Genomic DNA, 57,671 nt, shown 5'->3' with positions numbered 1-57,671 from the left:
TTTCATTGGCATGATGCCATTATTTTCAAGGCATCTGGCTCAAATTTAGAGAGACTTGATTCCTTAATAAAAAGATGGGTTTGTGACAAAGCCATGCCTTCGGTCTTGCAAATGGAATTTCCGACAATAGATTTTGGTAAACTTTCAGCTTATTACGAAAGTGGTATCGGTGTGGAAGGTGAGTTTGTCTTGAGTTGGGACAGTATTGAGGATTTTTATAAAGAACTTCAGCTTGATAACAAGACTGAAATTCTTCGCTTGATTAGGCGAATGAGGGAAAAGGGTTTTGATAGGACATTAAGAGCAGGTCAGTCTTTATACACCTTGGTACTTTCAAGATCTCGCAGGCATGGGCTCCGGGAAAATCAAAATAGTGTTTCATTTTCGTTCTGCTACATCAAATCAGTCATGGAAATACGTACGCAAAAGGGCGAAATATTTGAATTCGATAAAGTCGAGTATAACGACTCTGTTGAAACAATTTTGAAGGGGATTGAACTTGAAACCATCAACTGAAAATATGACCATAAGGGATAATATACAAAAACTCATAAAGCAGAATAGAGAAGTGGATGGTTTTCTGGAAACTGCCAGTAGCAACCATGCTGACGATGCATTAATTGATTATTTAAACTTTCTAAAGCAGTCAGGTTATAGCGGTGCTATGAGTTTGTATTTTGCTAACTTGCTGCAGTTTGTTAGCGATCCGGATCTGTCTGAACAATTTGGAGCAGAGGACATAGAACAACTATACGATAGCTTCCTGAAATTGAGTGAGAAGTGTTCAGATATCTATATTGATGCTGCGAGTTTTGCAGATCACACCTTGAATGACAAGGCTAAGGCGAAAAGAATAGCAGAACTTGGCATAAAAAGAATGCAAATTCAGATTGCCGAACTCGAAGCGTTATTAAGGGATGTTGCTTCCTGACAGCACACCAGTCTACATCTTATCCATCAACAGCACATTGAACCGGTGACCATCCGGATCGGCAAAGACCAGTACAAAGTAACCTGCCTTGTCCCTTCCCGCTTCCCGGAGGATGGTGCCACCTGCGGCCTTAACGGTAGCTGCAAATTCCTTCACTTCTTCTTCGGTATCGGCAGACAGGGTGAAGATGATCTCAGCACTGTCGCGCGCCCCCGTTTCAATGTACTCATCGATCTGTGACCCCTGTTCAAAAAAGTGAATGACAAATCCATTGTCGCCAAATTTATAGCTGGCCAGTTGAGGATAATCGTTGGCGCCATTTGGCGTAAAGCCAAGGGCCGTATAGAATTGGTTGGTACGTGCTACGTCCTGTACGCTGAAGTTGGCCCAGATCATTTTCGGTTTCATATGGTGCTTGTTTTACCGAAATATACGACATTAATAGCCAGATCGGGTAACGGTTGTGTTGCCTATTTGCCGGTAATCACCTTTCTATGTTTGATGCCCCAGTCCGTCAGGTTGTTGATGATGGTCTGCAGCGATTTGCCATGCGCCGTTAATTCATATTGTACCGTAACTGGTTGTGTGTCGAGTACCGTTCGTTTGATCAGCTGGTTTATTTCCAGTTCTTTCAGCTCTTTACTCAGCATCTTGTTGGATATACCATCGATGTCGCCGAGAATGTCGGAGAACCTTCTTTTGTTGTAATAACAAATAGACGAGATGATCGATATTTTCCATTTGCCGTACAATACATCCATCGAGTCCTGTACGGCCCGCATTTCCTTTTTGTACGCTTGTTCAAAATTGTTGCATTGCATATGTTACTTTGTTACCTCTGGGTTACTGTTACTTTTGGTAACAAAGTTACTAAAATAAATAAGACTGCTCTAACTTTGCAGTTCACCTAATAAATATTGGTCAAATGAGTAAGCTAACGAATAAAGTGGCGATCGTAACCGGCGCCTCTAAAGGGATTGGAGCATCTATTGCTCAACACTTTGCAGCAGCAGGCGCTAAGGTTGTCGTGAACTATGCCTCGAGCGCGACCGGCGCTGAAAAAATTGTTAAATCCATTAACGATAACGGCGGAACGGCCATCGCTATACAGGGGGATGTATCCAAAGAGGCCGATGTCGAGCGGCTGTTCGCGGAAACAGCAAAGGCTTTCGGCGGGCTCGATATCCTCGTCAACAATGCGGGCATTTATCAACACGCACCCATCGAACAGGTATCGGCGGAGTCTTTCCACCAGCAATTCAGTGTGAATGTATTGGGTTCTTTGTTTGCCATTCAGGCTTCGCTGAAGTTGTTTGGCGATAAAGGCGGCAGCATTATCAACATCAGTTCAGAAGCAGGCAAGATGCCGATGGCCGCTGGTTCTGTTTATTCTGCCACCAAGGCTGCGTTGGATGCGGTAACGATCGCCCTCTCGAAAGAGTTCAGTGGTAGAAAGATCCGCATCAATTCGATATTACCCGGTATTGTAGAAACGGAAGGTACGCATGCAGCGGGTTTTATTGGCAGTGAAACGGAAGCCAAGCTGATTGCCACTACGCCATTGGGGCGTTCCGGACAGCCAGCAGATATTGCTAAAGTCGCCGTATTCCTCGCTTCTGAAGATGCAGGCTGGATCACTGGAGAAAAGATCTCCGTGTCGGGCGGTGTATATGGCGTTTAATCATTCATGAAAAAGTAAGTATGAGTAAGTTAATCAACAAAGTTGCCGTTATCACCGGAGGTAATAGCGGTATCGGTTTCGGCATCGCCGAAGCATTTAAGAATGAAGGTGCGGTGGGTACGATCACCGGCAGAAATGAGGCGACCCTCAACGCTTCCATAGAAGCATTGGACAACCGCTTCATAGGTATCAAAGGTGATGTCACCAATATGGCCGATCTGGAGCAGGTATTCAAAAAGACCAATGACAAATTTGGTAAAATTGATGCCCTGGTGGTCAATGCCGGTGGCATAGTAGATGGCGTTCCAATGGGTGCCATCAGCGAGGTGACAGAAGAAAGTTACGACCGTTATATGGAGCTGAATTTAAAGAGCGCGTATTTCACCGTGCAAAAAGCACTTCCTTATTTGAGAGATGGAGCATCGATCATCCTGATCGGTTCCAGTGCTGCACACCGGGCAGCGCCTGGTATGGCGATCTATAGTGCTGCCAAAGCAGCGGTGATCTCATTGGCCAAAGGTTTGTCGCTGGACTTGTTGCCGAGAAAGATCCGGGTGAATACCCTGTCGCCGGGCTCTATCGATACGCCCGTGTTTGGTAAGATCGTACCGCAGGAGCAACTGGACGCTGTGAAGCAGGTGTGGATCGATATTACTCCCGTTGGCCGGCAAGGCATCCCGGCAGATATCGGTAAGGCCGCTGTCTTTTTAGCATCCGATGATTCGACGTTTATCGTGGGTACAGAAATCCTTTCGGATGGTGGTATGACCAATATCAGTTTGATGAAGTAAGGTTCGATCCTTGTAAATTGTTAATGAAACGTAAACCCGCGGCGTTGGCTGCGGGTTTACTTATTTACCAGTTTGCTGTTTTGTTATTTTGTTTATTTTCGGGCCCACGATTGGCTGGCCTTCCCTGTTATAAACTATCAACATGAAAAAGCGCCAGTGTAATCCTGTTTTTTGTAAAGTCATTTTTTCTGTCTTTTGCCTTTTGTTAGTCGTTGCCCAGCCTGGTTATTCGCAGGCCCTCTCCAACGAAAACGTACAATCAATCGTGCAAAAGCTGGCCACCAGCCTGGCTGATCAATATCCCTTTCCCGAGATTTCTGCGAAGTACAGCGCCGCCTTATTGAGTAATTTAAAAAGCGGTCAATACAATAACTATAGCGAAGCTGCACTGGCCAGCCGGTTGACGGCCGATCTGGCGAAGGTGCATAAGGATGTTCACCTGACCGTATTTCAGAACGAAGGTGTGTATAAAAGTCTGACGGGTACTCATAACAATGAGGAAGCTGCTGCAGCTGGTCCGGACCGGGAAGCAGAGCAGTACCGTCGTATCAATTACGGTATCCGATCCGTTGAGCTGGACCCGTTGACATCCACTGCCTATATCAACTTTCCCGGACCCTTTTTGGCCAGGCAGGAGGCCTTTGACGCGGCCGCTGCTGCTATGAATGTAGCCGCCAATAGTAAATATGTGATCATCGATGTGCGGCAGAACGGCGGAGGCTCCGGTGTGATGGGCCGTTTCCTGGCGTCCTATTTTTATGACGCGGGCGACGAACAGTTTTACCTGAATGGTTTTCACAAAGACCGGACAAAAGATGTGCAGGAGTGGACCTATGCTTTTGTGCCTGGTAAAAGAAATCCAACAGCCAAAGTGTATATCCTCGTAGGAAAGGGAACTGCTTCTGCGGCGGAAGGTTTTGCGTATGCACTGCAGAAGCTGCAACGTGCTACCATTGTAGGCGATAGTACGGCGGGGGCAGGCATTGCTGGTTCGTATGCACCGCTGGGCAACAACCTGGTTGTTTTTCTACCCGTCAAAATGGTGGTGGCGCCACATTCCAATACAGGCTGGGAAGGAGCGGGGGTAATACCGGATGCCTATACCGGAAATAAAGATGCCCTGACCGAAGCGCGCCAACTGATCATGAAAGAAATGTTGCAAGCGCCTGCGTCACCGGAAGAACGGGAGATCGTAGAATGGTTGATCGATGAAAATAACGTTGCGAAGCGCCCTGCTGCTGATGTCAAAACCAGGTATGCCGGATTAGCCCGCAAGTACAACAACAACCTGTCCATTACGTATGTCAACGATACATTTACCTGGGTAAGATCGGAACCGGGTAAAGCGATACAAAGTTTTACCCTAAAGGAGATTAAGCCCGATGTGTTTACGATCGTAGGCTTGAACAAAGACCATGGTGAGAGCAGTTCCCGTGTTTACATCGTTAGAAATGCCAGCGGACAAATTGAAAGTCTGACCCGCAAAACGCTGCTAAAGAACGGCACACTCTATACGGCAGTAAAGGCTTTCTTACCGCAATAATTAGCCAGCAAGGGCTTATCGTTCAGGTAAAGACAGGCAACCCTTGGGACTTCCATTCCAGGGGTTGTTTTTATGATCAGTGTCTAACGTTTTATCCAACACTTGAGCAAGTCGGACTCCAGCGACTCTACTTCTTCGTAACCTGGGGGCATCCTGTTCTCCAGTAAGTGGTAAGTGACTATTCTTGCCCCCACTGGTTGCTTGTCGAGTTTATCATACAGGCATTTGGTATAGTAATCGAACAGTGTGATCGAGTATTTTATTTTGTTATCAATCTGGTTTTCGTGTGCCAGGTGCTCATAAAACGAATTGAAGAAATAGAAGTGATCGTATTGTTTAAAATCGAGCCGGGTAAAATTGCCAGACAGAAAACGAACATTTGGCAATTGCAGTATGCTTTTGGCTGCGTTGGCATGGGCCACCAGGTCCGTCCGTTGTTCAATGCCGTAAAAAGAGGCCTTGGGAGCATAGTGAGCCCCAGCCAGGCAAAACTTGCCGACCCCGCTTCCAATATCCAGTATTTTTACTCCCTCCGTGGGAGTCAGAAAATTGGTGGCATATTCAGCCACCTTCAGGGAGGTCCATTGTTTAGTGGCCAGCCGGCGAATTTCCCGTGGATACAATTGGTGAAAGTCCTGATCTGATCGAAATGAGAAAGGACTTTGTGATTGGCTGGATGATTGAGACATGCATTAAAGACTTGGTGCACAAAGGTACTCATTGGGCATCCAATTTCCAGCAAGCGAAAACTTGCTCTCCGCAATAGGGTGGTGTTCATCTCGTATTTGATCATCTTATAATATATTTGCGGCTTTATTTTACACTATGAGTAAGTATATCGATCGTCTGCAACGCGACATTGAACCGCTTCGGCAACAGTTGATACAGCATCCTGTGTATGCAGCTACCAATAATGTTGATCGCTTACGGATCTTCCTGGAGCACCATGTTTTCGCCGTGTGGGATTTCATGTCCCTGCTTAAATCATTACAGCGTAACCTGACTTCCGTTGAACTGCCCTGGATACCGGTCGGTAGTCCAGAAACCCGGTACCTGATCAACGAGATCGTGTTGGGTGAGGAGTCGGACGTGGACCAGGAAGGACGCAGGACCAGCCATTTTGAATTGTACCTGAAAGCTATGGCGGAGGCCGGTTGTAGACTCGCAGTGATCGATGGTTTCATCGATAAATTAAAAGGCCGGCAGCCTGTAACAGCAAGTCTTCAAAATTCCGGTGTGCCACAGGCGGCTGCCCGTTTTGTGGAAGGTACTTTTGCCGTTATCCATGCGAACCAGCCTGCTACTCAGGCGGCCGTATTTACATTTGGCCGGGAAGACCTGATACCCGGTATGTTTATATCCTTTGTCACGGAGCTTAATAAGCAAACAGGCAATCAATTCAAGACCCTCAAGTATTATCTGGAGCGCCATATCGAGGTTGATGGCGAACATCATTCGCAATTGGCTTTCCAGATGACAGAGGAATTGCATGGAGAGGATGAACAAATGTGGCAGACTTCCACAGAAGCAGTAAAGCTGGCGCTTCAGCAACGGATCGAGCTGTGGGACGCGATTGCCCAAAGTTACAAGTAATAGCGGAGCTAGTCTATTGCAGGTCATCAGGCAATAATCATTTGCCATTCATAGGCACGTACGGCTACATAGTCCCAGGTCGGTGCGATTTTATGGGATGGATGATTTTACGTGTACGTTGCTCCTTCCCGCCTCAACCCTGTTGTCACCTCTTTGCCTCCTCATTGGGTCCTCGGGATCCGTAGTGCAACAGAGGTGGAATCGAGGAGGAACAGAGAAGGAATTGAGGAATGTGTTCCGTTTAGCTCACAGTTATGGACGAATATCACTGGTTTTGTATCCGCCCGTCCCTGAAAAAAAGAAAATCCGAGGCCAACTGCCCGTTCGTCACACAAACGGCCGTAGGTCGTCACTTGTTTCCGGGAACGCCACCCCATTTTCTACAGCATGGGGTAGGTGACGGGCTATTTTTGTGTCGCCGGAAAAGCCTTCGGTCATACGGGGGGCTTCTCAATCCAAATAATGCCGTATTTTTCGCCCCTCTTATCCTAAAGGTTTCATATTTAAACGCTACATCGCACATGAAAAAACTACTATCATCCCTGGTCCTGTCCGGATCGATCCTGGGCCTGCAGGCACAGCAGGAGGCGCGCTTACTCCGCTTCCCGGCTGTACATGGCAACCAGGTTGCTTTTACTTATGCAGGTGACCTCTATGTGGTACCCGCCACCGGTGGCGTGGCCCGGCGCATCACCAGCCATCCCGGCAACGAATTGTTTGCCCGCTTCAGCCACGATGGTAAATCCATCGCTTTCACCGGTCAATACGATGGCAATACGGAAGTGTTCCTGATCCCGGCTACTGGCGGCGAACCCAAACGCATCACTTATACCGCCACACTCGGGCGCGATGACCTGGCCGACCGTATGGGCCCCAACAATATCGTGATGGGCTGGTCGCCCGACGATAAACACGTGATCTATCGCAGCCGTGGTACGTCTTTCAATGCTTTTAAAGGCAAGTTGTACCTGGCGCCCATCAATGGCGACCTGAGCCAGGAATTGCCTTTCTCGGTGGCTTCCTGGGCTTCGTACAACGCGGATGGCTCGAAGCTGGCCATGAACCGCGTATTCCGCGAATTTCGTACCTGGAAGAACTACCGGGGCGGTATGGCGGATGATATCTGGGTAACAGACCCCGCCACCGGCAAAACGGAAAACATCACCAACAACCCGGCGCAGGATATTTACCCCATGTATTACGGGGATAAGATCTATTTCGTGAGCGAGCGCGACAAGACCGCGAACATTTTCGTGTATGATACCAAATCGAAGCAGACGCAGAAAGTGACCACCTTCAAGGAATTTGATGTCAAGTTCCCTTCCCTGGGCGATAAGTCCATCGTATTTGAGAATGGTGGCTTTATCTACCTGCTGGACCTCACGAATAACCAGACCCGCAAACTGAACATTACCCTGGCGGAAGATTTCGCCTCCGGCCGTTCCAAGCAGGTGTTTGCCGGTGATTTCATTTTTTCGGCCGACCTGTCGCCCGATGGCAAACGCACGGTATTCAGTGCGCGTGGGGATGTGTTTACCGTACCTGCCAAAACAGGGGTGACGCGCAACCTGACCCAATCGAGCAATGCCCATGACCGCAATGTAGGCTGGAGCCCCGATGGCAAATGGATCAGCTATATTTCTGACCGCACCGGCGAAGATGAATTGTACGTGCAGCAGCAGGATGGACTGCAACCCGCCAGGCAATTGACCAAGGGCGGTGGTTCGTACAAGTTCAGTCCCGCCTGGAGCCCCGACAGCAAATACCTGCTCTTTGGCGAACGTGCACAACACCTGACGCTGGTGGAGGTTGCTTCGGGCAACAGTACCCGGATCGCTCATTCCGATGCAGGTACTTTTGGGTCCTACACCTTTGCGCCCGATAGCAAGTGGATCGCGTATACCGTGCCTGGCAAGGCGCGTGAGTTCACAGTGATCAAGCTGTATAATATCGAATCAAAAAAGAACATCGCTGTTACTGATACCTGGTATAATAGTGGTGGCCCCGAATTTAGTCCGGATGGCAAACTGTTGTATTTTTCATCACAGCGTGACTTCAATCCTACCTATAGCAATACGGAATGGAACCATGTGTACACGGATATGTCGCGCCCGTATTTTGTACGGCTCAGTGCCGCCACGCCTTCTCCATTTGCCGACAAAAGCGATGAGGTTGCGGTGAAAGCGGAGGCGGATAGCGTCAAGAAAACGGGTAATGCCGATAAGCCAGCTGGCAAGGGAGTGACTGTAGTGGTGGATGAAGAAGGCCTGGCCGACCGTATCGAAAGCCTGCCGGTGATGCCCGGTTCCTACGGCGGCTTCGTGCCCGTGGAAGATGGTGTTTACTATTCTGCTGCCGGACGTGGTGGCCGTGGATTCAAGTTCTTCAGCCTTACGGATCAGAAAGAAACCGAGATCGGTAGCTTCGGCGTTTACAGCGTAAGCCCGGATGCGAAGAAGATCCTGGTGCGCATGGGCACTGATTTCTTTATCGAAAACCTCAATAAGGCAAAGATCACGCCCTCCAATAAGATCGAGTTGAGCGGACTGAAGGTCAATGTAGACCTGCGTGCCGAGTGGAAGCAGATCTACGACGAAAGCTGGCGCCAGATGCGCGACTATTTCTATGATCCCAATATGCATGGTGTGAACTGGAAGGCCATGCACGACAAGTATGCGCCCTTATTGCCTTATGTCAACTATCGGGATGATCTTACTTACCTGATCGGTGAATTGATCGGTGAGTTGAATATTGGACACGCGTATGTGAACAGCGGCGACCGTCCTTCCACCAACCGTATTCAGTTGGGATTGCTGGGTGCCCGTTTCAGCCGCGATAAAAGCGGCTTCTACAAGATCGATAGTATCCTGTCGGGCCAAAGCTGGAACAAAACCCTGGTATCGCCTTTACGGGCGCCGGGCATGAAGGTGAAGGCTGGTGACTACATCATTTCTATTAATGGTACTTCACTCAAATCGGTGGGTAATCTCTACGAACCACTGGTGGGCAAAGCCGATCAGTTGATCGAGATCGAAGTGAACAGCACGGCATCGGCTACCGGTGCCCGCAAATTGCTGGTGAAGCCCATTGCCGATGAAGCTGCTTTGTACTACCACGAATGGGTACAGCAGAACATTGCCAAGGTCAATGCGGCCAGTGGCGGACGGATCGGTTACGTACATATTCCCGACATGGGCGTAGAGGGCCTGAATCAGTTTGCCCGTTATTTCTATCCCCAACTCGACAAGGAAGCGCTCATCATCGATGACCGTGGTAATGGTGGTGGCAATGTATCGCCGATGATCATCGAGCGGTTGTTGCGACAGCCTGGTTTGGGTACCGTAATGCGGAACAATAAAACGGCGTCGATCAAACCCGATGCGCATGTAGGTCCCAAAGTCTGTCTCATCGATCAGTATTCTGCTTCTGATGGCGACCTGTTTCCCTGGCAGTTCCAGCATTACAAAATAGGACCCTTGATCGGCCAGCGCACCTGGGGTGGGGTAGTAGGTATCAGTGGTTCGTTGCCCTTTATTGATGGTGGCGATATGCGGAAGCCGGAGTTTGCCCACTTTGCTCCTGATGGTTCTTCTTTCATCATCGAAGGGGAAGGAGTACATCCGGATATCGAGGTGATCAATGATCCTTACAATGAATACAAGGGCATCGATACGCAATTGGCGCGGGGTATTAAAGAGCTGCTGGACAAGCTGGCACAAGGCGCCAAAACAGGCGTGCCGAAGATCCCGGCTTTTCCGGATAAGTCGAAGTAATACATGATCGTCAGCTTATATCATTACAACAGGAATACGAGTTCGTATTCCTGTTGTGTTTTAGGGGCAGGCTACTTCCTGACATAACAGAGCACATTGAAATTGCCGGTGAGCTGATGCGCTTTTCCAACAATGCGGCAGTCGCTACTGGCGGTGTCTTTTTGTACATTAGCCATGGTACCTTTTATCGTTCCCTGAATTCGCCTGACGTTGTATTGTTTACTGGCATCCTGTTCTGCTGCGACGGCCGTAATGACAAGCGTCAATGGGGTGAGCCCTAGTGCAGGCGCCTGGTGGGCGACCTTTGTCGCGCTATCTGTTAGCATCGGGTCTTTATTTAAGGGACCAAATCGCGCCATCTGTTTATTTCCAGGCGTCGGTTCACTGCATGGGCAGACAGCGTCGCAGTTATAGACCTGGTAAGTGCCGGGTTGCAGATCGGGCAGATAGGCTGAAAGGGCAAACACCCACTCATTCCTTTAGCTGACATACCCCAGTAACAAATGTGCATCTTCGAAAGAGGCGGTGAGGATCGGAGCCGGGTCGGTCGTTTTTGCCAGGCCATCCACGGATAATTCGATCTTTTGGTCGCTGAGGTCAATGGGGTGGTTGTCTTGGGCGGCTGGTCCCTGGCAACTGAGCAGCAAAAGAATGGACGCCAGGGCCGAGAAGCTCGGAAGGGTGTTTTTCATATGAAACGACTGGATTTTTTGTTAGTTGAAAATGCCGTTCATTTCCGTCAGGATCATTGGCTTGCCATCTGTCACTACGATAGTATGTTCGTGCTGCGCCATAAAGCCGCCTTTGTCGCCGACCATCGTCCAGCCATCGCTCAGCTCTTTGGTGTAGGAAGAGGAGGTGGAAATGAAGGTTTCGATCGCAACGACCGAATTCTTCCTGAATCGTCGTTGATCGTACCGGTTCTTATAATTGAGTAGCTCACTGGGCTCTTCATGAAGGCCTCGGCCAATACCATGGCCGCCCAGGCTTTTAATGACTTTAAAGCCTCTCTTTTTAGCCTCTGTTTCCATCAGGTGCCCGATGTCGGCTATTTTCACGCCACCCCGGATATGGTCGAGTGTGATACGCAGAATGTCTTTGGAGGCATCGACCAGCTTTTGGTGCTGGTGCAGGTCATTGCCCAGAACAAAGGAGCCGCCATTATCGGCCCAGAAACCATTCAACTCGGCAGATACATCGATGTTGATGAGGTCGCCTTCCTGTAAAATACGTTGGGTAGAAGGAATGCCATGGCAAAACTCATTGTCGACGCTGATGCAGGTGTGACCGGGGAAATTATAGGTTAACAACGGGGCCGATTTGGCGCCGAGGCTCGCCAGGATATTGCCACCGTAGGCGTCCAGTTCTTTGGTGCTCATACCGGGCTGGGCATAGGCTGTCATGGCCTTCAAGGCATGGGCCACTGCTTCACTGGCTTTTTGCATCCCCGCTAACTCTGCTGCGTTGCTGATCGACATGGGTAAATCCTCCTTTTTTATAAATGAACAGGGTGCAAAAGTACTCTTTTCTGAGTAAGTGCGTACAGTGGCTACTGTACACGAAAAAGCCCGACATGATCGGGCTTTTTCGTGTGTCGTGGTGCAGTAGGCCTAAAATTTCAATTGGGCTGTGGTGGACGTGAACAGGATGTTTTTACCCGGACCTACGTCCTGCAAAAAATCACTGGCCTTGAACCACGTAAACTCGCACCGGAAATAGAAATGCCGGTTGGGTATATACTCCAGGTGGGTCGAGTACTGCCGGCCAATCGACTTTTGCGTGCTCTCCTTACCCGAATAGATCAGCGCCGTGCTGGGACCGTAGATGCCGTCGTGGCGGCTGTAACGCCAGAAGATATCATAGTCCATGTTGAAGTACAGTCCGCGCCACAGGTCCAGGGTGACTGAGGGGTGTATGTCGAACAGGTTGGCCGGGCCGATCAGGGATACCAACCCAAAATAACCTCCGCGTGGAAACAGCGGGTTGAAGGTTTGCAGCTTGTTGTCACCATACCGGCCATCTCCACTGATCACCTCTGTTTTTACACCAAACTCCGGCTTGAGTGCGGTGTTGGCAAACTTATAGCTCGTATTGACCGAGAAAGTCCAGGCAGTTATTTGCTTGCCAGCGAAGTCGCCAAACTGATACACGCCTTCGATATCGTAGCGCCAAAACTTTTTGGCATCCCAGATCCTCGTCCCCACGGAATGCCTCAACTCTTCACCGGTACCATCATCGAACTTTGCACTCTTTCTCTGCAGTCCGAAATAATACAGATCGACGTTGCGTAAGAAAGGGATTTTACGCTTGACGAGGTACGCACCCCAAAAACGTGTATTGTTGGTCACCCCATCATCGAAGATCTTTGGCTTCGACTGTACAAAACGGGAATAGAACACATCTACCTGCCAGGTACGGCGGGCGTACAACAAGCGGGCGGCATCGAAGGCCTGCCGGTTATTGGGCCCGTCGCGCACCGCGACCAGGCGTTGCGATCCGTACAACAATTCCTGGCGACCAATCCTGAGCGTTATCGAAGATGCCTGTTTCCCTGCAAAGGCGAGATCGACAAACGCCTGGTGCAGGTCGAGCTGATTTTCATCGACCGGCGAGGGCGGGGCCACCTTCCCATTGGCAAAACTGCTTTGCAGTTGCACAAAGGTCCTGAAGTGTTTACCGGCATGGAAATCGGCATGCGCCAGGTAGCGGGTCAGCACGAAGCCGTCATTGTCTTTCGGCGCGGCGCCCCAGTTTTCGTTTTTAAACCACTGGTATTGGTACCTGATGTCGCCACCCAGGCTGAGATACGTATGCCCTTGCTGCGATAGCGGTGTGTATTTAAGGGCTTTGTACCAATCCCTGCTGCTGTCTTGTCGCAGCAGGGAGTAGTCCTCATCGTACCGGAGTTGTTTGAAGGCTGCCTGGTGTTGAGCATGACAGTAATAACAGGCCAGGCTCAGCAATAGAACGAGTAGTTGTTTCATCGATGGGGGGATCATTTGGCCAGGAAGAAATCCAGCAGATCTTTTTGCACCTGGGTCGTATTCTCCTGTACGATCCAGTGGCCGGAACCTTTGATGTTGGAACCGGTTACGTTTTCTGCTACCAGCTTACAATGATCTACCAGGAAGGCAGCACCAAAGTACTCGCCACCCATTGCCAGCAAGGGCATTTTGAGTTTTGTTTTCATGAACTCTTTATTATCCACGGCGTCCTGGTCAAAAGCGCCGAACCAATGGAAAGCGCCGGTGGTTCCTCCTTTTACAGCGTAAGCGCGTATGAATTCATTGATCTCTTCGGTGGTGAAGGGATCTTTGACATGACCTACCACTGGCCAGAAATTAGTGAGGAAGAGGCGCTCTTGTCCGGCAACCAGTTCACCGGAAGCAGGGAAACCAAAGAAGCCAAACCACCAGGCCGATGCTTTCACCTGGCTCCACACCGGTTCTACGCCGGGTAACAGGGCATCCAGCAGGGCCAGCTTTTTAACTTCTGCGGAGAACTGGGCAGCATAGGCATAGGCTACCATGAGACCGATGTCATGACCCACGAGGTTGATGTGCTCATGGCCCAGATGCTTCACCAGTCCGTGGATATAGGTGGCCATCGTTTTCTTGTCATAGTTACCGGCCAGTTTTCCCGATTCGCCGATGCCTGGGAGGTCTGGCGCAATCACCGTAAAGTGTTTGGATAACTCGGGCAGCAGGCGGTTCCACATGTACCAGTTCTGTCCAAAGCCATGCAGCAATACCAGGGGCTCGCCGGTGCCGCCAGATACATAGTGAATATCGACGCCATTGACATTGGCTGAGCCATGTTTAAAATTGGACGGTGGAGCGGCTGGTGGCGTGCTTACCGTCGTGTTGCTACTATCGGCCGACGTAGTAGCTGGTGTTTCCGTGTTCTTGGGTTCGCCATTACAGGCTGCCAGCAAAAGGCTGGTAATAATGAATACTGACATCAGGTGTTTCATGATCCGCGTTGTTTTAATGTATGTGATGGTTTGTTGTTTATGGAATCGGTCAGGCCAGTTTGCCGAGCCAGTTGAGGATGTAGTCGGCATCTTCCTTCCAGGTGGGCTGCCCCAGCACGAAATGGTTTCTGCCGGTAAACAGGGCATAGTCGGTGGTGGAGTTGCTCTTTTGGTATTTCTTATAATTGGCGTAGTTCAGCGAAGCGGGTATGGTATGGTCGTCGCTGCCGGCCGTCAGCAGCAGTGGGGCATGCGGATTTTCGAAGTTGACCCTGGCGGCAGGGGTGATGGTGTCGCGTACGATGAGTTTCGATTCGGGAATGGCAAACTGGTAATAGGCTTCTTTCTGCGCATCGCAATCCATGCCGTTGGTAAAGGCATATTTCCATTGCTCGAATGACATCAGGAACGACCGGCTGGTAGGGGTAAAGAAGCCCAGCGGTCCCCAGCCCGCCTTGAGGAAGGAGAGCTTGAAAGTAAAGATGCCTTGTGGCGGCACGGAATGAATGGCGACACCGGCCCTGCCCAGGCCTCTTTGAAGCAATAGCTGTACGATGAGTCCGCCGATGGAATGGCCGATCAGGACGGGTGGCTGATCAAGTTGTCGTACTATCCGATCAAAATGGTCGGTTATTGCGGGAAGCCGGTTGGCTGCTATATCTTTGTTGGGATGACTGTTGCGCAGCGTTTCGGGACTGGCCGATTTATGTGGCCAGGGGGGAGCAATCGTTAGAAATCCCTTACTTTCGAAATAGGTTTTCCAGGGGTTCCAGCAGCTATGATGTACAAAGGCCCCGGTAATGAAAACGACAGTTGGTGGTTGTGTAATTCCCATAAGTAATAGGTTAGCTGGATCCATACCAATTACGGTACCCAATTTGTAAGTGTGTGCTGTTCAATAGTTTGATTCGGCGAAAGGAAATTGGCCACCGTGATATTTCGCGGTTTGACGAAAAATGGACCGTGAAACTTCACGGTTGAGTAAGTGTAATTTTGATCAAGAAGATTTCCGGATGTTTAAAATGCTCATGGCTGTTTTATGGATGATGGCTACGGTAGTGCCGTTGTCGGCGCAATTGCCGGCTGGCTTGTCGCGCGCTGCGTTACAACAGCGCCTGGAGGTGAGCAAGCCGGATAGCAACCGGGTGCTGCTGTTGATGGCACTGGGTAAAACTTATTTTGGAGAACGGTACAGCGATGATAGAGCCCTATTGATGGATTCGGCAATTGGAATCTTCCGGCAAGCGATCCAGCTGAGCGAGCGGCTGCAATTGAAAAATTGGTGGTTGGAGAGTATGCAGTTGGAAGGGGATGCGCACCTGGGGAAGTTAGAAACAGATACGGGTATACAGCTTTTTTCCAGGGTAGCTGGTATTTATCATGCGCAGGGCGAACCATCGAAGGAAGCACATGCCTGGTTGCGGCTTGCCCGGCAGATGAGTTGGGGGCCTCCCTATTTTGTCCAGATACAGGGATTTTACGACAAGGCTATTCACCTGTTCGTGCAGACGCATGACCTGGTAGGAGAAGCTGATGCCAGGGTATCCCTATCAGATTATCTGTGGGCAGGTAACCATTTCGATGCCACAGAAAAGGAATTGCTGCATGCGATCGATTTACACCGGCAAATGAAAAGCACCCGCGTTTCACCCATGTATAATTATCTATCCGAGGTGAACCGTTACCGTGGCGCTTATGAGAAATCACTCCGGTATGCCACCACCTGCGTTGACAATGCCTTGCTTCACCATGATACCATTCGGATTGATTTGTACTATGGAGAGCTGGCCCTGGTGTACGATGAATTGGGGCGATGCGAAGAAAGTAGCTATTGGTATCGAAAGACCCTTCAAAAAAGAATAGATCGAAAGATAAACCGGACCGAATTGTTCAAGACAGCGAATCTATTGATCAGGCAGTTGGTGAAATTGCAGCGAAGCAGGGAGGCCCTGGCGATGATGGATAGCCTGGTCAGGACGCATACACCGAAAACAATATTTGAAAAGGCTATTGCCCTGCAAAACTATGCGCTCTGTTATGACGCATTGAAGCAGTATGCTGCCGCAGAAAATTACTATAATTCGATGGCTGCTTATTTCCGGCAAGCACCGCTCAATGAAGAATATGTGTTCGGTGGCAACCTCGACATTGGCAGGTTCTACCTGCAACACGGTCAATATGTGAAGGCCCATGGTTACCTGGATTCTGCGCTGGCTTACCGGGGTGCCCGGTTAACGGATCAAAGGGCCTTGCAACATATGTTGTTTACGGCCGATTCTGCGCTGGGTAACTATACGGCAGCCATCAGAGACCTGCAGCAATACGAGCTGTTGAGCGATTCCCTCTACAACGAAAAAAAGAGCCGGCAGATCGAAGAGTTGACCATTCAATATGAAACGGAAAAAAAGGTGCAGAATATCCGCTTACTGGAAAAAGAAACCCGGTTTCAACAGGCGGAACTGAATAAAGAGAAAAATACCCGGCGCTGGATGTTGGGTGTCGGAGTGTTGCTGGTCGTTATCGTGGCCTTGCTCATCAATTACGCGCGCTTAAAACAACGCACGAACAGCAAGTTGCAGGTGCAACAGCTGGTGATTGAAAGGAAGAACGATGACCTGCAACACCTGGTGGAGGAAAAGGAATGGCTGGTGCGGGAGATCCATCATCGGGTGAAAAACAATTTCCATACTGTGATGGGCTTGTTGCGTACGCAGTCAGCCTACCTGCAGGGGGACGAGGCCATCGAGGCCCTGGCGGAAAGCCAGCAGCGCATACAGGCCATGTCGCTGGTACACCAGAAATTGTATCAGTCGGATAATTTATCGGCCATCAATATGGCCGCTTATATCCATGAGCTTGTTGACTATCTGAAGGATAGTTTTCACACGGGCCGCACCATTCGGTTCAACCTGCGCATCGAACCGGTGGCGCTGAACATATCGCAGTGTATTCCGCTGGGGCTGATCCTGAATGAAGCCATCACGAATGCCATCAAGTACGCATTCCCGGATAAGCGCGAAGGCCGGATCGATGTGGTGTTGGAGAAAACGTTGCCCGATCATTATATCCTTTCCATTAAAGACAATGGGGTGGGCTTGCCGCCTTGTTTTGATCCGGAAAAAAGCCGCACGTTGGGGATGAAACTGATGCGGGGACTGAGTGGTGACCTCGATACCAGCTTACAGTTGATCCATGATAACGGTACCGAAATACGGCTTGACTTTGTCGCTGAAGCGTAACTCAATAACAGACCATGAAAGAGCAAATATTGATAGTTGAGGACCAGTTTGTAGAGGCAGAAGATCTTCGCTTGTTGCTGGAGCAGGCGGGCTATGGGGTGACGGGCGTTGCCCGGTCGGTACCGCAGGCCCTGGACATGATCAAAGAACGGCGACCCGATTTTGTACTGCTTGATATTTTGCTGAAGGGAAAACAAACCGGCATTGATCTGGCGAAGCAGTTGGCGATCGATCATATTCCCTTTGTTTACCTGTCTGCCAACTCCAACGAGGAGATCTTGAATGCTGCCAAGCAAACGCAACCCTATGGGTTTATCGTAAAGCCGTACCGGGAGAAAGACCTGTTGGTAACGCTGGAGATCGCCCGTTACCGGCGTGTACACAGTGTGGAGGCGAAATACCAGCAGGAAACCGAGTTGCGTAAGCAATTGAAACAGGTGGTGAGCAGTACCGGTACCTGGTCGCAGAAATTGCTGGCGGTGACGGCCGCGCTGCAGTCTTGTATTCCATTCGATTTCCTGGTGGCGGGGTTCGATCACCTGAAGCTGCCACGGTTCAAAGGCATGTGCTTTTTAAGAATTGGGTTTGATGAATACCAACTGATCGATGCGCAGGCGTTGAGCACGATCACGGGCAAATCGATCGACGAGCTGGTGGCTTTGCAGGCGGGCAGTCCGCCGGTGAACCAGGCTGTTTATTATGATGAGGTCGTTTTTGAACGGATGTGCCGGCAGCCATCGCTGCGGCAGCTATTTGCCGATACTTTTCAGTTGCGGTCCAACCTGGAAATGCCGATGCGCATCCTGCAAAAGAGATCATTCAGTTTTTGTTTGTATAGTCGTCGCCCGGATGCTTACAGTGCCGAGCAGTTGGAGTTGTTTGAAAGGATACAGTTCTCGCTGATCCAGACCATTGAGGATCTGCTGGAGGGGGAGGTCGTTGAAAAAGATAGCTTTTCGACTGAAGTTGGATCGGTGGTGGAAGAGAGTAAAACTGAGGAAGGTTTTGAAGGCATTGTGGGTAAAAGTCATTTGCTGCTGCATGTGTTTGACCACATCAAGCAAGCGGCTCCTACGGATACTTCCGTGTTGATATTGGGCGAAAGCGGGACCGGAAAAGAAAAGATAGCTAACTGTATACATGACTTGTCTGCCCGCAAAGGCAAACCGTTCGTGAAGATTAACTGCGCGGCGTTGCCGGCAGCGCTGATCGAATCGGAGTTGTTTGGTCATGAGAAAGGTGCTTTTACCGGTGCGCTGGAGAGACGGATTGGCAAGTTTGAACGAGCAGATAAAGGAACTATTTTCCTTGATGAGATCGGTGAAATGCCGATGGAGTTGCAGGTGAAATTATTGCGGGTATTGCAGGAGCGGGAAATAGAGAGAGTAGGGGGTAGGGAGACGATCAGGGTGGATGTGCGTTTCATTGCGGCGACGAATAAGAACCTGGAGAAGGAAGTGGCGGAGGGCCGCTTCCGGTTGGATCTGTATTACCGCTTGAATGTGTTCCCGATCACGCTGCCGGCTTTGCGCGATCGCAAGGAGGATATTCCTGCGCTGGCGTATCATTTTATGAATTACTATGGCCAGAAGGCGGGGAAAAAGTTGAATGGCGTGTCGGAGCAAGTGTTGTTGAAGATGATGGCGTATCACTGGCCGGGCAATATCCGCGAACTGGAGCACCTGGTAGAGCGGAGTGTGCTGCTAAGCAAGGGGCTGTTGATCGAAGATGTGCTGCTGCCCACGGTAGAGAAGAAGGATACTGCCGCCACGGCAGATGATGCCACGTTGAAAACGATCGTCGAGAATGAAAGGGATTATATCCTTTCGGTGCTGCGCAAGTGCCATGGCCGCATCTGGGGGCCAGGTGCAGCTGCTGAAATATTGAACATCAACCCTTCTACGCTGAAGTCGAAAATGAAGAAGTTGGGGATCAAGAAAGAGTATATTAAGTAACGTTAACCATCGCTCCCGATCGCATTAGTTTTTGTACTTACATTCAAACCGATAGTCAGCCATAGCTGTGTAACGATTGCTAAAAAGAGAAGAAGCGCCTGCAAAAAAACGCAAGTAGCCGGGTTTAATGGGTATTATTTGTTAACACACAGATAATAATCCTGTTCCCATTATTTCGCCACTTTTGCACCCGAAATTCTATCTCTAAACAGTACATGCATTGACCCTCATTACGGACATAAAGAAAGGAGATCAGGTGGCCTTTCAGGCTGTGTATGACGTATTTCATGCCAAACTGTTTCATTATTTCCTGAAAAGGATCCGTACAGAGGAATGGGCAAAAGAACTGACCCAACAGGTCTTTATCAAATTGTGGCAGTCCCGGCATACCCTCACCGAAGCCCATACGGTTGATGCCCAGCTTTTTACTATCGCCAACTCCATTTACATCGACTACCTGCGCAAACAAGCCGTTGAACGTCGTTACCACTGCGAGCTGGATGACAACCTCGATGAACACTCCACGCTGGTCTATCACTCCCATCAGGACTACGAAACGGCTGATTATCTCCACGCCGTATCAGAAGACCTGCCCCCTGTACGTAAGAATGTATTTATATTAAAGGTCGACAAAGGTTACTCCAACAAAGAGATCGCCGAAAAACTGTCTGTCTCCATCAAGACGGTCGAAGACCACTACTCCAAGGCCTTAAAGCACGTGCGTTCGATCGTTATGATCGCCTTCCTGCTGCGTATTGTGTTGTTGTCGCATTAACTTAATGTTAACAGCAGGGGTAAATGCTCCTCCTCTTCGTATTCTCTATTACAAGCTCATGAAGATTACCAACGCCCTCATTCAAAAGTTTCTGGATAACCAGTGTACGCCCACTGAAGCGGAAGCTGTATCCCGGCACCTGAAGCAGTACCCGGACCTCGCAGCTACTTATTTGCGATCTTCCTGGGGTGCTGCTGAAGGGGCGAATGAGTTACCGGCTGGTTACAAAGCCGCCATGATGCAGGAGATCCAGGTACAGATCGCCCGGCACCGGCGCGTGGTGCGATTTCGTTGGGCCGCCGCTGCCGCCTCCCTGCTGATCGGCACAGCCGCTGTTTGGCTCTTTATGCCCAGCGCAAAGACGCCCGCTGCAGCCCTGGCCGAACGGACGGAGAAAAAGCCAGTAGCGACCGCGAGCTGGAAGGTGCAGACCAATACGGCCGCCAAAGCCTATCGTTTCAAGTTGGAAGACGGTACCCTCGTGAAACTGGCTCCCCATGCGGTGGTCAGGTACCAGGAACCTTTTGGCCGGGAGAACAAGCGTACCATCTATATGGAAGGTGAGGCAGATTTTGACGTGGCACCCGACAAAGCAAGACCATTTACCGTACACACGAAATGGTTTGCTACCACCGCGCTGGGTACCGCATTCAAAGTCTCGGAAAAAGCGACGAGCTGCCAGGTCAGGTTGTTTCACGGCAAAGTGCTGATCAAATCGCTCGTAAAGTCCTTGAAAGGCTGGAAGAAAGATGTGGTGCTGCTGCCCGGCCACGAAATGAAATACAGTGTGTCGGCCGGTACCGTTACCGTGGAGCCATTCCAGGTGGCACCCAACCGACCAACGTCTACCGCAGTCGATCAAGTTCCTTACCAGGATGAAAACACCCTGGTGTTTGATAATACCCCTTTACCTGTTGTGATGAAGTCGCTGACAGACAGGTACCATACTACCATATTCTATGATGAAGAGCAGTTGAAAGGAAAATACTTTTCCGGTGAAGTGCTCAAAGGAGATTCCTTATCCGTATTGCTGTCTGTAATTGCAAACATGAACGGTTTGTCGGTTACTAAAAAGGAAGATATCTATATAATCACGCAATCTAAGTAAACATACAGGACCTGTGTCCAGGGTGAGTTAGCTGCTTACAGGCGGCCCTGCCATTCTATGCATACTGGTCAAACACTAAAATTATGAGACTAACAATGAAAAAAACACGAAGTGGCACAATCTGTTTATGGGTTTTGTCCCTTTTATTATTCAACGTAGCGGCTTTTGCGCAAAGCACGGTAGCCGTGAGTGGTACCGTGTTGACCGAGAAAGGGGAAACGCTGCAAGCAGTGACCGTCCTGGCAACCCGCCGGAGCGATGCCGCACGTAAGCCGTTGTCTGCGTTCACCAATGATAACGGCATCTTTACGTTTCCGCAGTTGGTGATGGGGGAGATATATGATTTTACTTTTTCTTCTGTAGGATATGAAACCCAGTCGCTGAGAGGCTTTACTGTAAAGCAAGCCGGTAAATCCAATACACTGCTGATCCGCTTGCGGGGTAAGTCTGAAGCCCTGAATGAAGTGGTGGTAACGGCGTTGGGCATCAAGAAGTCGGAAAAGACCCTGGGTTATGCCCTGACCAAGGTCGATAGCACCCAACTGACCAATGCGATCAGTGCCAACTGGACCGACGCCTTGTCGGGTAAAGTGGCGGGTTTGCAATTGATCCGTTCCGGTTCTGGTCCTGCCGCCTCTACCAAGATCATCCTGCGTGGTGAAAACAATATTACTGGTGATAACGAGGCGCTCATTGTAGTAGATGGTGTGGTGATCAGCAACGGTAGCGGCAGGCGCTCTGCCAACGGGAGCGACCAGGTGTATGCTACCAATTCCGATAACCTGCCGGCCGACTACGGTAGCTCGATGAACGATATCAATCCGGCCGACATTGAAAGTGTATCTGTGTTGAAAGGACCTGCTGCCTCTGCCCTCTATGGACAGCGTGCGGCCAACGGTGCTATCATCATCACCACCAAGTCTTCTAACCAGAAGAAGAAAGGCCACTTCAATGTGCGCTATACGATGAATGGTAACCTGGAGCAAGTGAACCGGGTGCCCGATCTGCAATATGAATACGGGCAGGGTACCGGCGGTGCGATCCATTATTCGTATGGCACTACAGCAGATGGCGGCAGCACCAGCGGCACCAGCTCGGCTTACGGTCCTAAATTTGACGGTCAGGAGTATTTTCAATACGATCCTGTACGCCAGGCAGTAGGCTTAAAGCGTACGCCCTGGGTAGCTTACGATAACATCAACGATTTCTGGGACCTGGGTACCGATCTGCGCAATACCCTCAGTGTAGATGGTAAGGTCGGCAATACAGGCGTACGTATCAACGTAGGTTCCGAAAAGAACAAATGGATCGTGCCCAATACGGGATTCGATCGGCAAAACATCGGGTTGAGCACCAACTCGCAGATCACTGACAAAATCAAACTCTCTACAAAGATCAACTATGGTTTCCGTCAGAGTGATAACCTGCCTGCAGCCGGTTATGGTAACCAATCGCTGATGTACTGGTATATTTTCTGGCAACCCAGTGCGGATTACAACTGGCTCCGGAATTACTGGGCAGGTGGTCCTGGCAGCACATACGATAGCTTGTACAAATTGATCCGTTATCCGTTCTCCTCGTTCCCGGAAAACCCATTTGCCATCGTCAACGAGTTTTTGAACAAGACGAGAAGGAATAATGTAACCGGCAACGTAACCCTGAACTACCAGGTGACCAAGGACCTCAACCTGTTGGTGCGTGGTAACCTGGACTGGATGAACGACAAACGGGAGCAGCTGCGTCCTTACGACGCGGGTACCCGGTTGCCCAGAGGTTCTTTCCGTCAGCAGAATATCTATTCGCAGGAAAAGAGCTATGACGTGATGGCGCGTTATACCAAGCAGATCAACAGCGAGATCAATATGACCGTGACTGCCGGTGGTAGCCAGCTCTGGAATAAATACGATAAATCCGATGTACGCAATGATGGTCTTCACCTGCCTGGTATCTATACCCTGGAGAACAGTGAGTACGGACTGACCTACATACCAGACACCAGCCGTTACCGCCTGAATAGTATCTACGGTATCGTGAACCTGGCTTACAGAGATTTCCTGTTTGCTGAGATCACCGGCCGGGAAGACTGGAACAGCGTATTGGCTACACCCAAAAGGACTGGTCAATCCGGATTCTTCTATCCTTCTATCAATACCAGCTTCCTGCTGTCGAAAGTGGTAAAGCTGCCCAAAGACATCAATTACTGGAAATTGCGCGCTTCCGTGGCGTCAGTAGGTAGCGGTGGTACTACACCCTACAAAACGTTGTATACCTATCCGTACGCCAATGCCGGCATTTATCCCGACAGCGCACAGACCAGCCCCACCATCATCCCGAACTATAACCTGGAGCCGCTGACAACAACAACCTTCGAGTTGGGTACTGAAATGCAGTTCTTCAACAGCATGCTGAGCCTTGACCTGGCTGTTTATTTTGGTAACACCACCAATCAGCACCTCACTAGAACGATCGACGCCGCATCCGGTTATCAATATCAATACATCAATGCGGGTAAGGTGCGCAACAATGGTGTGGAGATTGGTATCAACGCCAAACCCATTGCTGCCCGGACGAAAGGCGGTTTCGAATGGTCGCTGATGGGAACCTTCTCTTACAACCAGAATAAGATCATGTCGATGCCCGATAGCGCTGTATTGTTGCGTGCGGGACAGATTGCCAGCGGACAGATCGTAGCTTCTGTAGGCGGAAGCCTGGGTGATCTATACGGTCTGGGCTATCAACGTAGCCCGCAGGGTGAAGTGATCTTCGACACCGCTACTGGTTTCCCCAAAATAACGCCCAATATCATTTACCTCGGTAATACGATCCCCAAATTCAAATTCAGCCTTGGCAACAACTTCAGGTACAAAGGCTTTGCATTGAGTGTATTGTTCGATGCCCAGGTGGGTGGTGTTGCCTACTCGCTGACCCATTACAAAATGGTGGAACAAGGTAAACTGAAATCTACACTGCCTGGCAGGTACAATGGTATCATCGGCAACGGTGTGAAGGAAACCAAAGAAGGTCATTATGTAAAGAACGATGTGGTGGCTACCGATATCGATCAATACTATCAATACAGCATGGGTAGCTACAATGCAGAAGGCAGCACCTTCAGCACGGACTTCCTAAAATTCCGGGAGGCTTCGCTGAACTTCACCTTCGGTCCCAAATTCCTGAAGAAGCTGGGATTGATCACTGCCAATATCGGTATATATGGTCGCGACCTGTTTATCTGGACGCCCTGGCCAATTTTTGATCCCGAGTTCGGCACCTTGTCTGGTTCCGATATTGTGCGCGGTTTTGAAGTGGGCCAGTTCCCCTCCACCCGCAGCATGGGCTTCAATCTGACGGTTGGATTCTAATGCGGAAGCAGTAAATCCGACAAATCGTAAACAAGTAAAAAACAGACGATGAGAAAGCAATTATATGTAGCCTGTATGTCCTTGATGGCGCTCCCGATGCTCCAGTCATGCGATAAAGGATTTGAGGAACTGAACGTAGACCCGATCAATGTGCTGGAGACTACGCCCGACAAGTTGCTGGCGCCGGCACTGGTCAACTCCCTGTGGCCCGGTATGAGCCGCAACAGGAGCTTCAACAACGAACTGATGCAGGTAACCGTATCGCAGAGCGATGGTGACAATACCGTGTTCCGCTACGCCTTCCGGTCCAACGTGTCGGACTATTTGTGGAATGCCTGGTTTGTACAGTTGACCAATTTCAAGCAGATCGATAGCCTGGCGCGCCAGGAGAAGATTGCCAACACCTCTTACCAGGGCATAGGCCGGCTATGCAAGGTGTGGTTGTTTGCCAACCTGACCGATACGTATGGAGATATTCCTTACTCCAACGCCCTGAAAGGGGATCAGGGTAATGTAATTCCCACCTTTGACAAACAAGAACTGATCTACCAGGATCTGTTCAAAGAACTGGAAGCCGTCAATACCTTGCTGGCGGCTGGTCAACCGATCGTGGTAAGCAGTGACCCTATTTACAAGGGGGATATCAGCAAGTGGCGCAAGTTTGGCAACTCCCTGTACCTGCGATTGCTGATGCGGGTGTCGGGTAAAGCAGCGGTGAAGGATCAGGTCATTGCCAAGATCAAACAGATCGCGGAAACACCCGGTACTTATCCCATCTTTCAAAGCAATGCTGACTGTGCCCGTTTGCCGTGGAGCGGCGGTACCAGCACGACCGATCCCTATACGTCGCCTTATGTAAACGGCGTACGTGCCCAGGATTTCCGGGCCCCGGCCATTTGCAGTTTTTTCCTGAATAACCTCGTTGCCTGGAAAGATCCCCGCTACGTGTCTGCCCTGCCTTATGGCTCGGGCAGTATTGGCCGGTTTGGTATATCGCAAGCCAGTGGGGGCGGATGGTTTGGCGTGAAGAGTGCGTACCTTCCCGGAACGGCCGATGCCAAAGGTTGTTATTTCCAGAGCTATGACAATACATCTACCGGCGGTACCTGGTCGCTGCAGCAGAATGCGAATACCGGTATCATCATGCAGTATGCGGAAGTACAGTTCATCCTGGCGGAAGCGGTGATCAAAGATTGGATCGCCGGCGATGCGAAGGCTTATTATCACCAGGGTATGGTTTCCGCCATCAACTACTGGGTGCCTAATTTCCCGGAAACAATTCCTTCTGCCGATTTCACGGACCATTTGGATAATATGGATGCCGGTGGTGAGTTGTGGGATGATAATTTTTCGATGGACAAGAAAATGGAAATGATCCATATACAGAAATACTATGCCCTGTTCCTGACGGATATGCAGCAATGGTTTGAGTACCGGCGCACCGGTCACCCGATATTGCCGAAAGGGCCCGGGTTGCAGAACGGTGGTGTGATGCCAGCCCGTCTCGTATATCCCGTATATGTACAGGCGGCCAATCCTACCAACTATAAAGCAGCCGTGGCGGTACAAGGTCCCGATGAGATCTCCACGCAGGTTTGGTGGCAGCGCCCTTAGGTATATCATTCTTTAAAAAACAAGTAGATGAAATATATAGTAAGTCTCTCCCTGGCGATCATACTGGCTGTTGTGTTGAACAGCTGTATAAAAGACACGTACGAAAATTACTCGGGCGCAACTCCCAGCGACATCATTTCCTGTCTGGATGTGCGTCCGTTGTACAAAGGAACCGACGTGGTCCTGACGAAAGAGAATATGTATGGTGGTACCAAACTGGCGGCCGTGGTGGTATCGGACCATTCGGCCAAAAACCTGCCCGAAGGTTTGTTGGTAGTGCAGGACAGCCGTCGCCTGGACACGTTGCGCGGTATGTCGATCGAGTTGGGCGCTGCTGCGGCCGACTACCATCCCGGCGATTCCGTGTGGGTGGAGATCGAAGGCGGTACGTTGACGCGGAAAAACGGTATCCTGCTGATTACGGGTGTCACCGCACCCAAGGTGACAGCCAAGGGCAAAGGAACGCTGACGATCAATGTCGTGACCTCTATGCAATTGTATTCCACGCCCCAAAATTGGGAAAGCACCCTGTGTCTGCTGAATAAATCGAGCTTTGTGCCCTCTCTACCGGCGGGTGCTGTGATTGGTGGTAGCAGAAACCTCAACGATGGTTTTGGTGATGTTACCCTGTTTACCGATCCTGGTGTTAGCTACGCGAATGATGCCCCGCTGGCGTTGGGTGCCTATGTGGGTATACCGTTTCGTACGGCTGAAGGAGGTGTACAATACAGAACCAGGAACGGTGACGATATCATCAATATGGGTGTGTCGGCACAAGACCTGCTGATCACCGGTATTCAAAGCGATCCCAAGGGTGGTGATGGTGGTTATGAGTATGTGCAAATGATGGCTACTACCGATATCGACTTCAAGGCAACTCCTTACTGCATGGTGTTCAATGGCAATGCTGGTACAGCGAGTTCGGCCACACCGCTCGATGCAGGATGGGCAACAGGCGGTCAGCGCACGATCAAGTACAATATGGATTCAGGGATTGTAAAAAAGGGTAAGTTCGTATACCTGGGTTTTCAGAATAAGAAGATCAACGGGTCGGCGGGTACTTATTCATTCCCCAATTCCACTTTCTTTATTCAAAAGAATTTTCTGACTACCGGTACGAATCCCAACAGGGGCGACGGTGGACTGGTACGGGCCAGTCAGTTTGGAACTTCCGGTCCCTGGGCCAACAGTGGTAACACCTGTGGTGTAGCCATCTTCAAGGGCACGACAGTGACTGAGGCTTCTGTACCGGAAGACGTGTTGTTTATTGCTACCGGAGGCGGTAACGCCATCTACGACAACACCAAGTCGCCCATCCTGGGTTACAGGATCTGTAACAACGACTGGTATTCGATGTATTCGGTAGATATCGATCAAACCACTTATAAGCCCCGCGTAGTGCCTTTCCTGCACTATCGTTCGGCGGTCAACATGACCAATATGCCTTACCCCATCACCGACAAATACCCCGCGGCACCTACCGACGCCGGCCTGTTCAATATGATGGGTGGTGTATACAATATCAAGCTGGCCCGCTGGACCACTGCCCGTAAGCAAACGGTGGTGGAGCTGGTGCAAACGACTGCCACTGTCGACACGCTGGAATTGCATCCGGCAGTGACGAAGCTGGTGGATCAATAAGACGTACGAATCCAATATACTCAAAAGGCTGACTTCATTCGGAAGTCAGCCTTTCGTATTTTAGGTAGGGCCGGTGGTGATGAGCGGCCGTTTTATACGAAGCTTGGGCCGCCTGCCTTGCGCAATGCGACGGAAAGTCGTTGCGCAAACTTCTCCTGCGCCTTACCAAACCCGCCGATCGATATTTTGTGAATGGGCTTTTTGAAATCATCCACTTGTATTTCCACCCCTTTGAGGCTACCTCCCAGTATCGATTTAATGCCGGTTACCTGGTTTACGTGGTAGGTATGGCTTCTGATCGTTATCGTTTTGTCGAGGAAGTGCACTTTTACGCCATGTTGTTCAAAATAGTCCTCCCTGACCTGTAATCGTGCGCCCCAGACCTTTTTATAAATAAAGTAAACGGCAGCAGCTACGGCAATGACAATAAGTAAATTTTCCATAATCGATTAGTTGATCGTTTTTGTATTAGAGATTGATGTCTTTGTCTTTTCCACGATTATTTCCGGTTTTTTTAGGTGACGCCGGTGATTGGTCCGATAATTTTTTTTGCTTCATCCACGCTTTGTTTTTTTCCTTGAACGATTGTTTGTTCCTGAAGAAAACCAGGCTACTGGCCCGCTCTTGCTCGTTGACCAGTTTGTGTTCAAACACTTCGCCGGTGCGGGTGTTTTCGATGGCGTGTGACGATATGTCGTTGACCGGATGTTTATTCTTGATCTTCGCCAGGGCGTCGGGATCTGGGTATAAGTCTTTTTGTACGAAATTTTTGTCTGTCCCAATGCCATGCGTTCTTTCCCTCGCCTGTTTATCGTTTTGTAGGATTTCTTTAGCTGTCTCGAAATGCTTTTCTTCTTCCTGCAGTCGTTGTTTTTTTCCCTCGTCTTTTCCTTGTTCATGCACGAGGTCTTTGAAATGATATTCGGCCCGGGTATTGTTGGGCTTCCAGTCTGGTTGTTGTTGTTTGTCCGTTTCTTTTTTCATATGGATTTGTTTATGCGCCATTTATCGATGCCGGGTTCCCCCAGCAATTGGATATCGAGGATCAGGGCGCCGAGTTCTTTTATGACCAGCAGGCTGTCTTTGGCTGGTTGCCCACTCATGGTGCTGCGGGGCGCCTTACCTGCATGGCTGGCCGGTACGGGCGCTGTCACCTTCATCACCGGTAAATGGCTGCCCCGGGTATGTACCCGCAGGGAGAAGGCTGCTTGTTGCGAGAACCTTACAAGCGCATAAGCCATGGTGGCAAGGGCTACCAGCAAAGCCGGCAGGGAGGAGCTAAAGGGGGTATAACTGACGGCATCTTTTGCAAGGGTACTGATGATGCCGAGTCCGATGCCGATCAGCAATAGTTCTTTCCAGGAGCCGTCTTTAGCATGTTGTCTATGGGAGACTGGCTGCCGGTTGAAGCCATAGGCGCCATAGACAGCCATGGCAAACAGCAACCACACCGTTGCCTGGTAGGAGGCCGGGGTACTTTGCAGCGACAGCAACGGAACGTTGGACAGGACAGCAACAGCCGGTACCCATCCTGCCAGCAGCAGCGTTCCTGCGAGTAGCCGAATCCCATTGAATCTTTGTGCCCGGTATATATTGATGCCGGCTACCTCCGACAGGGGCACTTCACAATGAATGATATGGGGGGTACTCAATGAATGACCGCTTAGCTCCTGCAGCAGTAACCGCTTATTGGTAATCTCCAGGTAGCCGTAAGCCGTCATGTTAAACACCAACGACCGAAGACTGGTGCATACGTAGGACTTGACGGAAAACTCGCCTTCCGCAGGAGCGATCGACTTGTTCAGGATCATACAATGGCAGTCAGGATTTGGTGATTGCATCTTGCTGATGCTGTATGCAATATGTGCCATACCCATAAGAGTTCGTTACCAGGTGCGGTAAAGGAGGGTGTTTTCTTTCTGAAACCAGTGTTTTCTTTTTTGAAACTATTTTGTGCATCGTCGTTAAAAAAGAGTAGGGGCGCGGGTTTTGAAATCAACGGCAGAATAGTATTTTTGGTTTACACCTTTAAACTAGATTCATGAACAGCGGAAACATTTTAATAGTGGAAGACGAGCTGATCATCAGCAAAAGTATCTCACTGATACTTGAACATGAGGGTTATACCTGCTCGATGGTCACTTCCGGCGAAGAGGCGTTGGAGCAGATCCCACTATATGCGCCGGACCTGATATTGATGGATATCGGGCTGGGCGGCAAGTTGGATGGCATCACCACCGCCGGTATTATTTCCCACCAGTATAAAGTGCCTGTGATCTTCATCACCGATCATACCAACTACCAGGTATACCGGCAGGCACAGACGGCGTTTCCATCGGACTATATCAGCAAGCCTTTTTCGGAAGCTGCGTTGGTGAAAGCGGTGGCGGCGGCCTTCGCCAAAACGGCGATGCCGGATATGGTGGCCGGCAACGTGCAGGCATTGGGTGAAAGGGTGGAGAATGGTATTTTCGTGCTGTCGAATGGTGCCTACCAAAAAGTTCTTTTTTCAGATATCCTGTACCTGGCAGCCGACGGGGCCTACACGAAGATCCATTGTTCCAACAGCCGCCTGTATACGATTACCATGAGTTCGAATAATGTCGTGGCGCAGTTGGGCTGTCCGGCCATCGTCAAGACGGCCAAGTCTTTTTATGTAAATATCCACCGGGTAGATAGTATTACAGCTGATGCACTCGTTATCGGCACTAAGCAGATACCGCTTACGCAGTCATTTAAGCCGGATGTGCTCAGCAGGTTGAAGAAGCTGGTTACGACCAATAAGTTGCAATCGCCTAATGATGTTTTTGAATGATAATCCTGTTGTCAAAACAACAGGGTGGTGGTGGTGCCGGAATCGTTGCTTGCTGTCTTCAGTTTGCCCTTCAGTTGTTCGCTCAATGTTTGAATCAAAAATAGTCCCATTCCTTTATTGCCCTTTCCTGGCGCCGGATGCCAGGGCGCACAATCATCAGCAATCGTTAACAGGTATTTCTTGTCCGATCTTTTCAGGCTCACGCGGATCTCTCCGCTGTTGTGCCGGGGTGTGCCATGCTTGTAAAGGTTAGTCAATAATTCGTTGATAAGCAAGCCGATGGTTACTGCCCGGTTTCCTTCGAAAGGAGCAGTGTCGATGTCCGTGCGAACTGTAAAGTGGATCGATGCCTTCGCGTAAGTATTGTTGATATGCGTTACCAGGTCGTTGATGAAAAGGTTCATGTCTACCTGTACACGCTTGTTGTAGGCAGGGGCCTTCAATATATGATGGATAGATGCCATGGCGTTGACACGCTCTTCGAGCGTCTGGAGTGCGGCCTGCTGGTCCGGATCTTTCGTGGTATATTTTTTCAGCGTTAGCACGCCCAGCAGGATCTGCAGGTTGTTATCTACCCGGTGAGCCAGTTCTTTGAACAATACATTGACCGTGTTTCGGGACCTGATCAGTAATATGGTGGCCAGGATCAGCAAGGCCAGCAGGGTCGACAGCGCTACGATGAATATTTTTTGCCTGTTGATCTCGATCGTCTGCTGGTCTTTGAGCTGATTGACAAATGCCAGCTCCTGTTCTTTTTCGAGGGCTCTGTATCTTGTTTCGGACTGTGTAGTGGCCTGTGCGATATCCCGATTGAACAGACTGTCTTTCAACTGCAGGTTGAGCAAGGCGTAAGCCAGGGCTGCCTGGGGGTTGCCTGTTCGGCGATTGATTTCTGTCAATACACTGATGTTATCGATCCGCTGCTTGGGATTATCGAGTTGCTGCGATAAGCTATCGCCTTGTTGTGCCAGTTCGGATGCCCCTTTCAGGTCATTCATCTCGATGAGCAATTGGCAGAGCCGGTTGATGGTGGTGATAACGCCTTCTTTATCGTTGGCAGCTTTTCTTTGGGCAAGCGCTTTCCCGAAGTAGGCCCTGGCTTGTCCATACTGGCGTTGCTCGAGGTATACGACGGCGATGTTATCGATGGTGTTGGCAATGGATTTGGGGGTACCCGATTTTTCTTTGATAGCGAGTGAAGCGGCATATTGCTGCAACGCTTCCGGGTATTTTTTCTGGTAGCGATAGATATTGCCGATGTTATTGAATGACTGCGCTATACCAAAAGAATCATCGATGGCTTCGCGTAGCCGGAGCGCTTTGTGGTGATATGACAGGGCCAGCTCATACCGGTTGAGGTCTTTCAGGCTATTGCCCAACGAGCTATAGGCATCGGAAAGACTGCGTTTGTCGTTGGTGTTTTCCAGGATAGCCGCCGCCTCCGTGGTGGCAGCCACGGCTTGTTCATGGTCGCCTTTGTTCTTATATAGAATGCCTATGTTTACAAGGCCCTGTGCCAGACGCAGCGAGTCCTTTTTTGCCCGGTAGATAGAGGTGGCCGATGTATAATATTTGATAGCGCTATCGGATTCGGCCAGGTCGTCCCAGGCCACTCCGATATTGTTGAGCGCTGCTGCCAGTTTTTGTTGGTCCCTGGTTTGTGTCGCGATGGAGACCGCTTGCTGGAAATGCTTTTTTGCCTGCAGTGCCCTGGACTTATTCAGGTATAATTCTCCCGCCCTGGTGTGTAAGGCTACCCGGATGCTGTCGTTGCCCGCCAGCGCGGCCAGTGAATCTGCCTGCAGTATCAAGGCTATTTGCTGGCTATCGGGTAAATTGGCATCCTCCAATTGGTGTGTGAGGGCATATAACTTGTCTTTGGCAAATGGTCGGCAGGCCTGGATGAACAGCAGGGTCGTCAGTATACAAACAATTGGTTTGGATAGCATAATAAGCAGTGTGGTGTTTAAAAATAACAAAAACATCCGGAATTGTTAGATTCCGGATGTCGGCGTATTTTAGGGTCTGATGATGATCTTTCTGTCATCGTCTTCGCCATCTTCTCCTTCACTGGTTGAGTCGGCGGCGGCACCTTCCGCGGCGAATGTTTTGATGATGATCTTTCTGTCGTCATCCTCTCCTGCGGATGATTGTTGAGTAGAGTCGGGTGAAGTGGTATTGTTTGTTGGTGGTTTGATGATTATTTTACGATCATCGTCTTCGCTGTCTTTTTTGCTGCAGCTATACAGGGCTGATAGGAGCATGAGTAATGCTATTATTTTCTTTGTCATTGTTTTTTGATTGAAATTGTTTTCGGAATAGCCATGAGAAGTCCGGATGGTCATTGCTGACCAGCTTGATGTCATCGTGCTGGGTGTCTGGAATCTCGGGCTGGTGAAAAGAACCCTGGCCAGGGAACTGGCGAACGGTCAACCTGGTTACTTCTCCGGAGGATAATCAGCGCTGTATAACCGCTGGTGTTGTGCCGTTTGCTGCATCAAATGTCAGCAAGGCTTATGAGAAGATGTGATCAGTTGGAGCTATTTAAAAGGGGGCGTGCGTCACTGTTTTCTCATAACCGTACAAGCATTTCTCATAACGTGCTCTTATTTTCTCCTGAAGGACCAGGACATTCTCCTGTAGCCCGGGAAAATTGTAGGGGATATTTAGTACAACCGTCTAATTCGTTGATATATGATGATTTGGCGATTCAATGAGGAAGAGTATAACCGGCAGCTTTGGGAAAAGGTGCGGGAAAAATGTGCCGGAAAGGCTAGAATATTGTCGACCGATACGGACATTTCTCCGGCCCAGGCTGCACGCTATCTTAAAAATGATAGCCTGGGTGATCTGCACGCTGACACCCGGCAGCTATTTCTGACCTATACAGGGTACAAAAACTTCGATGTCTTTCGACAGGCCATGGATCAGGAGGTGTTGACAGCCTCGATAGCTGCACCGGTCGAAGAATCAGCTGGCACCTTTCTGCATTCAAAATATCACATCAACATGCCGGCAAGGCCTGAACTATTCCTGGGTCGGGGTGAACTGTTGCGGGAAATCCATGACCGGCTTACGGACAGGAGACAACGTGACAATGTGTTGTTGTTGACCAGTATGGGCGGAATGGGAAAGACCACTTTACTGCACGAGTACCTGAACAGGGACCTTTGCCGCCAGCACTTTAAATGGATCATTTCCGTATCGGTGCATAGGAACCTGGAGAGTGCTTTTGTGCAGGGGGTGGCCGACGCGTTGCAACTCGATCTTTCTGCGGTTTTTGCCAGGGAGAAGCGGTTGGAGATGGTGATACAGGCTATGCAGCGGCAGGAGGGCGACAACCTGGTAGCCATCGACAATATCAACGAAGCCGATTATGATGAGCTGGTGAGCATGTATCGTCATTTCAGGAGAACAGGCTGGAAGATATTGATCACGACACGCACCAACCCCGATGGGATGGAGTATATCGATGTAAAGGAGCTGGACCTGAAAGATGCCATGTTGTTATTTTTGCATTACTATGTGCCGGATATGACTGACCGGGAAGAAACGTCATTGTTCCAGTACATGAAGGAGCGGCAACTGCGGCCCGACCTGGAGAAACTGCTCTATCATATTCGCTGTCATACCTTATTTACAGAATTACTCGCCAAAACAGGGTATAAAACGCGGGCTACGCCGCAACAATTGCTGGAACACCTCAAGGCTGCCGATCTTCGGCACCCGGCGTTGGACAGGCCTGTCAATACCGGAGCGCACCCTTTCCACACTTCCAACAGCCTGAGCAAAGCCACCCTGCACCAGTACATGCTGAGTATATTCGATACCGATTACCTGCTGGCTGCAACAACCGAAGAGTCTGTGGCTGCGGAGAACCGGCAAAGGGTTAGCATGTTGCAGTTCTTTTCCGTTTTGCCCTCCGTAGAGATCCCGATCAATCACCTGAAAACACTTTGGCAGGTCAAAGAGCAGCAGGCCAATGATTTTGAGGAGCGGCTGGATATCCTGAAGCAAACCGGCTGGATAAAAAGTGAATATGCCGGTAAACAGGGCTTGACCTATAAGATGCACCACCTGATACAGGAGGTGGTAGCCGAGAAGTTAAAACCTACTATGAAGAATTGTGCTCCTTTGGTGAAATCGTTAACGGAGATCATGCACGATCGGCGAGCCATGTCAGACAGCGAATTCACCGCCTATAAAAAGTATTTGCGGGCCGCGTCACGTAAGTTGCCGGAACTGTCAATCAGTAAAAAGTAGTTATTCGATGCAGGAAGAAACAGCAGGCGATGAGGCCCTGGTTTGGGCGGAAGGCGTATTGTCGATCGCTGAGCCGTTGCAGGAAAATGGAGAATACCGGGAGGCGCTGGAAGTGATTGAACAGGCAGAGGCGCTTTACCGTGCTGCCGGGCATATCGGTTATACCACTTGCCTGCTTAACCGGGCGAATATACTGACACAAATGGGGCAGCAGGATGCTGCTGCTATGGTCTATGAAGAACATGTAAAGGCACTGGGCGGTTACCTCGAAACGGTTGGTCCGGCCGTCGATAAAGCATCTTTCACGAGCGAGATGCTCCAGTCGATAGACCGGTTGGGCCGTTATTATTTTCAACAAAAACAATACGATCGGTCTATTCATTTTTTGAGCACTGCACTGGTGGTGCAGGAGCAGCTACACCGGGAGTTCCCGCTGAATGCTTACTACTACAGGAATTACCTGCTCTCCTTCGAGGTGTTGGGTGAGGTGTTGTTGGCAAACGGGCAGGTGAAAGAGGCTTCAGCTTGTTTCCGGCAATTTTATGAACGTATGCAACACTTTGCGGGTTGGGCTGGCGGTGACAATGAGCTGCCTTTCGACCTGGCCAGGGCTTTGGGCAAAATGGGAGCTGTTTACCGTGACAATGGTCAATTGGCTTTATCGCTTTCGTTTTATAAACAGGCTATCCGGCAATACAGGAAGTGCTGGCCGTCGATGAAGCAATATGCGGAAGTGCAGAAGGAGTATGGAGTGGTGTTGATGGACACCGGTATGGCCTATCTTACGTTGTCGATGCACCGGGCTGCTGACAATTGTTTCCGGGCGGGCGAAAACCAGTTGCGCGACCTATGCGATCGTTTTCCCGAGAACTTTTGGTACCCGGAGATACATGCTATTTCGCTCAATAGGATGGGGGGCGCCTACCGGGCGGCCAACCAGTTTGATAAAGCGTTGGAATGTTATGGTGAATGCCTGGGTATCAGGGAGAAATTGTTGCACAAACAACCCGGTTTGGTGCAAATGAGTGCGGGCATGGCGACGGTGTATATGCACATTGGAGATGTTTATCTGGCACGGCAGCAATCCGCAGAGGCCCTGGCGCAGTACCTGCGCTTTGCGGAGTACGCCCAAGCGGTAGCCGTGTATGAACCGGCCTATCGCGGTCAGCAGCGATTGAAAGGGCTGTCGCTAGGCCGGCTGGCTGCAGTATACAGTACTGCAGGTGATCATGTGAAGGCATTGTCTTTTCTTGCGGATCAATTGTCATTGAGTAAAGAATTGTGCCGTACGCATCCGGAGGTGATGCAGTATCAGGACGACCTGGCTATCGTGTACCAGGACCTCGGACTGGCCTGGTGTGCCTCGAATGATATACGTAAGTCATTGTACTATTTTTTACTGTATTACCGGGCATCCATGCAGTTTGTGCATCGGTCGCCCGGAGATCCTGGCTACCTGGCAAGCGTTGGCTGGGTGATCAGGAAAATGATCGGGTTATATCCCTCCATTGGCAGAAGGCTAAATGCCTCGTATTTTTTTAAGCTTTCATTTCCTGCCTAAACATTTACTGCACAACGTTATTGGGTCAATGTCTGGTCTTTTGTGGGCGTAATGGGCCTCCCGGTCGGGCCGGTGAAAAAGTATTTTATGGATTTGGGAAAGAGTTTTCGGGTGCAAACCATACAACATGTATGGGTGTTTGCCGGAGTTGAATTTCTTTGGATAAAATATTATCCCATGAGCAAATTCAGAGACAAAGCAGATTCCTTTGCCGATAAAAACGGCCCTTCCGACGCTTCGAAGGCCGGTAAGTCGACAGAGGCTACAAAAGAGAAAGAGCCGAGGACCAAAGAGCAAAATAAAGAGCTCAAGGACGATCATCAGAAGAACGGCAATGATATTACCAAAGTACCTGTCCCGAACAAGACGGATGCTGAAAAATACACGCCCAAGCCTAAGCCCGGTAATAATTTGAAGTTATAACCTACACGAATACCAAAAAGCTGTTTATGCTGACATTTTTATTCCCAATTACTCACCGCCAATGGTTGAAAAATAAAGAAAAGGGGCTGGAGAATTTCGCGTCGCATGTCGTTACCAAAACCGTGAAACGCATCAACCGTCAACTTTCCTTTTTGTCGAAAGACCACCAGTCATTTATTACCGACGGAGATGTGGTGAATATGACAGCGAAGCGCAATGTGTATAAAAATTCGCTATTGAAGAAAGCGCTTTTTCTCGTTGTTTTTGTCGCCTTGCTGATTGCAGAATCTTCCCTCAACTATGAAAATATGGAGATATTTATCATGCCGGGGGAGGAAGGCATCCGGGCGGTATCCATGCGTGTATTTACGGCGCTGATCCTTACCCTCGGTAGTATCATTGCCGCCGATCTTACCCTCGAGGTGTTGTTTCACCACTGGCTTGAAAGCGATAAGGAGAAATTCAATTTCCCGGACTCGACCAATATTAGTTTTTCTCAAAAAATAGGGGTAGGCGAAAAAAGTCGTTTGCTTTTCCTGGTACTTAGTGCGTTGATGTTAATAGGTTGCTTATGGGCAATTTTCCTGTTTTCCCAGAAGAGGGCGGAGGTGATGGCACAGGCTGCAGGATTGACGGTGACAGGCAATGGTATGTTGGTATCGCCGATCACCCTGGTGGCCTTGTTGCTACCTTTCCTGGGAGGGATTTGTATGTTGCTGATCAAGAAGAACCACAACATCGTGTCTGCCTATAGGGCCATGATCCGCTACCGTCATATCGTTGAGTACGATAAAAAGAAGAAACTGAATTTCATCGATGTGTTCTCTGTGCGGCGGGCAAGAACCCTCAATAAGGAAATTGCCAACAGTTATCGTCGTGTGAACCGGTTTCGCAATTACCTGGAAGGACTGAACACAAAAATGCGTTCTGCAGAAGGAAAGCAAGAGCGGTACAATACCTCCGGACTGCCCCATACCACTGACCAGAATCAGCTGAAGGAATTTGTCAAACAGCGGCTGGAGCCGGAAACCTTACGCATACTTGAAAATGTTGAAAACCCGCTCAAAACTGCCGTATGATCAAGAAATACTTCCCCTTACTGATTATTCTCTCCATTCCTTTCCTGAGCGGTAAATGCCCACCGGATTTCCGGCCGGAAATAAAAAATATTATCTGCCTGGTAGATTTTTCGAATAGCCTGGAGGAGCGGCAAATGTTATCTTATGCCGAAGGTATCAAGACGATCCTGTATGCGATGGGACCCGAAGACCGGCTCATCGTGTACCCCATCGACGGCGGTTCAATCACCGACCGCGTGGCCATCGTATATGAAGACTTTCGCAGTGCGACCAATACAATGGGTGTTACTTTCAAGCATCTTAACCTGCCGGATTCTATCAGTCCCCCATTCAAAAAGAAAGGAGAAGACGCATTCACGGCGGCATCCCGCAAGCAAAAACGCCTGGATGGGTATGTAAAAGTAATAGCGCCGATGATCGTGCGACGATTGGACTCGCTAAAACAAGTGCGTCGTCCTTATGGTCGGGAAACGGATATCTTTTCAGCGATCTATAGTGTGAAAGATGATATGGTAAAGCAAAAGGAAAAATCAATGATTTCCGGTGAGGACAATGTGAATTACCTGGTAATTTTCTCCGACCTCGTGCAGGAAAGTGAACTGGCAAATTTTAATACCAAGAAAGGGATACAGCACAGTGAATTTCAGCCGCTGTTTACGTCGTTGCGGGAGAAGAAGCTGCTTTGTAACCTGCAACAGGCGAAAGTGGTGGTATATGATAGCTATTCTACTTCTATTGTATCCCAAAGTCCTATGGCCAAGATTAATGTACGTAATTTCTGGGAAGAGTATTTCTCGGATACAACGATAAACGTATATCAGCACCAAATGAAGTACTTCAATACTACGACGATGGACGAATTGTACAACGTAATAAAGACTTACTAATAAAAACTGCTTATGGACCAGATATTTCGTAACCTGGGAAGGCCCTTGCTCTTCCTGTGGAAGGAGGGTGCTTTCGTGATCGCGCTTTCTTTGTTGACAGCCAGTATTCTTTACAATGTGTATGTGCATACCGAAGCGCCGGGCACGACGGCGATGCTGGACGATTTCCTGTTGAACATGAGCGACCCGGTGGCTACTTTGAGTAAGCTTGTGTTGCTATTGCTGTGCTTTGGCGCTTTCTACTTGCTTTTTGTGAAATCACCCTTGAAGTTCATCAACAATGCCTTCTTTAACGGGTTATCACTGGTATTTCTTGGTTACCTGTTGTACAGGATCTCGCCACTGGCCTTATACCTGTTGGCTGGTATAGGCCTGATACTGATCTTGTACAAGTACCTGGTCAAGGGTGGGGATTTCAATTTCGATACACCTCCGGGCACTTTTGGCGAATCGCGTTTTAGCCGGTTCAAGGAGTTGGAAGGCAAAGGTATGACCGAAGAGAATGGGTTCATCCTTGGCCGGGACCCCGATAGTGGGGCCATGATCGGATTTCGTGGCGAAGGTCATATCCTTACCGTTGCGAAGACGGGTTCGGGTAAAGGCGTAGGGGTGGTAGTGCCGAATCTGCTCAACTACAACGGATCGGTGGTGGTGATCGACCCCAAAGGGGAGAACTTTATTCGTAGTGTATATGCCCGGGCAAATCTGCATAAACAGGAGATTTGTCTGATCGATCCATTTGGAGAAGTGCACAAACAGGTAGAGCGGCAGCTTAGCCGTATCCAGCTTATTGAAGCAAGTAAGCATGATTTTCCGAATATCGCGGAGATCAAATCTTTTTATACCGGGTTGCTATCCCGCGTAGCGCCACCTGTTTTTGAGGTTGATGGAACGCTGCGGCAGCCCTCCGGCGACTATTACAAGGGCATCAATCCACTTGAGCCGATAACAGCACTAGCTGCTGCCGGCAATTACCAGGAAGTGATCGACCAGGGGGCTGTGCTGGCCAATATGATCGTGGTGAAAACAAAGGAAGAGTCCGATCCGCACTGGAATGAGAAAGCACGCATGATCATTAAAAACATGATTGTTTTTCTGGTGTTGCATGAAATGTATGCGGATGAGCCGAAGAACCTTGTTGAATTGAGAACATTGATACTGGAGGTTTTTGAAGACGAAGAAGCATTGACCGCTTTCTACAATGTTTGCCAGCAGAGTAAGCATGCTTACTACCTCAAGGCCATGGCCAGTGAGTTCAAACTGATGGGGGCCGAAGAAGGTAAATCTGTCTTGTCATTCGTCTTGCGTCACCTCGAGTTTATCGGTTCACCTATGGCTGGCAATAACCTCAGTCGTGCAGACTGCAGCCTGCTGGATATCAAAGAAAAAGCAAGGTCGATCTACCTGGTCCTGCCGTCCAATAAGATAGACACCTATAGCCGGTTGGCGCGCATCTGGATCGCCTCGATCATCAGTGCTATTTCCATCAGCCCGGAGCTGCCGAAAGAACGTATCCTCATGTTGGTGGATGAAATGGCCCAATTGGGAAAAATGGAGCCGCTGATGCAGGCGGTAAGTCTGCTGCGTGGGTATGGGCTGAACCTGTGGATGTTCTTCCAGGATATTCCACAGATGGAATCGATTTATGGGGCGAATGCCTGGAAAACTTTTTCCTCCAATGCCAGGGTACAACAGTTCTTTGGGGTCTCGGACCAAACGACGGCAGAGTATGTTTCTGCGCTGGCAGGCATGACGACGATCACGACCGGCACCATCGGTGTGCCTGGTGGGTATAACGGTAAAAATGCCACCCATTCTTATACCAGCCAGGAACGCAAGCTGGTATATCCCGACCAGTTGTTCAGGACCTCTCTGCAGTTGATCTTTACCGACGAACTTTATCCCATCCGGGCCAGAAAAATAAAGTTCTTCAATGATGGAAAGTTCAAGACAGGCATGCATTTTCCCTTCCAGTTGGCACCGGGGTATCAAAGTCTCTTTTAGCGTAGGTTAGCGAGCGGTCTGTACAACTGATAGGGAATATGATACTTTTTTGCGGGATGTTCGGTTGTTGATTAACCAAACACCCGGAAAGAAGGGGTGGTGCGCCGGTTTTTGGAAAAAATGGAATATTTTTAGAACCATGATTGCACAGACCTGTACCAACCCGCCCCGGACCAGCCGATCCCTGTTGTTTTTGTCTTTTTCTGTTGCCCTGCTCGCAGCCTGCCGGCAGGAACCCGCCGACAAACGCATCAAACAAATAGAGCCTGCCAAAGCAGCCAGGATGGCGGCATCTGTAGACTCTGTTGTCAAACCTATTATTACGGATACCAACCTGACCCTGAAATTATGGGGCATCGATTCCCTGGTGATCTCCCCGATTGCCATCGATATCGATGATGATGGTAGCCTGTATTATACCACCACGAACCGGCAAAAGAACTCCGAGTTTGATATTCGCGGCCACCAGGATTGGGAGATACCTTCCATCCAGTTGCAATCCATCGACGATAAACGTGCCTTCCTGCACAAATACCTCTCATCGGAAAACAGCCAGCACAATACCTGGCTGGCTGACCTGAATGGCGATAGCTCGCACGACTGGCGGGATATGACCGTGGAGAAAGATAATATATACCGGTTGCGGGATACCGATGGCGACGGGGTCGCCGATCAGTCACAACTGGTGGTGGATGATTTCCATGACGAGGTGACCGACGTTGCCGGTGGCGTGATGAAAGATGGTGAAAACCTGTATGTGGCGGTAGGCCCGGATATGTGGCGCATGAGAGACAAGAATGGGGATGGTATTGTCGATGAAAAGACGTCCATGTCGAACGGCTATGGCATCCATATCGGCTTTAGCGGCCATGGTATGTCGGGGGTAGAGATGGGGCCCGATGGCAGGATCTACTGGCAGATCGGTGATATTGGTTTCAACGGGGTTGACCAAACCGGTAAACGCTGGTCTTATCCCAACTGCGGTGTCATTGCCCGCAGCAATCCCGACGGCAGCGACTTTGAAATATTCGCACACGGTTTGCGCAATACCCATGAGTTTGTATTTGATGACTACGGCAACCTGATCAGTGAAGACAATGACGGTGACCATGCCGGTGAAGAAGAGCGCCTGGTGTATGTCGTAAACGGCGCCGATGCCGGCTGGCGTGCCAACTGGCAATACGGAAAATACCGTGATCCGCTCAATAACACCTATAAAGTGTGGATGGACGAAAAGATGTGGAAGCCCCGCTGGGAAGGACAGGCTGCTCATATCGTGCCTTGTGTGGCCAACTATGTGAGCGGCCCTGCCGGGATGGTATACAACCCCGGAACGGCTCTGAGCCCCGCTTTTAAAAATATGTTCTTTATCGCCAAGTTTGTAGGTAATCCCGCCCAGTCGGGTGTGTATGGTTTCAAGCTGAATGCGAAAGGCGCCGGTTTTGAATTGGGCGACGATACCCTGGTGGTTGGCGGCATATTGCCGACGGGGCTTGACTTTGGTCCCGATGGAGCGCTCTACATCGCAGATTGGATCGATGGTTGGAAGACGCATGACTATGGCCGTATCTGGAAGCTGGATGATAAACGCGGAGTAGGACAAGCAGACCGTAAACTGACACAGTCGCTGTTGGTAGCTGATTTCTCCCAAAAGCAACCCGATGAACTGGGCGCATTGCTTTCAAATGCCGACAAACAGGTGCGTATGAAGGCGCAGTTTGAACTGGTGAAACGCGGTGCAGCGGGAGAGGAAGTATTTAAGAAGGTATTGGCGCCCAACAGCCAGCAGTTGTCAAGGGTGCATGCCATCTGGGGATTGAGCCAGCTGGCCCGGAAGGAGGCAAAATACGCACAGGCTTTGCTGCCGCTGCTGCAAGACAAAGATCCTGAGATCCGGGCGCAGGCGGCCAAATGGCTGGGCGATATCAAATACAAGGAAGCAGGTGAAAAGTTGGTCGTGCTGCTGAATGACCCGTATAGCAGGGCGCGCTTTTTCGCTGCCGAAGCTATTGGTAGAATTGGGTATGAACCTGCGGTGAATGCCCTCATCGGTCTCTTACGCAATAACAATGATGAAGATGTATATATCCGCCATGGGGCTAGTCTGGCGTTGGCGCGGATCGGTAAAGCCGAACCCCTGGTGGCATTGGCCAAAGATCCTTCCCGCCCGGTGCGTATTGCTGCCGTCGTAGCATTGCGCCGGATGGAGCATCCGGGTATAGCTTCATTCCTCCAGGATACGGATGAATTCATAGTAACGGAAGCAGCCCGGGGTATCAATGATGACCTGTCGATCAGGGATGCCATGCCGGCACTGGGCGGCATCCTGCCGACCACTATCTATAGCAATGAAGCCTTGCTACGGCGCGCTATCAATGCGAACCTACGACTGGGCACCAGCGAGGCAATGGCCCGGCTGATCGAATTTGCGGGCAAGGCCAGTGCGCCCGCCGCTATGCGGGCGGAAGCCATCGATGCGCTGAGCACCTGGGTGAAGCCTTCGTTGGTGGACCGGGTGGACGGAAGGTATCGTGGTGAGTTTACCAGGGATTCGAACGAAGTGAAAGCAAAGTCAGGAGATGCGCTGACCAGCTTGCTGACTGATAAAGAAGAAAAGGTGCGGCTGAGTGCCGTCAAGGCTGTCAGCCGATTGGGGATTGCCCAGAGCAACCCGGTGTTGTTGGGCCTTTTGCAACGCGATGCGGTACCTGCGGTGCGGGTAGGCGCCTTGAAGTCGTTGGCGAAGTTGCAGTATGCGCAGATCGGTGAAGCGATCAAGCTGGCAGTAGCGGATAAAGATAAAGCCGTTCGTGTGGCAGGCATCGACCTGATCGCGAAGATGAATATCTCCAAAGAGTTGATGGTGTCGTTGCTGACCGATGTGATCAATACGAAAACGACGGAAGAACAGCAGGCGGCTTTGCTGACGCTGGGTAACCTGCCCGTGCAATATTCGCAACCGGTGCTGGAAGGTTTACTGACTAAAATGTCGTCGGGTAAACTGCCTGCTGTCATGTACCTCGAGTTGGCGGAGGCGATCGATAGCAGCCGTTCATCGGCCCTGATCGCAAAATACAAAACCGTGAGCAATGGCCTCTCCGGTGATACGCTGAGTGCGTCTTATGCCGGCAGTCTGTATGGTGGCGATCCGCAAAAGGGTCGCAGGATCTTCTATTCCAATCAGACGGCACAGTGTATTAAATGTCATTCGTACGACGACTATGGTGGCAACGCAGGCCCCCGGTTGAATGGTATTGCCGACCACCTGACGCGTGAACAATTGCTGGAAGCCCTGGTGAAACCCAGTGCGCGCCTGGCGCCTGGTTATGGTGCTGTGATATTGAAATTGAAAGATGGTAAAACGTTGACCGGCATCCTGACCGGCGAGACTGATAAAGACATTACGCTCAAAGTGGGTGATAAAACCGAGGTGGTAGCCAAAGCTACCATAGGCACCCGCACTGATGCAGCCTCCAGCATGCCCGAAATGCGGTACCTGCTTTCGAAGAAAGAAATTCGGGATGTGGTGAGTTTCCTGGCGGAACTGAAAGAAGAAAAGAAGGCTGGCCGGTAAAGGCCGGCTTCGCTTACGGTAGCAGCAAACTGATGACGGCTGCTACCGCCAGTGTGATCCACATGGTGGCCGGCGATACTGTCGTTAGCTTACGGATGCCTGGCCGGCAGACGCTATACAATACGCCGGCCCAAAAGATGGTCATGGCGGCGGTGAACATGAGGTTGGGCAGAAAACGGCTGTTCTTATTAAAATAAACAGACTCCTGGAAATAATAGGGTAGGGTCAATATGCTCCCCAGTAAATGGTACACCAGCAGAAAGGTCAGTAATACCCAGCCCGGTTTTGTTTTTAGCCAAAAGAAGAACAGGGCTACAGGGGCTATACCCATGATCACCAGCGAGCGCATATTGATGCGTCGCAGGCTGGGTGAGGGGTAATCAAGCCCGTCAATGGTGCGCGGCGCAACCTGTATCGTATTCCACAACCACATAACGCCGAGAATGATCACGATCAACCGGATCATTTTTTCCGGACTGGTATCGGATGCCTGTTGCGGATCGATGGTGTCGAGTAACAGCCGGGTATTTTGTTTGATCTTCCTATCCAGGTCCTGTGTCTGCTCCTGTTTTTTAGCGGCCCGCGATTGGGCCGCCTGATTGGCACTGGCCAGTTGCTCTTCACTCAATTGCCGGCTGTTCAGTTCCTCCCGGGCAGCGGCTACTGCGATGGCCTGGTAGGCCTCCGGGTTATATACGATCTTCAGCAGTTCTTCATCGGAGATCGTCTTGTAGTATTCGGCAAAGTTGATGAGGGGTTCCATGGGTTGATTGCGTTTGTCCGGTTAGGTTGGTGGCAAGTTACACATCTACCGGCAACTAACATTGCTACGGGCAGGTTTGATGCCGGCCCGTAGCTTTATTGGTGGATAATGATATGGTCCGGGACTAGGATTCCACCGGTAACGGACCATTCATTGCACGAAACTCCATGCGAAACGATTCGGGTGTTTCTTCTATGACGCCTCGGTAAAGGAGGTCGTCTTTTTCGTAAGTCTTATTTTGGTCGTAGCTCGCCAAGGACCAACGGCGGGCGCTCGTCAGCATTTGGTTGATGTACAGTCCGAAGTTATTCTCTATTTCTGCTTGTTGCCGTGGTTGGGTAACAAAGGTGAGGATCGGCAGGGTAGAGCTGGACATATTGTACTGCGCTTTCACCATAATGTCGAAATACCATTCATTGGTCAGCTCGGCAGCGACCATGGTCAGGTTGTCGAGGAAACCCATGATGGGGTGGTTGAAACCTGAACGCTGGTCTATTTTGATGCGGATGCCGGTAGACTTCGACCATTCGGCCCGCTCATCGGTCTCTCCGTTTGTCGACTCGCCGAAAAATGCGACTACATATTCCAATGAACCGTTGGGCGTTGGTTCTTCATAATTGATCGGCTGTGCCAGCAGTTCTTCCGGTACCTGCGCTATAATGGGATCAAAGAAACGGGCATCGCCGAAATAGCTCATGCCGGTAATGCCGAGTTGGGGCAAGCCGCCTGCGCCATAGCGGCACACGGTACTGTCCCGGTAGATCTTCATATGTATAGCGTCCTGATCGTTGGCTGAAACTTTGATGAGAACGAGTCCTACTTCACTGAGTTGCATAATCTGTTTATATGGGTAAGATGCTTTTTATTGGGCGCTCAATTTAGCCAATGGATCGCACTTCGGCAAGCGACCCCGGGATTATTATTCCCGGGGCCTTTTGCCGGCTGCATTTATTTGATGACCGTTCCATCCTTGACTTCGTCGGTGGCATGCAGGATGATCTCGTCGCCGCTGCGAAGGTCGCCAAACACTTCAGTGGAATCATTGGTGCGTAACCCTTCCTGGATGGATACGATCTTAGCCTTACCGTCTTTTACCGTGATCACATACTGCCTTTCGGTAGAGCGCACGATCGCGTTATTGGGCAATAACAGCGATTGGGAGGCTGTCAGTAACGGTACTTTCACTTCCGCATACATGCCTGGCTTCAGTTCGCCGTTACGGTTCTGTACATCGATCTCGATCGCCTCCGATCGCAGGCTGCTCAAGGCATTGGCAGAGCGACTGATGGTAGCCTTGTTCTCCCGGCCGGGAATGGCATTGTAGATAAAAGTGACCGGTCGTTTGAGGTCTACCTTGTCCACATAGGCTTCCGGAATAAAGACTTCGAGCCTGAGCCTGGCCAGGTGCTGCAATACCAGCATCGGCAGGTCGTTGGATTTGCTTCCTGGCCCTACCAGGGCGCCGGCAGAGATATTCCTTTGCACGATGAAGCCATCGAAGGGCGCCGTAATAGTGAGGTAGCTTTTGATATTGCTCATCGATTCCATATTGGATCGTTCCGACAAAACGATCGCCTCATCGGCCCGCATCCTCGACAACGCATTGTCGAGGTCAAGGGGAGCTACCGCTCCCGCTTCCTGCGCAGCTTCCTTGAGGCGTTTGTATTTCTCGCGGCTGGCAGTCGCATTTTCCTGTGCCTGCACATATTTGGAGGTAGCCGCCTGCAGCTGCGATTCCAGCTCGGGTGCCTCCAGCGTAACCAGTGTTTGCCCCTTGCGTACCATGGTGCCCCGGTCGACCAGTACTTCACGTACAAAGCCATTGACCTTGCCGTAGATGTTTACTTCTTCAAAAGGTTTTAGCTGGCCGGGTAGCTTGACATAGGTGGCCAAAGGCTTCTTCACGACCGTGCCGATCTCGTATTTACTTTGGTGGGGATCGGCTTTGGCGCCCGTCAGGTCGACGGGGTTTTCGTGTCCACCACAGCCGGCCAGTAAAGCCGCCGTGATTACTATCGTTGTTATCCAGATTGTTTTCATATCCTTCTGTTTATCGTAGTGGTAATATTATTTTGAAAGATTGTCGTCGTTGGTCTCCGGCATCAGCGAGGGTGAACGCAGGCTGGCCTTGTTTTGCGCCCAGGAAAATACGTGGGGGAGTACGAAGAGGGCCGCGATGGTGGAGGCGGCAAGTCCGCCGATAACGGCCCTGCCCAACGGAGCCGATTGCTCGCCCGCTTCTCCCATACCTGAGGCCATGGGGATCATGCCCGCGATCATGGCGAAGCTGGTCATCAGGATCGGGCGCAGCCGGATAGACGCACTCGTCGTCGCAGCCCTGGTGGCATCCCGGTAGCTGATGCGAAGGCTTTCGGCGTTGGTCACGATCAGGATCGCATTCGCTACTGATACCCCTGTAGACATGATCATACCCATATACGATTGCAGGTTGAGCGTAGAGCCGGTGATCAGGAGCAGGATCAGTGACCCGGCGATTACCGCAGGGATGGTACAAAGCACCGTGAGGGCAAGCTTCACCGACTGGTAATTGGCCGCCAGCAACAGCAGGATCACGATGATGGCAAATAGCAGACCGGTTTGCAGGCTGTCGAGCGTTTCCGTAAGTAGGCTGCTCATACCTCGTACTTCCGCAATGGTTCCTTTGGGCGGGTCGCCCGCCGCAGCAATCGCCTGCTCGACAGCCTTCGTGGCAGCACCCAGGTCTTTGTGGTGGATATTGGCACTCACGGTGAGGAAGCGGCGGGGCCCTGCACGATCATATTCTCCGGGGGCATAATCGGTTTTGAAAAGGGCGATATCGCCCAGCACGGGGCTGTTTTGTCCTTTGATCAGGGGAATCTCCTTGAGCTCGTCCATGGTATTCATCACGTATTCGGGCACCTGTACCTGCACCTGGTAGGTATAGGCCTTGCTTTCATCGAGCCATTGGTTTTTTTCGGTGAAGCGGCTCGAAGACGTGCTGGCCGTTACGGATCGGGCAATATCGGCTACGTTCAAGCCCAGTTGTGCCGCCTTCAACCGGTCAATGCTGATGGAGATCACCGGAAAATGCAGGGGTTGAGCGATCTGAACATCCCGTAGAAAGGGTACGCCTTTCAGTTTGGCCACGAGTTGGTTGGAGTAGGTTTCGATCTCTTTCATATCCTTGCCCGCTACCCGTACTTCGATAGGGGTAGATGCTCCCTGGCTCATGATCTTCTCCGTCATGTCGATGGGCTCAAAGCTGATGCGCATTTCCGGCAACCGGTGTTTGATGTTGCGGCGTAAGGCCTCTTTCAGGTCGTCCATATTCACTTTGTATTCCTTGTCGAGATTGACCTGTACGACCGCTTCGTGGGTGCCCGTATTAAACACATACAGGTTGCTGGAGCCATAGCTGCTGGGGATAAGGCCGATATACGCCGAGCTGATGGCTACCTGGTGGTTGACCGTGGTATCGATGATCTGCAATACCTGCCGCACCTTGTCTTCCGTGCGTTCCAGCCGGGTGCCATCGGGCTCTTTGAGTCGTATCTGGAATTGTCCGTTGTTGATCTTCGGCATCATGTCCTTGCCAATGATGAGATAACTAATGGCTGCAAGGCCGATAGACACCAGCAGGTAAAGGGGGATCAGCCATTTTTTGCGCGGCATGTTCTTGTTCAGCACCCGGATATAGCGCAGCTTGATGCGTTCAAACAGGTCGTTTTTATGGGGTGCTGCCTGTTCTTCCTGCAGGTGTGCGGCCACCTGTTTGATTTCCTTGTCATCGAGTGCCTGTCCGGCATGGGCGTGCACCTGACCATGGTGGTAGTTGTATTTTTCCGCCCTGATCATCCAGTTCGACAATATGGGCACCACCGTCAAGGCCACGATATAAGACACGATCATGGTGAGGCCGATCGATAAAGACAGCGGCAGGAACATGGCCTTGGGTACGCCATTCATGAGAAAGGAGGGGGCAAAAACGGCGAGGATACATAGCAGGATCAAGAGTAAGGGGAAACTCACTTCCTGGCAGGCGTCGTAAATTGCTAACCGTTTACTCTTACCCATTTCCAGGTGCTGGTGTATATTTTCAATCGCCACCGTGGCCTGGTCTACCAGGATGCCGATGGCCAATGCGAGGCCACTCAGGGTCATGATGTTGATGGTTTGCCCGAAGAGTTTGAGCAACAATACACCGATCAGGATCGATACCGGTATGGTGATCACCACGATGAGGCTGCTGCGCAGATCGCGCAGGAATAGCAGCACCATGAGGCCCGTGAGCAAGGCGCCCAGCGCTCCTTCGGTAATGAGGCTTTCGACGGCATTGACCACAAACACCGATTGGTCAAACTCATAAGAGAGTTGTACATCATCGGGCAGCAGGCTCTGCATATCGGGTATTTTTTGCTTTAGCTGCTTCACCACTTCCCAGGTGGAGGCATCGGCTGTTTTGACGACCGGGATATAGACTGATCGTTTACCATTGATCAGGGCATAGTCTACGGTGATATCGGCCGCATCCGCCACCCTTGCGAGGTCCTTGATCAATACCGGTACGCCGTTTTTGGTGACCACCGGTATATTCCCAAATTCATCCACCTCTTTGATCAGGGTATTGATGGTGGTGAGGTACATGGTATTGTCGAGCCGCAGGTTGCCGGAGGGCGACATCACATTGAACTTCGACAGCGCCGTGACAACCTCATCGGCGGTGATATTATAGCTGCGTAGCTTGTTGGGGTCCACGTTAACGGTGATGGCCCTCGAGTTGGCACCAAAGGGCGGTGGTGCAGAAAGGCCGGATATGCTGGCAAAAGCGGGGCGAACCCGGGTGGCGGCGAGATCGTAGATCTCTTTCAGACTACGTGACTTACTCGAGATCACCAGCTGGCCCACAGGCAGTGAGGAAGCGTCAAACCGGATTACCTGCGGTGGCAGGGCACCCGGAGGAAAGAACTTCATCGCCCGGTTGACCTGCAGGGCCACCTGTGCAGAAGCTTCCGCCATATCCGTCTCTTCGTAAAAACTCAACTTTAAAAGGGTAAGCCCCTGGATATTCTTGGTGCTGATATTTTTAATGCCGTTCACATACAGGAACTGGTCCTGCAGGCGGGTGGCAAAAAAACCTTCCATTTGCTGGGCCGACATACCTCCATAGGATTCGATCACATAGATGGTAGGCAGGTTCAGTTTCGGAAAGATATCGATGGGTATTTTCGTAGCACTCAGTACGGAAAACAGCAACAGGCTGAGCGTGATCACTACCGTGGTAATGGGCCGCCTGAGTGCGGAAGTAGTTAATGACATCGCAATTATTTTAAAGCGTTCAGGAGTACGTCTACCTGGTTTTCATTCAATGCTTTTTTGAACAGGGCCAGGCAGTAAGCATAACGGGCGTTGATGAGGTCGGTTTCTGCGCGGTACAGCAGGTTGAGGGCGGCATTCAGGTCAACGATATTCGTCAGCCCGGTTCTGTACAAAGAGAACTTCTGCCGGTAGGCTGCTTGTGCGGCCACCAGCTGATTCGGTATCTCCTCAAGGCGTTGGTGGGCAATGCCCAGCTCTGCATCCGACTGGTTGATGCTGGCCTGCAGGTTATTCTGCTGTTCTGCCAGCTTTTGTTGCGCGAAGCGGGTATTCGCCTGTTGTACCTGTAATTGAAGGTGCTTGCGTTTGTTGTCGAAAATATTGTACGTGACACCCAGGCCCACCAGGTAATTGCCTCTTTCGAAACCCAGTCCCTTGATCAGTGGGCGAAATTCATCGGCAGCACTGAGGCTGGCGCCACGGCCCCACACGGCTGCCTGCAGGGATATTTTCGGGTAATAACTTTTGCGCGTGAGCTCTTCCCGTACCGTGCTATTGGTAATGAGGGACCGGAAATAACCGATTACCGGATGGTTGATGGTATCGGCGTCTGCGAGTATGATGCCTTCCGGTAGTTGCAGCAGCTGTGGAGCATAGTTGGTGTCGGGCACGATCCGGTCGGGTTTGATACCGGACATCGCTGAAAGCTGTAGTTGCAATTGGCGGTATTGGTTGGATAGCTCCAATTGTACCAATCGTGACCGGGAGAGTTCGGCTTCGGCAATGCTGGTATCCACCCCCGCGATGATGCCGCTTTTGGCCAATGCCTGTATCGACTGCCGGATCTCGCGGTTGCGTTGGATATTGAGTTGCTGGATGGATTGCAGGTCGTATAACCGAAGTAGCTGCAGGTAGGTGAAGATAGAATAGGCTTTAACCTGGTATCGGCTTTGTTCGTAGCGCGCTTGCTCTACCTGCACATCCGCATGGGCTGCTTTCTGCTGTGCTTCGAAGCCGCCAAAATTATACAGATCCCAATCGAAGGCGGCAACACCCAGGTCGCTGAGTATCGTATTGCTATTGCCTTCCACGCGCACCCGCGAATTGCCGGGTACGATGCCGTAGGAAAAATAACCGCCCGGCATATTGTTGTTGGTGCCGGCATCTACCTGGTAATTGAGCCGCAGGTTAGGCAGTCGTATACCCGCTGTGGCGCTTTCCTGTGCCTCCCGCCATTGTACAGCGGCGGCATCGGCCTGCAAGGCGGGTGAATAGGTTTCTACGCCGGTGAGTAGATCTTTTAGCGGGAGCGCACGTGTTTGTGACCATGCCGGCAGGGATACCAACAGGCATAGTAAGCCGTACCAGGTACGGCCCGATGAACTAGTTCTCATGATCTGTATACATTGTAGTGGCGCCTGCCGGTCGGATCGGCAGGCAGAAAATAATCAGGTAGCGATCCGGTGGTCGGATACCGGACAGCGACACCCATAACTGTAAGTGGTGGTCGTCCTATCAGGCTGTTGCGGGAGGGCCGCGGAGATAGAAATGATCGGTAGGAGTACTACAAAGTGTTGGAGTGGTAGCGGGATAAACTGCCTGCACCAGTACGTACATGGCTGGGGCAATGCCGACGGCTGGGAAAAGATCGTTTACCTGCTGTGGCAGGAACCGTTTGTTGAGTTTGCCTTCGGCTTTGGTGGATTTGAAATGCTCGCCGGCAACCTTGTATCCTTTGGGAGCAGGGTGCTGCGTTGCTTGCGCTGCCAGGGTAACTCCTGGGGTAAAGAAAGACAGCAGCGCGTAACGGAGGTGCAGGTGAACGGCAAACAGCACAAAATATCCCCCCAGCAGTAGGGCCTTTGCCAGCACGGATGGTTGGGGGTGTTTTCTGTACATCGGGTGAAGTTACTAAATATCAGGGCATTGATTGGCCGTGATCACCTCAATAACAAAATGTTTTCAAGTAATAGGCTCCAGCTCTTCTTCCAGGTAGCGCCTTTTAAGCGGTTTACCGTTTACCAGGATCTGATAGTAATTGTTATTGTCATCGTCTTGCCGGATGCGGTGTAGTATGTACCCGATATGAAGTTGGCGAACCTGGGTACTTAATACGGTTCTTACTTTTTGTCCCGGGCCGAAGCGAAAGCCGGCATGGGGTCCCGGCGAAAAAAGTTCTCCCACCATCAGGCTGATGGCGGGCGGCGCTATTTCGGTGACCTGCGTCAGGATGGTTTCATAGGTCGTATCCATCCAAAGAATGATTGCCGGAATATCGACCGGTTTGGACAATACTTCTCTTTCCCTGTTTCCCTGCCGGTAACTGATGGTGAAATTCAGTTGCGCATGGGGTTGAATGGTCCAGTGCAGTTGTACGGAACCGTTCCTGTAAGGAAAGCTATATTGGAAGGCTGTTGGAGCAGAAGAACGTACCGACTGGCCCAGGTCGTGGTAAAAGGCTACCAGCTTTTGTAATGGCAGCAGGTCTGTGTCGTTCCAGTCAAAGATTTCCCCAAAACCTACCGTCAGCCTCGCACCGCAATAGAGCTTATCGCTGGCAGTCCAGTTGTCGTCGGGGCTGGTAACACGGCTGCCTCTTTTGATCCTGATCTGTAATTGTTCAAACAAGTGTGTATAGATTTCGCGGGACGAATTTAGGCTAGTCTTCCTATTTGTATATATTTACCGCTAAAACGGACCGCCGCCTGTGAACATCCCTTCACCATTGCCCAACGAAAAATGGCTATTTGCCCAAATAGCAGATGGGGATGAGGCTGCCTTCCGCCAACTGTTTCAGGCCTACCTGCCTTCCCTGTATCCCATGATTGCCCAGGTGACGAAATCGGGCCCCGTCGCGGAAGACATTATCCAGGAAACTTTTTTACGCTTGTGGATGCACCGCGACCGACTGACAACGATCGAGCATCCGCGCGCCTGGATCCTGCGCATTGCCTATTTTCAGGCGTTTACCTGGCTGCGGGATCAATCCATCCATCAGAAAGCCATTACCCGGCTTCGCCCTGGTGACCAGGATGCCGATACCGAGCAGCAGTTGGCCTTCCGGCAAACAGAAGCTCTCATCCGGCAGGCAGTAGCCCAATTGCCGGGACAGCAGAAAAAAGCCTACAGCCTGAGCCGCGACAGCGGACTTAAAAACGCCGAGATTGCCCGCAAAATGGGCCTATCCGAACAATCCGTGAAAAATACGCTGGTGAGAGCCCTGAAATTCATCCGGGAGTACCTGGAGAAGGCAGGCATTACCACTTTGGTATTTTTTTTAACGCTTATAGGTACTAAACCATGACCTGAGCGTCTTTTATAACTGTATAAAAAGGGGAATATAATGTTACAGGAAGCCCGGTTGAAGGAGTTGTTGGATAAAGCGCTGGCAGGCAAGGCCAGTGACGGTGAATTGCGCGAACTGACGGACGCGCTGCACCACGACGCCGACCTGTCTGTTACGCAGCAGATCACCTCCTTCCTTGATCAGCGACCTGCCGACGCAACCTATACCCCGCCAGCTGCCGATAACATATCGGCCATGGCCGACCAAATCCTGGCAGCCGATAAAACGGCCCCAGATGCCCCGGTTCAACATACTCCCCTCAACTTCTTTGGATTATGGAAAAGGATTGCGGTAGCGGCTGCATTTCTGGCCATCGTATCGGTGGTTATTTTTTATCTTACCCAGACCCAACCCACGTCGGGTGCCACGGCGCCTGTTGTTTCGGCTGATTCCAAACCTACGGAGATCAAGGCTGGGAGCCATAAAGCGCGGCTCATCCTCGCCGACCGCTCGGAAGTGGTATTGGATACCGCTGCCAATGGGATTGTTTCTGTACAGGCCAATATGCGGGTCTTCAAAGATGCCGACGGTAAGATCGCCTATTCGGCCGACCGGTCCGCTGCCAACTATTCCCGCACCAACGAAATCGTGTTCAATACGATCGCTGTACCACGCGGCGGCTTCTATCAGCTGAGCCTGGCAGACGGTACGCTGGTATGGCTGAATGCCTCCTCTTCCCTGCGTTTTCCGGTATCCTTTACTGGTACCCAGCGCCTGGTTGAGCTGGAGGGAGAAGGGTATTTTGAAGTGGCCAAAGATGCCACCAAGCCATTTATCGTGCGTACCGGACAAGCCGATGTAAAAGTGCTCGGCACCCATTTCAATGTCAGCGCCTACGCCGGAGAAGCCTGGAAAGCCACGTTGGTGGAAGGTTCGGTGGAAGTAAAGAACAATCACGACCTCGCATTGCTGAAACCGGGCAACCAGGCTATCGTAAACAATGGGGCCCATCTCTTTAGTATGGTGGCCGACGCCGACCTGCTGGAAGCTACTGCCTGGAAAGATGGCTATTTCCAATTCAACGAAGCGCCTGTGACCTCCATCATGCAGCAGGTATCCCGCTGGTATGATGTTGATATTGAATACAAAGACTCGCTGCCAACTTCACACTTCAATGGACGGATCGACCGCGACATTCCCTTGTCGGGTGTCGTTAATGCCCTGAAGCAGGGCGGGATCAAATGCGCCGTCGACCGGAACCGCTTAGTGGTTTATCCTTAGTGAATAATTACTCCTGAAACCCAATAGGGTAAAGGGTTGTAAAATATGATGATTTTTTACGGTAACAGGTATAAAAAACATAAATTGCCGGGTGCCGTACGAATTTCATTGATGTAAACTGCCGTAATGCGGGTCATCTACGCTTTGCTTACTACCTTACTACTGCTGATCAGACTGGACTCCTATGCCCAGGGCATAACTATTGTCCAAAAGAACGTACCACTCGGTAAGGTTTTTACCCTCATTCAGCAACAAAGTGGCTTGTCACTTTTCTACGACAGCCGCCTCATCAAAAACGACCGGAAGATCAGTATCGATGTCCGGGAGGCAAGCGTACAAACGGTCATGGACCTTTGCCTGAAAGACCTTCCTTTTACCTATGTTATTACCGACAACATCATTGTGATCCGCGAAAAGCTGGTGGCTGGTCCGGAACAGAAGCCCCTGCTGGAGATCCGCGGAACGATCCTCGGCAAAGACAGTCTTGGTCTGCCGGGCGCATCGGTGATGCTGAAAGAGATAAAACGGGCCGCCCAAACAAATGCGGCCGGGCATTTTGTAGTAGACCACGTTCCACCAGGTTCCTACACCGTAGTGATCTCTTTTGTGGGATACGAGTCTATACAGCAGTCGGTGGTGGTAGCGCAAAATACGCCGCCCATCGAGGTATCGCTACCCAAAACGGAAGACCGGCTGGATGAGATCACCGTAACGGCGCTGGGCCTGGCGCGTAAGACACGTTCGCTTACGTATGCCACACAAAAGGTGAACGGTGAAGAGTTCAACACGGTAAAGAATACCAATATTCTCAATAGCCTCAATGGTAAAGTAAGTGGTGTACAGGTAAATCGCACCTCCGGCGGGGCTGGTGGCTCGGTGCGGGTGGTGCTGCGGGGCGACAAATCGACCCGTAACAGCCAACCGCTGTATGTGCTCGACGGCTTGCCCATTGTTAACCCGACGGGTGGTCCGGTAGCAGGGTTGTACAACGACGCGCCCGATGCCGGCGATATCATCAGCTCCATCAATCCGGATGACATTGAAAGTGTCAGCATCCTCAAAGGTGCGGCGGCCTCGGCATTGTACGGTAGCCAGGGCAGTAATGGGGTGGTACTTATTACCACCCGGGGCAGCAATCCCGGGCAGGCGAGGATCAACCTATCCAGCAGTGTTACAGCAGAGCAGCCCATGGTATTTCCCGAAACGCAGTTTAATTATGGACAAACCGCCCTGGGCGATGCCACCAACCCAGGCAGTGAAGATAGCTGGGGCGCTGGCGGTACTACCTTGCCCAGGCGGAGCTACATCAACGATTTCTTTCAAACAGGGCTTACCTTTATCAATGGTGTCAATATCACTGGTGGCACCAACCGGTCTTCTCAATACTTCTCTTACTCCAATACCAGTAACAAGGGTTTTCTGCCAACCAGCAGTTTTAAACAACATACCCTGAGTTTCCGGCAAAGCGGCAAATTCCTGAATGATAAACTGGTGATCGACGGCAGTTTTCTCGGTAGTCTGCAAAGCGCCTACAACCGGTTGACGCCAGGCATTTATTACAATCCATTGACCGGTTTATACCTGATGCCGCGCGGGTTTGATTTCGATCCATTCAAGCAGTTTGAATTCTTTTCTCCCACGCGTTACCTGAACGTACAAAACTGGTGGAATATCAATTACGAGAAAGACCTGGCCAGTGGCGGCGGCTGGGGGGGACAGGATTATCAGCAAAACCCCTATTGGGTCATGAACCGGAATACGGTGCTGACGACCAACCAGCATGCCTGGTTATCTGCTTCTCTTAAATATTATTTCAACAACGGCTTCACCCTGCAGGCGCGTGGGTATGTCAACCATTTTGTGAATGAATACGACCGGCATATTTATGCCACGACACAGGCTACCTTGTCGCGCTTCAATGGGATTTTTCATACGATCAAAACGGCTAACACGACCGCCTACGGCGACGTGTTGCTGAGTGGTAGTCACAAGTTCGATTACAATTGGGAAATGAACTTTACGGCAGGGGCGGCCATTCAACACCACCAGGGCACGATGCTGTGGGTGGCGGGTTCTCCTACGGTGCCCAATGTGTTTCTGGAATCGGCCCTGGACCGGGCTACCATCGATATCCGGAATTTCAATGATAAGAACAGTACGCCTGCACGAAAGCAAGTGCAGTCGTTGTTGGGTACGGTGCAGTTGAGTTACCGCAATAAGATCTTCTTCGACCTGTCTGATCGCAACGACTGGTCGTCGACGCTGGCCTACACGGCTTCGGAAAGAAGGGGCTACAATTATTTCTCCTTTGGTACGGCACTGGCCCTGCATGAAATGTTCCGGTTGCCGCCCGTGCTTGATTACCTGCGCCTGCGTGCTTCGTATGCCGTCGTGGGCAATGATATAGCGGCGTTTAGCAGTTATCCCCTGTACACTTTTCAGGGAGGTAGTGCTGTTC

Annotated in this window: 46 protein-coding genes (2 of these 46 running past the window's edge); 25 read left to right on the top strand and 21 right to left on the bottom strand. The window is 50.7% G+C overall.

Features of this window, described 5'->3' with window-relative positions; genetic code table 11:
- Positions 1 to 516, top strand: the 3' portion of a protein-coding gene (locus P2W70_RS18885) for a hypothetical protein (RefSeq protein WP_276483070.1). Its footprint begins 570 nt before the window's first position; the window shows 516 of its 1,086 coding nt (coding positions 571-1,086); the start codon falls outside the window, past its left edge; its stop codon occupies positions 514 to 516.
- Entirely contained in the window at positions 500 to 931 is a 432-nt protein-coding gene (locus P2W70_RS18880; RefSeq protein WP_276483069.1) for a hypothetical protein, read from the top strand. Before P2W70_RS18885 ends, P2W70_RS18880 begins: the two co-directional genes overlap by 17 nt.
- A gap of 12 nt (positions 932 to 943) precedes the next feature.
- Here the strand turns inward: P2W70_RS18880 and P2W70_RS18875 are convergent, their stop codons facing one another.
- The gene (locus tag P2W70_RS18875; protein WP_276483068.1) at positions 944 to 1,339 is read right to left on the bottom strand and encodes a VOC family protein; all 396 of its coding nucleotides are present in this window, start codon (positions 1,337 to 1,339) and stop codon (positions 944 to 946) included.
- 62 nt (positions 1,340 to 1,401) lie between these two features.
- Positions 1,402 to 1,752, bottom strand: coding sequence for a winged helix-turn-helix transcriptional regulator (locus tag P2W70_RS18870; RefSeq protein WP_276483067.1), 351 nt, complete (start codon positions 1,750 to 1,752; stop codon positions 1,402 to 1,404).
- A gap of 104 nt (positions 1,753 to 1,856) precedes the next feature.
- Here P2W70_RS18870 and P2W70_RS18865 point away from each other — a divergent pair, with 104 nt between their 5' ends.
- The 3 genes from P2W70_RS18865 (at position 1,857) to P2W70_RS18855 (ending at position 4,946) form a co-directional block, all read left to right on the top strand.
- Positions 1,857 to 2,612 (top strand): SDR family NAD(P)-dependent oxidoreductase, encoded by a 756-nt coding sequence (locus P2W70_RS18865; protein ID WP_276483066.1) that lies wholly within the window; start codon positions 1,857 to 1,859, stop codon positions 2,610 to 2,612.
- A 20-nt stretch (positions 2,613 to 2,632) separates the two neighbouring features.
- Positions 2,633 to 3,403, top strand: a complete 771-nt coding sequence (locus P2W70_RS18860) for an SDR family oxidoreductase (protein WP_276483065.1) — start codon at positions 2,633 to 2,635, stop codon at positions 3,401 to 3,403.
- A gap of 142 nt (positions 3,404 to 3,545) precedes the next feature.
- Positions 3,546 to 4,946 carry a S41 family peptidase gene (locus P2W70_RS18855; RefSeq protein WP_276483064.1) on the top strand — a complete coding sequence of 467 codons (1,401 nt, stop codon included), beginning with the start codon at positions 3,546 to 3,548 and terminating at the stop codon, positions 4,944 to 4,946.
- An 83-nt stretch (positions 4,947 to 5,029) separates the two neighbouring features.
- Here the strand turns inward: P2W70_RS18855 and P2W70_RS18850 are convergent, their stop codons facing one another.
- Entirely contained in the window at positions 5,030 to 5,635 is a 606-nt protein-coding gene (locus P2W70_RS18850) for a class I SAM-dependent methyltransferase (protein WP_276483063.1), read from the bottom strand.
- A 136-nt stretch (positions 5,636 to 5,771) separates the two neighbouring features.
- Between P2W70_RS18850 and P2W70_RS18845 the strand changes: the two genes are divergently transcribed.
- Together P2W70_RS18845 and P2W70_RS18840 are read left to right on the top strand one after the other, a co-directional pair.
- The gene (locus P2W70_RS18845) at positions 5,772 to 6,539 is read left to right on the top strand and encodes a DUF3050 domain-containing protein (RefSeq protein WP_276483062.1); all 768 of its coding nucleotides are present in this window, start codon (positions 5,772 to 5,774) and stop codon (positions 6,537 to 6,539) included.
- Between the two features lie 521 nt (positions 6,540 to 7,060).
- On the top strand, positions 7,061 to 10,312 hold the full coding sequence (locus tag P2W70_RS18840; protein WP_276483061.1) for a S41 family peptidase: 3,252 nt from the start codon (positions 7,061 to 7,063) through the stop codon (positions 10,310 to 10,312).
- A 71-nt stretch (positions 10,313 to 10,383) separates the two neighbouring features.
- On the opposite strand, the gene P2W70_RS18835 is transcribed toward P2W70_RS18840, so the two are convergent.
- From P2W70_RS18835 to P2W70_RS18810, 6 genes are all read right to left on the bottom strand, one after another.
- Positions 10,384 to 10,638, bottom strand: a complete 255-nt coding sequence (locus P2W70_RS18835; RefSeq protein WP_276483060.1) for a hypothetical protein — start codon at positions 10,636 to 10,638, stop codon at positions 10,384 to 10,386.
- Between the two features lie 153 nt (positions 10,639 to 10,791).
- Positions 10,792 to 11,004: a hypothetical protein gene (locus P2W70_RS18830; RefSeq protein ID WP_276483059.1), complete on the bottom strand. Its 213-nt coding sequence runs from the start codon at positions 11,002 to 11,004 to the stop codon at positions 10,792 to 10,794.
- Positions 11,005 to 11,025: 21 nt separating this feature from the next.
- Positions 11,026 to 11,790: a type I methionyl aminopeptidase gene (map, locus tag P2W70_RS18825; RefSeq protein WP_276483058.1), complete on the bottom strand. Its 765-nt coding sequence runs from the start codon at positions 11,788 to 11,790 to the stop codon at positions 11,026 to 11,028.
- 132 nt (positions 11,791 to 11,922) lie between these two features.
- Positions 11,923 to 13,296 (bottom strand): alginate export family protein, encoded by a 1,374-nt coding sequence (locus tag P2W70_RS18820; protein ID WP_276483057.1) that lies wholly within the window; start codon positions 13,294 to 13,296, stop codon positions 11,923 to 11,925.
- An 11-nt stretch (positions 13,297 to 13,307) separates the two neighbouring features.
- Entirely contained in the window at positions 13,308 to 14,285 is a 978-nt protein-coding gene (locus tag P2W70_RS18815; RefSeq protein ID WP_276483056.1) for an alpha/beta fold hydrolase, read from the bottom strand.
- A gap of 49 nt (positions 14,286 to 14,334) precedes the next feature.
- A complete protein-coding gene (locus P2W70_RS18810; protein WP_276483055.1) occupies positions 14,335 to 15,120 on the bottom strand; it encodes an alpha/beta hydrolase in 786 nt (261 codons plus the stop codon).
- Positions 15,121 to 15,313: 193 nt separating this feature from the next.
- Between P2W70_RS18810 and P2W70_RS18805 the strand changes: the two genes are divergently transcribed.
- From P2W70_RS18805 to P2W70_RS18775, 7 genes are all read left to right on the top strand, one after another.
- Entirely contained in the window at positions 15,314 to 17,524 is a 2,211-nt protein-coding gene (locus tag P2W70_RS18805) for a sensor histidine kinase (protein WP_276483054.1), read from the top strand.
- Between the two features lie 14 nt (positions 17,525 to 17,538).
- Positions 17,539 to 19,479, top strand: a complete 1,941-nt coding sequence (locus tag P2W70_RS18800; RefSeq protein WP_276483053.1) for a sigma 54-interacting response regulator — start codon at positions 17,539 to 17,541, stop codon at positions 19,477 to 19,479.
- Positions 19,480 to 19,699: 220 nt separating this feature from the next.
- Positions 19,700 to 20,254, top strand: a complete 555-nt coding sequence (locus P2W70_RS18795) for an RNA polymerase sigma factor (protein WP_276483052.1) — start codon at positions 19,700 to 19,702, stop codon at positions 20,252 to 20,254.
- Positions 20,255 to 20,312: 58 nt separating this feature from the next.
- A complete protein-coding gene (locus P2W70_RS18790) occupies positions 20,313 to 21,362 on the top strand; it encodes a FecR family protein (RefSeq protein ID WP_276483051.1) in 1,050 nt (349 codons plus the stop codon).
- Positions 21,363 to 21,496: 134 nt separating this feature from the next.
- Positions 21,497 to 24,724 carry a SusC/RagA family TonB-linked outer membrane protein gene (locus P2W70_RS18785; RefSeq protein ID WP_276483050.1) on the top strand — a complete coding sequence of 1,076 codons (3,228 nt, stop codon included), beginning with the start codon at positions 21,497 to 21,499 and terminating at the stop codon, positions 24,722 to 24,724.
- 48 nt (positions 24,725 to 24,772) lie between these two features.
- Entirely contained in the window at positions 24,773 to 26,338 is a 1,566-nt protein-coding gene (locus tag P2W70_RS18780; RefSeq protein ID WP_276483049.1) for a SusD/RagB family nutrient-binding outer membrane lipoprotein, read from the top strand.
- 27 nt (positions 26,339 to 26,365) lie between these two features.
- Positions 26,366 to 27,979 (top strand): DUF5689 domain-containing protein, encoded by a 1,614-nt coding sequence (locus tag P2W70_RS18775; protein WP_276483048.1) that lies wholly within the window; start codon positions 26,366 to 26,368, stop codon positions 27,977 to 27,979.
- A gap of 92 nt (positions 27,980 to 28,071) precedes the next feature.
- Here the strand turns inward: P2W70_RS18775 and P2W70_RS18770 are convergent, their stop codons facing one another.
- The 3 genes from P2W70_RS18770 to P2W70_RS18760 are packed head-to-tail and all read right to left on the bottom strand — an operon-like array spanning position 28,072 to position 29,850.
- Complete coding sequence (locus tag P2W70_RS18770; protein WP_276483047.1) at positions 28,072 to 28,422, bottom strand: hypothetical protein; 351 nt, start codon at positions 28,420 to 28,422, stop codon at positions 28,072 to 28,074.
- A gap of 25 nt (positions 28,423 to 28,447) precedes the next feature.
- Positions 28,448 to 28,963: a hypothetical protein gene (locus P2W70_RS18765; protein ID WP_276483046.1), complete on the bottom strand. Its 516-nt coding sequence runs from the start codon at positions 28,961 to 28,963 to the stop codon at positions 28,448 to 28,450.
- Complete coding sequence (locus P2W70_RS18760) at positions 28,960 to 29,850, bottom strand: hypothetical protein (RefSeq protein ID WP_276483045.1); 891 nt, start codon at positions 29,848 to 29,850, stop codon at positions 28,960 to 28,962. The genes P2W70_RS18765 and P2W70_RS18760 overlap by 4 nt, the downstream gene beginning before the upstream one ends.
- Positions 29,851 to 30,020: 170 nt before the next feature.
- Between P2W70_RS18760 and P2W70_RS18755 the strand changes: the two genes are divergently transcribed.
- Positions 30,021 to 30,794 carry a response regulator transcription factor gene (locus P2W70_RS18755; RefSeq protein ID WP_276483044.1) on the top strand — a complete coding sequence of 258 codons (774 nt, stop codon included), beginning with the start codon at positions 30,021 to 30,023 and terminating at the stop codon, positions 30,792 to 30,794.
- A gap of 11 nt (positions 30,795 to 30,805) precedes the next feature.
- On the opposite strand, the gene P2W70_RS18750 is transcribed toward P2W70_RS18755, so the two are convergent.
- Both P2W70_RS18750 and P2W70_RS18745 read right to left on the bottom strand, forming a co-directional pair.
- Entirely contained in the window at positions 30,806 to 32,743 is a 1,938-nt protein-coding gene (locus P2W70_RS18750; protein ID WP_276483043.1) for a tetratricopeptide repeat protein, read from the bottom strand.
- 69 nt (positions 32,744 to 32,812) lie between these two features.
- Positions 32,813 to 33,085 carry a hypothetical protein gene (locus tag P2W70_RS18745; protein ID WP_276483042.1) on the bottom strand — a complete coding sequence of 91 codons (273 nt, stop codon included), beginning with the start codon at positions 33,083 to 33,085 and terminating at the stop codon, positions 32,813 to 32,815.
- A 403-nt stretch (positions 33,086 to 33,488) separates the two neighbouring features.
- Between P2W70_RS18745 and P2W70_RS18740 the strand changes: the two genes are divergently transcribed.
- From P2W70_RS18740 to P2W70_RS18710, 7 genes are all read left to right on the top strand, one after another.
- Entirely contained in the window at positions 33,489 to 35,057 is a 1,569-nt protein-coding gene (locus P2W70_RS18740; RefSeq protein WP_276483041.1) for an NB-ARC domain-containing protein, read from the top strand.
- A gap of 7 nt (positions 35,058 to 35,064) precedes the next feature.
- A complete protein-coding gene (locus P2W70_RS18735) occupies positions 35,065 to 36,618 on the top strand; it encodes a tetratricopeptide repeat protein (protein ID WP_276483040.1) in 1,554 nt (517 codons plus the stop codon).
- A gap of 177 nt (positions 36,619 to 36,795) precedes the next feature.
- On the top strand, positions 36,796 to 37,041 hold the full coding sequence (locus P2W70_RS18730) for a hypothetical protein (protein WP_276483039.1): 246 nt from the start codon (positions 36,796 to 36,798) through the stop codon (positions 37,039 to 37,041).
- A gap of 26 nt (positions 37,042 to 37,067) precedes the next feature.
- Positions 37,068 to 38,120, top strand: a complete 1,053-nt coding sequence (locus P2W70_RS18725) for a hypothetical protein (protein ID WP_276483038.1) — start codon at positions 37,068 to 37,070, stop codon at positions 38,118 to 38,120.
- Entirely contained in the window at positions 38,117 to 39,007 is an 891-nt protein-coding gene (locus P2W70_RS18720; protein ID WP_276483037.1) for a hypothetical protein, read from the top strand. Before P2W70_RS18725 ends, P2W70_RS18720 begins: the two co-directional genes overlap by 4 nt.
- A gap of 12 nt (positions 39,008 to 39,019) precedes the next feature.
- Positions 39,020 to 41,011, top strand: a complete 1,992-nt coding sequence (locus P2W70_RS18715; RefSeq protein WP_276483036.1) for a type IV secretory system conjugative DNA transfer family protein — start codon at positions 39,020 to 39,022, stop codon at positions 41,009 to 41,011.
- Positions 41,012 to 41,150: 139 nt separating this feature from the next.
- The gene (locus P2W70_RS18710) at positions 41,151 to 44,585 is read left to right on the top strand and encodes a HEAT repeat domain-containing protein (RefSeq protein ID WP_276483035.1); all 3,435 of its coding nucleotides are present in this window, start codon (positions 41,151 to 41,153) and stop codon (positions 44,583 to 44,585) included.
- Positions 44,586 to 44,598: 13 nt separating this feature from the next.
- Here P2W70_RS18710 and P2W70_RS18705 read toward each other — a convergent pair whose 3' ends face one another.
- From P2W70_RS18705 to P2W70_RS18675, 7 genes are all read right to left on the bottom strand, one after another.
- Positions 44,599 to 45,348 carry a hypothetical protein gene (locus P2W70_RS18705; RefSeq protein ID WP_276483034.1) on the bottom strand — a complete coding sequence of 250 codons (750 nt, stop codon included), beginning with the start codon at positions 45,346 to 45,348 and terminating at the stop codon, positions 44,599 to 44,601.
- 124 nt (positions 45,349 to 45,472) lie between these two features.
- A complete protein-coding gene (locus tag P2W70_RS18700; protein ID WP_276483033.1) occupies positions 45,473 to 46,183 on the bottom strand; it encodes a hypothetical protein in 711 nt (236 codons plus the stop codon).
- Between the two features lie 113 nt (positions 46,184 to 46,296).
- A complete protein-coding gene (locus P2W70_RS18695; protein WP_276483032.1) occupies positions 46,297 to 47,388 on the bottom strand; it encodes an efflux RND transporter periplasmic adaptor subunit in 1,092 nt (363 codons plus the stop codon).
- Positions 47,389 to 47,415: 27 nt separating this feature from the next.
- Positions 47,416 to 50,646 (bottom strand): efflux RND transporter permease subunit, encoded by a 3,231-nt coding sequence (locus P2W70_RS18690; RefSeq protein ID WP_276483031.1) that lies wholly within the window; start codon positions 50,644 to 50,646, stop codon positions 47,416 to 47,418.
- 5 nt (positions 50,647 to 50,651) lie between these two features.
- Complete coding sequence (locus P2W70_RS18685) at positions 50,652 to 52,040, bottom strand: TolC family protein (protein WP_276483030.1); 1,389 nt, start codon at positions 52,038 to 52,040, stop codon at positions 50,652 to 50,654.
- A gap of 121 nt (positions 52,041 to 52,161) precedes the next feature.
- The gene (locus P2W70_RS18680) at positions 52,162 to 52,545 is read right to left on the bottom strand and encodes a hypothetical protein (protein WP_276483029.1); all 384 of its coding nucleotides are present in this window, start codon (positions 52,543 to 52,545) and stop codon (positions 52,162 to 52,164) included.
- A gap of 63 nt (positions 52,546 to 52,608) precedes the next feature.
- Positions 52,609 to 53,274, bottom strand: a complete 666-nt coding sequence (locus P2W70_RS18675; RefSeq protein WP_276483028.1) for a hypothetical protein — start codon at positions 53,272 to 53,274, stop codon at positions 52,609 to 52,611.
- 79 nt (positions 53,275 to 53,353) lie between these two features.
- Here P2W70_RS18675 and P2W70_RS18670 point away from each other — a divergent pair, with 79 nt between their 5' ends.
- From P2W70_RS18670 to P2W70_RS18660, 3 genes are all read left to right on the top strand, one after another.
- Positions 53,354 to 53,950, top strand: a complete 597-nt coding sequence (locus P2W70_RS18670) for an RNA polymerase sigma factor (RefSeq protein WP_276483027.1) — start codon at positions 53,354 to 53,356, stop codon at positions 53,948 to 53,950.
- Between the two features lie 39 nt (positions 53,951 to 53,989).
- Complete coding sequence (locus P2W70_RS18665; RefSeq protein ID WP_276483026.1) at positions 53,990 to 55,213, top strand: FecR family protein; 1,224 nt, start codon at positions 53,990 to 53,992, stop codon at positions 55,211 to 55,213.
- A gap of 126 nt (positions 55,214 to 55,339) precedes the next feature.
- A protein-coding gene (locus tag P2W70_RS18660; RefSeq protein WP_276483025.1) for a SusC/RagA family TonB-linked outer membrane protein crosses the window boundary here: on the top strand, positions 55,340 to 57,671 show its 5' portion. 1,064 nt of this gene lie beyond the right edge of the window; 2,332 of the gene's 3,396 nt are visible here — the first part of the coding sequence; it begins with the start codon at positions 55,340 to 55,342; the stop codon falls past the right edge of the window.

The sequence above is a fragment of the Paraflavitalea pollutisoli genome (assembly GCF_029360705.1).
In the GTDB taxonomy this organism is placed as follows: Bacteria; Bacteroidota; Bacteroidia; order Chitinophagales; family Chitinophagaceae; genus Paraflavitalea; species Paraflavitalea pollutisoli.
Note: the sequence above shows the minus strand (reverse complement) of the source record. Positions and strands in the feature narration are given on the sequence as shown.

What these genes read in the sequence shown, in the direction of transcription:
- P2W70_RS18865 (WP_276483066.1), top strand. Translation starts at nt 1,857, where the DNA reads ATGAGTAAGCTAACGAATAAAGTGGCGATCGTAACCGGCGCCTCTAAA.
- P2W70_RS18840 (WP_276483061.1), top strand. Translation starts at nt 7,061, where the DNA reads ATGAAAAAACTACTATCATCCCTGGTCCTGTCCGGATCGATCCTGGGC.
- P2W70_RS18680 (WP_276483029.1), bottom strand. Translation starts at nt 52,545, where the DNA reads ATGTACAGAAAACACCCCCAACCATCCGTGCTGGCAAAGGCCCTACTG.
- P2W70_RS18815 (WP_276483056.1), bottom strand. Translation starts at nt 14,285, where the DNA reads ATGAAACACCTGATGTCAGTATTCATTATTACCAGCCTTTTGCTGGCA.
- P2W70_RS18755 (WP_276483044.1), top strand. Translation starts at nt 30,021, where the DNA reads ATGAACAGCGGAAACATTTTAATAGTGGAAGACGAGCTGATCATCAGC.
- P2W70_RS18800 (WP_276483053.1), top strand. Translation starts at nt 17,539, where the DNA reads ATGAAAGAGCAAATATTGATAGTTGAGGACCAGTTTGTAGAGGCAGAA.
- P2W70_RS18765 (WP_276483046.1), bottom strand. Translation starts at nt 28,963, where the DNA reads ATGAAAAAAGAAACGGACAAACAACAACAACCAGACTGGAAGCCCAAC.
- P2W70_RS18780 (WP_276483049.1), top strand. Translation starts at nt 24,773, where the DNA reads ATGAGAAAGCAATTATATGTAGCCTGTATGTCCTTGATGGCGCTCCCG.
- P2W70_RS18690 (WP_276483031.1), bottom strand. Translation starts at nt 50,646, where the DNA reads ATGTCATTAACTACTTCCGCACTCAGGCGGCCCATTACCACGGTAGTG.
- P2W70_RS18720 (WP_276483037.1), top strand. Translation starts at nt 38,117, where the DNA reads ATGATCAAGAAATACTTCCCCTTACTGATTATTCTCTCCATTCCTTTC.
- P2W70_RS18850 (WP_276483063.1), bottom strand. Translation starts at nt 5,635, where the DNA reads ATGTCTCAATCATCCAGCCAATCACAAAGTCCTTTCTCATTTCGATCA.
- P2W70_RS18695 (WP_276483032.1), bottom strand. Translation starts at nt 47,388, where the DNA reads ATGAAAACAATCTGGATAACAACGATAGTAATCACGGCGGCTTTACTG.
- P2W70_RS18685 (WP_276483030.1), bottom strand. Translation starts at nt 52,040, where the DNA reads ATGAGAACTAGTTCATCGGGCCGTACCTGGTACGGCTTACTATGCCTG.
- P2W70_RS18845 (WP_276483062.1), top strand. Translation starts at nt 5,772, where the DNA reads ATGAGTAAGTATATCGATCGTCTGCAACGCGACATTGAACCGCTTCGG.
- P2W70_RS18810 (WP_276483055.1), bottom strand. Translation starts at nt 15,120, where the DNA reads ATGGGAATTACACAACCACCAACTGTCGTTTTCATTACCGGGGCCTTT.
- P2W70_RS18700 (WP_276483033.1), bottom strand. Translation starts at nt 46,183, where the DNA reads ATGCAACTCAGTGAAGTAGGACTCGTTCTCATCAAAGTTTCAGCCAAC.
- P2W70_RS18750 (WP_276483043.1), bottom strand. Translation starts at nt 32,743, where the DNA reads ATGCTATCCAAACCAATTGTTTGTATACTGACGACCCTGCTGTTCATC.
- P2W70_RS18820 (WP_276483057.1), bottom strand. Translation starts at nt 13,296, where the DNA reads ATGAAACAACTACTCGTTCTATTGCTGAGCCTGGCCTGTTATTACTGT.
- P2W70_RS18860 (WP_276483065.1), top strand. Translation starts at nt 2,633, where the DNA reads ATGAGTAAGTTAATCAACAAAGTTGCCGTTATCACCGGAGGTAATAGC.
- P2W70_RS18835 (WP_276483060.1), bottom strand. Translation starts at nt 10,638, where the DNA reads ATGCTAACAGATAGCGCGACAAAGGTCGCCCACCAGGCGCCTGCACTA.
- P2W70_RS18760 (WP_276483045.1), bottom strand. Translation starts at nt 29,850, where the DNA reads ATGGCACATATTGCATACAGCATCAGCAAGATGCAATCACCAAATCCT.
- P2W70_RS18875 (WP_276483068.1), bottom strand. Translation starts at nt 1,339, where the DNA reads ATGAAACCGAAAATGATCTGGGCCAACTTCAGCGTACAGGACGTAGCA.
- P2W70_RS18665 (WP_276483026.1), top strand. Translation starts at nt 53,990, where the DNA reads ATGTTACAGGAAGCCCGGTTGAAGGAGTTGTTGGATAAAGCGCTGGCA.
- P2W70_RS18710 (WP_276483035.1), top strand. Translation starts at nt 41,151, where the DNA reads ATGATTGCACAGACCTGTACCAACCCGCCCCGGACCAGCCGATCCCTG.
- P2W70_RS18870 (WP_276483067.1), bottom strand. Translation starts at nt 1,752, where the DNA reads ATGCAATGCAACAATTTTGAACAAGCGTACAAAAAGGAAATGCGGGCC.
- P2W70_RS18830 (WP_276483059.1), bottom strand. Translation starts at nt 11,004, where the DNA reads ATGAAAAACACCCTTCCGAGCTTCTCGGCCCTGGCGTCCATTCTTTTG.
- P2W70_RS18745 (WP_276483042.1), bottom strand. Translation starts at nt 33,085, where the DNA reads ATGACAAAGAAAATAATAGCATTACTCATGCTCCTATCAGCCCTGTAT.
- P2W70_RS18735 (WP_276483040.1), top strand. Translation starts at nt 35,065, where the DNA reads ATGCAGGAAGAAACAGCAGGCGATGAGGCCCTGGTTTGGGCGGAAGGC.
- P2W70_RS18715 (WP_276483036.1), top strand. Translation starts at nt 39,020, where the DNA reads ATGGACCAGATATTTCGTAACCTGGGAAGGCCCTTGCTCTTCCTGTGG.
- P2W70_RS18705 (WP_276483034.1), bottom strand. Translation starts at nt 45,348, where the DNA reads ATGGAACCCCTCATCAACTTTGCCGAATACTACAAGACGATCTCCGAT.
- P2W70_RS18790 (WP_276483051.1), top strand. Translation starts at nt 20,313, where the DNA reads ATGAAGATTACCAACGCCCTCATTCAAAAGTTTCTGGATAACCAGTGT.
- P2W70_RS18730 (WP_276483039.1), top strand. Translation starts at nt 36,796, where the DNA reads ATGAGCAAATTCAGAGACAAAGCAGATTCCTTTGCCGATAAAAACGGC.
- P2W70_RS18805 (WP_276483054.1), top strand. Translation starts at nt 15,314, where the DNA reads ATGGCTGTTTTATGGATGATGGCTACGGTAGTGCCGTTGTCGGCGCAA.
- P2W70_RS18725 (WP_276483038.1), top strand. Translation starts at nt 37,068, where the DNA reads ATGCTGACATTTTTATTCCCAATTACTCACCGCCAATGGTTGAAAAAT.
- P2W70_RS18775 (WP_276483048.1), top strand. Translation starts at nt 26,366, where the DNA reads ATGAAATATATAGTAAGTCTCTCCCTGGCGATCATACTGGCTGTTGTG.
- P2W70_RS18855 (WP_276483064.1), top strand. Translation starts at nt 3,546, where the DNA reads ATGAAAAAGCGCCAGTGTAATCCTGTTTTTTGTAAAGTCATTTTTTCT.
- map (WP_276483058.1), bottom strand. Translation starts at nt 11,790, where the DNA reads ATGTCGATCAGCAACGCAGCAGAGTTAGCGGGGATGCAAAAAGCCAGT.
- P2W70_RS18770 (WP_276483047.1), bottom strand. Translation starts at nt 28,422, where the DNA reads ATGGAAAATTTACTTATTGTCATTGCCGTAGCTGCTGCCGTTTACTTT.
- P2W70_RS18740 (WP_276483041.1), top strand. Translation starts at nt 33,489, where the DNA reads ATGATGATTTGGCGATTCAATGAGGAAGAGTATAACCGGCAGCTTTGG.